Origin of the sequence: Lactobacillus apis (assembly GCF_002837055.1) — a bacterium.
GTDB classification, from domain to species: Bacteria; Bacillota; Bacilli; order Lactobacillales; family Lactobacillaceae; genus Lactobacillus; species Lactobacillus apis.
On record NZ_PDKP01000006.1, the window covers coordinates 1 to 57,671 of the forward strand.

The 57,671-nt window shown below is 37.5% G+C and carries 49 protein-coding genes, 2 tRNA genes and 1 riboswitch (1 of these 52 running past the window's edge); of the genes, 9 read left to right on the forward strand and 42 right to left on the reverse strand.

The genetic code is table 11. The features are described from left to right. Nucleotides 1-4,831: S8 family serine peptidase (locus CRG87_RS05255; RefSeq protein ID WP_101138689.1), on the reverse strand; the 4,831-nt coding region annotated here is incomplete at its 3' end. Nucleotides 4,832-5,123: 292 nt separating this feature from the next. Here CRG87_RS05255 and CRG87_RS05260 point away from each other — a divergent pair. Beyond that, the gene (locus CRG87_RS05260; RefSeq protein WP_074425807.1) at nt 5,124-6,029 is read left to right on the forward strand and encodes a peptidylprolyl isomerase PrsA; all 906 of its coding nucleotides are present in this window, start codon (nt 5,124-5,126) and stop codon (nt 6,027-6,029) included. A gap of 465 nt (nt 6,030-6,494) precedes the next feature. Here CRG87_RS05260 and CRG87_RS05265 read toward each other — a convergent pair whose 3' ends face one another. From CRG87_RS05265 to CRG87_RS05280, 4 genes are all read right to left on the reverse strand, one after another. Further along, entirely contained in the window at nt 6,495-7,769 is a 1,275-nt protein-coding gene (locus CRG87_RS05265; RefSeq protein WP_074425808.1) for a UDP-N-acetylglucosamine 1-carboxyvinyltransferase, read from the reverse strand. Nucleotides 7,770-7,899: 130 nt separating this feature from the next. After that, on the reverse strand, nt 7,900-9,519 hold the full coding sequence (locus CRG87_RS05270) for a CTP synthase (protein WP_074425809.1): 1,620 nt from the start codon (nt 9,517-9,519) through the stop codon (nt 7,900-7,902). Between the two features lie 118 nt (nt 9,520-9,637). Next, nucleotides 9,638-10,183, reverse strand: coding sequence for a DNA-directed RNA polymerase subunit delta (rpoE, locus tag CRG87_RS05275; RefSeq protein WP_046307684.1), 546 nt, complete (start codon nt 10,181-10,183; stop codon nt 9,638-9,640). A 46-nt stretch (nt 10,184-10,229) separates the two neighbouring features. Further along, nucleotides 10,230-10,634: a YwiB family protein gene (locus CRG87_RS05280; protein ID WP_074425810.1), complete on the reverse strand. Its 405-nt coding sequence runs from the start codon at nt 10,632-10,634 to the stop codon at nt 10,230-10,232. 468 nt (nt 10,635-11,102) lie between these two features. On the opposite strand from CRG87_RS05280, the gene CRG87_RS05285 reads away from it, so the two are divergent. Next, a complete protein-coding gene (locus CRG87_RS05285) occupies nt 11,103-11,339 on the forward strand; it encodes a hypothetical protein (protein WP_074425811.1) in 237 nt (78 codons plus the stop codon). A gap of 290 nt (nt 11,340-11,629) precedes the next feature. On the opposite strand, the gene CRG87_RS05290 is transcribed toward CRG87_RS05285, so the two are convergent. Next, complete coding sequence (locus CRG87_RS05290) at nt 11,630-12,460, reverse strand: helix-turn-helix domain-containing protein (protein WP_074425812.1); 831 nt, start codon at nt 12,458-12,460, stop codon at nt 11,630-11,632. Between the two features lie 191 nt (nt 12,461-12,651). On the opposite strand from CRG87_RS05290, the gene CRG87_RS05295 reads away from it, so the two are divergent. Then, nucleotides 12,652-14,019, forward strand: coding sequence for an HD domain-containing protein (locus CRG87_RS05295; RefSeq protein ID WP_074425813.1), 1,368 nt, complete (start codon nt 12,652-12,654; stop codon nt 14,017-14,019). Between the two features lie 66 nt (nt 14,020-14,085). Here the strand turns inward: CRG87_RS05295 and CRG87_RS05300 are convergent, their stop codons facing one another. The 21 genes from CRG87_RS05300 to trpS all read right to left on the reverse strand — a co-directional run bounded on the left by CRG87_RS05300 (nt 14,086) and on the right by trpS (nt 39,950). After that, a complete protein-coding gene (locus tag CRG87_RS05300; RefSeq protein ID WP_074425814.1) occupies nt 14,086-15,678 on the reverse strand; it encodes an ATP-binding cassette domain-containing protein in 1,593 nt (530 codons plus the stop codon). A 2-nt stretch (nt 15,679-15,680) separates the two neighbouring features. Continuing rightward, a complete protein-coding gene (locus CRG87_RS05305; protein WP_074425815.1) occupies nt 15,681-17,270 on the reverse strand; it encodes an ATP-binding cassette domain-containing protein in 1,590 nt (529 codons plus the stop codon). Nucleotides 17,271-17,458: 188 nt separating this feature from the next. Next, nucleotides 17,459-18,430: a ribose-phosphate diphosphokinase gene (locus CRG87_RS05310; protein ID WP_046307695.1), complete on the reverse strand. Its 972-nt coding sequence runs from the start codon at nt 18,428-18,430 to the stop codon at nt 17,459-17,461. A gap of 164 nt (nt 18,431-18,594) precedes the next feature. Next, nucleotides 18,595-19,491 (reverse strand): N-acetylmuramic acid 6-phosphate etherase, encoded by an 897-nt coding sequence (murQ, locus tag CRG87_RS05315; protein ID WP_101138690.1) that lies wholly within the window; start codon nt 19,489-19,491, stop codon nt 18,595-18,597. A gap of 9 nt (nt 19,492-19,500) precedes the next feature. Next, the gene (locus CRG87_RS05320) at nt 19,501-21,474 is read right to left on the reverse strand and encodes a glucose PTS transporter subunit IIA (protein ID WP_074425817.1); all 1,974 of its coding nucleotides are present in this window, start codon (nt 21,472-21,474) and stop codon (nt 19,501-19,503) included. A gap of 108 nt (nt 21,475-21,582) precedes the next feature. Continuing rightward, nucleotides 21,583-22,056 (reverse strand): cysteine hydrolase family protein, encoded by a 474-nt coding sequence (locus CRG87_RS05325; RefSeq protein ID WP_074425818.1) that lies wholly within the window; start codon nt 22,054-22,056, stop codon nt 21,583-21,585. A gap of 100 nt (nt 22,057-22,156) precedes the next feature. Beyond that, a complete protein-coding gene (locus CRG87_RS05330; RefSeq protein WP_074425819.1) occupies nt 22,157-23,206 on the reverse strand; it encodes a MupG family TIM beta-alpha barrel fold protein in 1,050 nt (349 codons plus the stop codon). Between the two features lie 116 nt (nt 23,207-23,322). Then, nucleotides 23,323-24,423 carry a DUF871 domain-containing protein gene (locus CRG87_RS05335; RefSeq protein ID WP_074425820.1) on the reverse strand — a complete coding sequence of 367 codons (1,101 nt, stop codon included), beginning with the start codon at nt 24,421-24,423 and terminating at the stop codon, nt 23,323-23,325. A 26-nt stretch (nt 24,424-24,449) separates the two neighbouring features. Continuing rightward, on the reverse strand, nt 24,450-25,805 hold the full coding sequence (locus CRG87_RS05340; protein ID WP_074425821.1) for a PTS sugar transporter subunit IIC: 1,356 nt from the start codon (nt 25,803-25,805) through the stop codon (nt 24,450-24,452). Nucleotides 25,806-26,117: 312 nt separating this feature from the next. Continuing rightward, nucleotides 26,118-27,686, reverse strand: a complete 1,569-nt coding sequence (locus CRG87_RS05345; RefSeq protein ID WP_074425822.1) for an SLAP domain-containing protein — start codon at nt 27,684-27,686, stop codon at nt 26,118-26,120. Between the two features lie 152 nt (nt 27,687-27,838). Further along, nucleotides 27,839-29,224 (reverse strand): bifunctional UDP-N-acetylglucosamine diphosphorylase/glucosamine-1-phosphate N-acetyltransferase GlmU, encoded by a 1,386-nt coding sequence (gene glmU, locus CRG87_RS05350; protein WP_074425823.1) that lies wholly within the window; start codon nt 29,222-29,224, stop codon nt 27,839-27,841. 50 nt (nt 29,225-29,274) lie between these two features. Then, entirely contained in the window at nt 29,275-30,105 is an 831-nt protein-coding gene (gene purR, locus CRG87_RS05355) for a pur operon repressor (RefSeq protein WP_074425824.1), read from the reverse strand. A gap of 124 nt (nt 30,106-30,229) precedes the next feature. After that, nucleotides 30,230-30,475, reverse strand: a complete 246-nt coding sequence (locus tag CRG87_RS05360; protein WP_046307712.1) for a Veg family protein — start codon at nt 30,473-30,475, stop codon at nt 30,230-30,232. A gap of 82 nt (nt 30,476-30,557) precedes the next feature. After that, complete coding sequence (rsmA, locus tag CRG87_RS05365) at nt 30,558-31,448, reverse strand: 16S rRNA (adenine(1518)-N(6)/adenine(1519)-N(6))-dimethyltransferase RsmA (protein ID WP_074425825.1); 891 nt, start codon at nt 31,446-31,448, stop codon at nt 30,558-30,560. Continuing rightward, complete coding sequence (rnmV, locus tag CRG87_RS05370) at nt 31,441-32,013, reverse strand: ribonuclease M5 (RefSeq protein WP_074425826.1); 573 nt, start codon at nt 32,011-32,013, stop codon at nt 31,441-31,443. The genes rsmA and rnmV overlap by 8 nt, the downstream gene beginning before the upstream one ends. Further along, nucleotides 32,000-32,767 carry a TatD family hydrolase gene (locus CRG87_RS05375; protein WP_074425827.1) on the reverse strand — a complete coding sequence of 256 codons (768 nt, stop codon included), beginning with the start codon at nt 32,765-32,767 and terminating at the stop codon, nt 32,000-32,002. Before CRG87_RS05375 ends, rnmV begins: the two co-directional genes overlap by 14 nt. Further along, complete coding sequence (gene metG / locus CRG87_RS05380) at nt 32,767-34,743, reverse strand: methionine--tRNA ligase (RefSeq protein ID WP_074425828.1); 1,977 nt, start codon at nt 34,741-34,743, stop codon at nt 32,767-32,769. Before metG ends, CRG87_RS05375 begins: the two co-directional genes overlap by 1 nt. A gap of 112 nt (nt 34,744-34,855) precedes the next feature. Further along, nucleotides 34,856-37,546 carry a magnesium-translocating P-type ATPase gene (gene mgtA / locus CRG87_RS05385; protein ID WP_074425951.1) on the reverse strand — a complete coding sequence of 897 codons (2,691 nt, stop codon included), beginning with the start codon at nt 37,544-37,546 and terminating at the stop codon, nt 34,856-34,858. Nucleotides 37,547-37,632: 86 nt separating this feature from the next. Further along, nucleotides 37,633-37,797: riboswitch (M-box (ykoK) riboswitch) on the reverse strand. 62 nt (nt 37,798-37,859) lie between these two features. Next, the gene (locus CRG87_RS05390) at nt 37,860-38,516 is read right to left on the reverse strand and encodes a TPM domain-containing protein (protein WP_371258108.1); all 657 of its coding nucleotides are present in this window, start codon (nt 38,514-38,516) and stop codon (nt 37,860-37,862) included. After that, nucleotides 38,446-38,925 carry a deoxycytidylate deaminase gene (locus CRG87_RS05395; protein WP_074425830.1) on the reverse strand — a complete coding sequence of 160 codons (480 nt, stop codon included), beginning with the start codon at nt 38,923-38,925 and terminating at the stop codon, nt 38,446-38,448. Before CRG87_RS05395 ends, CRG87_RS05390 begins: the two co-directional genes overlap by 71 nt. 5 nt (nt 38,926-38,930) lie before the next feature. Beyond that, complete coding sequence (gene trpS / locus CRG87_RS05400) at nt 38,931-39,950, reverse strand: tryptophan--tRNA ligase (RefSeq protein WP_046307726.1); 1,020 nt, start codon at nt 39,948-39,950, stop codon at nt 38,931-38,933. 96 nt (nt 39,951-40,046) lie between these two features. Between trpS and CRG87_RS05405 the strand changes: the two genes are divergently transcribed. The 3 genes from CRG87_RS05405 (at nt 40,047) to CRG87_RS05415 (ending at nt 40,983) form a co-directional block, all read left to right on the forward strand. After that, entirely contained in the window at nt 40,047-40,607 is a 561-nt protein-coding gene (locus CRG87_RS05405) for an SOS response-associated peptidase family protein (RefSeq protein ID WP_101138691.1), read from the forward strand. Between the two features lie 2 nt (nt 40,608-40,609). Then, nucleotides 40,610-40,810 (forward strand): SOS response-associated peptidase family protein, encoded by a 201-nt coding sequence (locus CRG87_RS05410; RefSeq protein WP_409454858.1) that lies wholly within the window; start codon nt 40,610-40,612, stop codon nt 40,808-40,810. A 102-nt stretch (nt 40,811-40,912) separates the two neighbouring features. After that, a tRNA-Gly gene (locus CRG87_RS05415) sits at nt 40,913-40,983 on the forward strand. A 57-nt stretch (nt 40,984-41,040) separates the two neighbouring features. Here CRG87_RS05415 and CRG87_RS05420 read toward each other — a convergent pair. From CRG87_RS05420 to greA, 3 genes are all read right to left on the reverse strand, one after another. Continuing rightward, nucleotides 41,041-41,703: a CPBP family intramembrane glutamic endopeptidase gene (locus tag CRG87_RS05420; protein ID WP_074425832.1), complete on the reverse strand. Its 663-nt coding sequence runs from the start codon at nt 41,701-41,703 to the stop codon at nt 41,041-41,043. A 108-nt stretch (nt 41,704-41,811) separates the two neighbouring features. Continuing rightward, nucleotides 41,812-43,128 (reverse strand): Y-family DNA polymerase, encoded by a 1,317-nt coding sequence (locus CRG87_RS05425; protein ID WP_074425833.1) that lies wholly within the window; start codon nt 43,126-43,128, stop codon nt 41,812-41,814. 76 nt (nt 43,129-43,204) lie between these two features. After that, on the reverse strand, nt 43,205-43,666 hold the full coding sequence (greA, locus tag CRG87_RS05430; RefSeq protein ID WP_046308155.1) for a transcription elongation factor GreA: 462 nt from the start codon (nt 43,664-43,666) through the stop codon (nt 43,205-43,207). 224 nt (nt 43,667-43,890) lie between these two features. On the opposite strand from greA, the gene CRG87_RS05435 reads away from it, so the two are divergent. Together CRG87_RS05435 and CRG87_RS05440 are read left to right on the forward strand one after the other, a co-directional pair. Continuing rightward, nucleotides 43,891-44,313 carry an Hsp20/alpha crystallin family protein gene (locus CRG87_RS05435; RefSeq protein WP_046307732.1) on the forward strand — a complete coding sequence of 141 codons (423 nt, stop codon included), beginning with the start codon at nt 43,891-43,893 and terminating at the stop codon, nt 44,311-44,313. A 145-nt stretch (nt 44,314-44,458) separates the two neighbouring features. Next, nucleotides 44,459-45,775: a C1 family peptidase gene (locus CRG87_RS05440; RefSeq protein ID WP_074425834.1), complete on the forward strand. Its 1,317-nt coding sequence runs from the start codon at nt 44,459-44,461 to the stop codon at nt 45,773-45,775. Between the two features lie 62 nt (nt 45,776-45,837). Here the strand turns inward: CRG87_RS05440 and CRG87_RS05445 are convergent, their stop codons facing one another. The 6 genes from CRG87_RS05445 to CRG87_RS05470 form a co-directional block, all read right to left on the reverse strand. Continuing rightward, a complete protein-coding gene (locus CRG87_RS05445) occupies nt 45,838-46,776 on the reverse strand; it encodes a nucleoside hydrolase (RefSeq protein WP_074425835.1) in 939 nt (312 codons plus the stop codon). A gap of 8 nt (nt 46,777-46,784) precedes the next feature. Next, the gene (locus CRG87_RS05450) at nt 46,785-47,741 is read right to left on the reverse strand and encodes an ABC transporter permease (protein ID WP_046307737.1); all 957 of its coding nucleotides are present in this window, start codon (nt 47,739-47,741) and stop codon (nt 46,785-46,787) included. Beyond that, the gene (locus CRG87_RS05455; protein WP_074425836.1) at nt 47,741-48,874 is read right to left on the reverse strand and encodes an ABC transporter permease; all 1,134 of its coding nucleotides are present in this window, start codon (nt 48,872-48,874) and stop codon (nt 47,741-47,743) included. The genes CRG87_RS05450 and CRG87_RS05455 overlap by 1 nt, the downstream gene beginning before the upstream one ends. After that, the gene (locus CRG87_RS05460) at nt 48,867-50,402 is read right to left on the reverse strand and encodes an ABC transporter ATP-binding protein (RefSeq protein WP_074425837.1); all 1,536 of its coding nucleotides are present in this window, start codon (nt 50,400-50,402) and stop codon (nt 48,867-48,869) included. Before CRG87_RS05460 ends, CRG87_RS05455 begins: the two co-directional genes overlap by 8 nt. A gap of 78 nt (nt 50,403-50,480) precedes the next feature. Beyond that, entirely contained in the window at nt 50,481-51,551 is a 1,071-nt protein-coding gene (locus CRG87_RS05465) for a BMP family lipoprotein (RefSeq protein ID WP_074425838.1), read from the reverse strand. 125 nt (nt 51,552-51,676) lie between these two features. Further along, nucleotides 51,677-52,768, reverse strand: a complete 1,092-nt coding sequence (locus CRG87_RS05470) for a BMP family lipoprotein (protein WP_074425839.1) — start codon at nt 52,766-52,768, stop codon at nt 51,677-51,679. A 345-nt stretch (nt 52,769-53,113) separates the two neighbouring features. Here CRG87_RS05470 and CRG87_RS05475 point away from each other — a divergent pair, with 345 nt between their 5' ends. Next, nucleotides 53,114-53,614 (forward strand): methylated-DNA--[protein]-cysteine S-methyltransferase, encoded by a 501-nt coding sequence (locus CRG87_RS05475; RefSeq protein WP_083213204.1) that lies wholly within the window; start codon nt 53,114-53,116, stop codon nt 53,612-53,614. Here the strand turns inward: CRG87_RS05475 and CRG87_RS05480 are convergent, their stop codons facing one another. The 6 genes from CRG87_RS05480 to CRG87_RS05505 all read right to left on the reverse strand — a co-directional run. Next, on the reverse strand, nt 53,615-54,268 hold the full coding sequence (locus CRG87_RS05480; RefSeq protein WP_074425840.1) for an HD domain-containing protein: 654 nt from the start codon (nt 54,266-54,268) through the stop codon (nt 53,615-53,617). A gap of 25 nt (nt 54,269-54,293) precedes the next feature. After that, nucleotides 54,294-54,366: transfer RNA gene (locus CRG87_RS05485), tRNA-Thr, on the reverse strand. Nucleotides 54,367-54,423: 57 nt separating this feature from the next. Then, on the reverse strand, nt 54,424-54,747 hold the full coding sequence (locus tag CRG87_RS05490; RefSeq protein WP_046307748.1) for a heavy metal-binding domain-containing protein: 324 nt from the start codon (nt 54,745-54,747) through the stop codon (nt 54,424-54,426). Between the two features lie 109 nt (nt 54,748-54,856). Continuing rightward, complete coding sequence (locus tag CRG87_RS05495; protein WP_074425841.1) at nt 54,857-55,246, reverse strand: NUDIX domain-containing protein; 390 nt, start codon at nt 55,244-55,246, stop codon at nt 54,857-54,859. A gap of 101 nt (nt 55,247-55,347) precedes the next feature. Next, nucleotides 55,348-56,613, reverse strand: a complete 1,266-nt coding sequence (gene tyrS, locus CRG87_RS05500; protein ID WP_074425842.1) for a tyrosine--tRNA ligase — start codon at nt 56,611-56,613, stop codon at nt 55,348-55,350. Nucleotides 56,614-56,878: 265 nt separating this feature from the next. Further along, nucleotides 56,879-57,671, reverse strand: the 3' end of a protein-coding gene (locus CRG87_RS05505; protein WP_074425843.1) for an LTA synthase family protein. 2,183 nt of this gene lie beyond the right edge of the window; only the last 793 of its 2,976 coding nucleotides appear in the window; its start codon lies beyond the right edge, outside the window — the gene reads right to left on this strand; it ends in the stop codon at nt 56,879-56,881.

Below are 57,671 nucleotides of genomic sequence, written 5' to 3' on the forward strand. Positions count from 1 at the left end.
AGTCTTTCTTTTCGCCAGCATCAACAATAGCTTGAAGCTTTTCTTTAGCCTTGGATAATTTTTCGTCATCTGCACTAGGATTAGTTTTCTCATTAAGATCCTTAACCTCTACAGATTTAACATCAGATTCATTGCCATACTTATCAACAGCCTTAAATTCAACGGTACCATTTTCAGTGACTTTGAGTCCGTCGGCTGGCATATCCTTGAATATCTTGCCGCCATCAACACTGTAAACCACCTTTGCATCAGGCTCCTTGGTAGTAGCTTCAAGGAGAGCAGACTCAGCATCTTCTGCCACAGTTTGCTTTACATCAGGCTCATCTAAGGTCTTTTCTGGTTCATAGTAAACAACTAAAGCTTGAGTAGTTTCATTGCCTTGGGCATCAGTTACTTTAATATTAAAAGTATTCTTACCCTTCTTCAATTCAACTTCATACTTAAAGTCCTTCTTGACACCTTCCTTGCTGTTGTAATCTACATCCCCCCAGGCAGATTCAATACTATTACCGTTGATTGATAGTCCATAGTAATTGTAGTCATCAGTGACAGTACCAGAAATAGTATATTTATCCTTGTTAATGTAAACAGGACCATCATCATCCAGGGTTAAAACAGGTGATTCTGCATCTACATAGAAAGTTAGCCTCTCTTGAGTAGTTTCTCTAACAGTTGAATCACCAATCAAAGCATTTATAATCTTAGCACCGTGAGTACCAACATTTAGAGTTACTTCAAATGTTTGATCAGAATTAATCTTCACGTCCTTACCATCAATTTGCAAAGTAGTAGTTGGTCTTCTTACCTTACCAGTAATAGTCAACTGACCAGTTTTAGGGTCATAGTTTTTGGTATTAGCGCTAACGGTGCTGGTACCCCACTTGATGCCGTTATCGAATGTAACGTCACTGCTTTTTACAGTTGTTTTACCATGATCACTAGACTTAACCTTTTGTTCAACACTGGATGAATTACCATCTTCATCAGTTGCCACAAGATTAAAGTTGTTTTCACCAAAGCTTACTGGTAATTCAATGGAGAAAGTATGGTCATCCTTTAAATCAACTGATATGTCGTCTTCGCCATCTTGCTTAATTACTAATGACTTAGTATCATCACTTACCTTACCTGAAAGCTTAACAGTAGCTTCAGATGTTTGGGCCAGTTTAGCTGATGAATCCTTACTTGCATCGTAAGTATCAGTCTTATCAACGGTTAAATTTTCAACCTTAGCTGGTACAAGACTAACTGTAATTTCTTTTTCTTTAAGGACGGTCTTATGGTCAGCATCAGCATAAAGGGTAACCTTTGTCTTGTAATCGTCCTTAGTAAGTGGAAGCGCAGCAGCAAATGTATTGTCTTCGTCACTTTCGATATCTAAGTCATGAATCTCACCATGCTTATCAGTATAAGTACCATATACCTTGCTTGGATAACTACCTGAGAAGACAAAGGATTCAGTGTCAGGATCGTAATTCTTAGTCTTTGAAGAAATCTTATCTGGTAAGCCACCATCTCTAAGAACTAAGCCAAAGTCAGTTTCACCAGGTTTATTGCTTTTACCTGAAGCAGTTCCCGCATTTGAAGCATTATCAAATAAAGCTACAGCAAAGTCATTAGTACCTGCTTGTAAAGCTTTTACCTGTTCAGAAGATAAGTCGATTTCAACCTTTTGGAAGCCATCCTCATCTGCCTTAGCAGTTGGATTATATGCTAACTGACTGAAGATACCATTTATAGAAACATTCGCGTCACCACTCAAACCACTAAGGTCATCCTTAGCTTCGACAGACAAGTAGTAGCGCGTCTTTTCTTGGCCGTCGGCGCCCTTTTCTGTATCTGATTCTAACTTGAGATTCTTTAATACAGGTTTGACACTGTCTACCTTAACTGGCATATCGTAGTGCTGCTCCGTGTTTGTGCCATCAACAGTAGCAGAGATTCTGTAAGTGTATGTTCCATCAGGCACTTTAACTGTCTTGTTAGCTTGTTGGTCAAAGTATGTACCATGCCACTCAGGAGCTTCATCAAAGTAATTGTATGTTTGAGCTGGTGCATAGTAGTATGACTTAGTGGCATTGCTCAATGAAGCTAAAGTATTAATTACTTTGCCATCTTTATCCAAAATTTGAGCCTTAACATTATTCGCATTTCTGTATAAGTAATATGTCGGTTTAAACCATTGGAATTGAGCATTATCTGCAGTAGAAATTGCGAATTTCGAGGAATCAAATACATAATTACCTTCATCATCAATGTCTAAGCCCGGGTTAGCATTAATAGAGTCATTACCAACAGTTACAATGGTACCCAAGATGTTATTCTCAGGGTGGAACACGTCTGGATCATTTAAGCCAGCAAAGATTGGCAAATCTGAACTTGCCCAGTCGCCAAAGAATCCCATGTATGGTAAACGCAATTGTGAACTATCTGATCCATTAAAGGTCAGGAATCCTTCAACAAACTGGTTTTCCTTAAAATCAGATGGCAGTGCTAATGTAATAGTTAATTCCTTAGTTGAATTTGCAGGTATAGCTACATCACCATCAGCTTGAACTGCAGCACCATCAATCTTCTTGTCGTATAAAACTGAACTACTATCAATAGCAGAAGTATAAACATCTGATTCTTTACCATTATTAGTTAACTTATAAGTTAAAGTCTTATCCGTTCTATTAACAAACTTAACTTGGAACTTGTGCGTTCTATCTGTGAAGCTCTTAAGTTCAACACCTGGATAGCCATTGCTACTAACAACAGTCGAAGGATTTTTAGCTAATGCCTGAATAGTAGCTTGTGCATTGATAAATCCAGCACCTTGTCTACGAGGTGAAACAATTACATTATCATGACTAATATCAGGTTGAATACTTGCAGTATTCATTTCCAAAGCCTTAATAAATGCTGTTCTTTCATCTGGACTCATCTTTTGATAAATTTCATAGAAAGAACCATTTTTATCATTCATTGCTTGACTAACAAGTGCTTGCGTACCAGCAATAAATGGAGACGCCATAGAAGTACCTGACATGTTAGTATAGCCATTATTGTTTTGCGTTGACCAAATATTTCCACCAGGTGCTGAAATATCTGGTTTAAAGGCCAAATTAGAAACAGGACCATATGAAGTAAAGTCAGACATTAAATCTGTCTTGAGCGCTGAATTATCTAATGGCTGTACAGCAATGCTTACCTTTAATGCTTCATCAGGATTTTTTTCAACGTATTCTACTAACTTGCTTCCAGCAGCCCCTGATAATCCAACAGTTGGAAACCCGGCATTAAGTTGCATGTTAGTTAATGCACCGGCTTGATTATTAACAATGATTAAACCAGCAGCCCCTGCTTCTTGTGCAAATTTTTGTTTATCTGTAAAAGCAAGAGCCCCACGCTTAACGATGGCAATTTTCCCCTTAACATCAGATGTATATTGATTTGCAGAGCCTATACCTAGTTGTCCGTTTTTATCTTTAACAACATAAAATTGCCTGTCATTAAAGAATGAACGATCGGTACCTTCTGAAAGTTGAGTAGCTTCTGGGCCTGCTACTACAGTTTTACCATCAGCTGAAGTAAAAGTTATACCATCAGTAGTAACTTTATTATTCTCTGCCGATGCAACCGTTGTGGCAGTTCTGGCAGTACCCGGACTACCTATGGTTTCCATATCTGGATTGCCATAATATGCCTTGTTGTTGCCATCAGCTTTTGAGTTTGAGGTTCCGGAGTTACCAGCAGAAATTACAGCGGCAGTACCTGTCTTAGTAGCACGCTCAACAGCAGCAATTTCTGGATCATCATCAGTTTGCTGACCAGAAACTGAACCTAAGGACATGTTCAAAACATCAGCACCAAGTTTAGCTGAATCATCAATTGCCCCAATAACGCTAGTAGAATCAGTAGAAGCAGAACTAGCTGAATTAGAGAATGCCTTCATTGCTAATAACTGAGCTTCTGGAGCAACACCTACAACTGAATTAACAGAATCTGAAGTACCATTGGCACCTACGATACCTGAAACGTGCATACCGTGTTGAGTACTAGAACTATTGTCAGTAATATTATCATTGTTATCTGAATAGTTATGTCCATATGGGACCTTTTCAGTAAAGTAGCGACCATAACCTGCTTCTTTAGTGAAAGCAGCAACCTTTTCTCTAGTTAATTTTGCTTTAGATTCATCACTCAAACGTAGATCTTTATGATTAGGATCAATACCTGTATCGATGATAGAAACTACAGTGCCTTCACCTTTGTATTTATAATTATTCCAAACCGTTGAGACATTAGCCATATCATCAGCTGAAGAATCATTGGCATAGTAAACCTTTGCCAAAGTTACAGATTTAACACCTGGAATAGCTCTTAATTTTTGAATATCTTTAACCTTTGCTTTAGTAGCAAAACCGTTAACTACATAACCATAGCTTTGGCCAATTGCTTGATTGGTAATTGCCTTTATATTTGCTTTAACTGAAGCCTGTTGGGCAATTACTTGTTTTGTAGCCCGCTCAATTTCTGCACTACTTGAATTTGTGTTTACTGAACCATTTGCAGCTGCAGGTGCAGCAGACAATTGAACAATTACATCAACATATACATCTTGCTTTTCGCTAGAAGTTAAATGCTTAAGATTAACTCCCTTTGCAGCTAATTGTGCTTCAATTGCTTTGTTTGTCACGCCCACTGTAGCTGATTCTGTTACTTTAGAGCTTTTTGCAACAGTTTTTGTTTGACTGTCAACACTGGCTTTAACTTGCAGTTCAGCATTAGAGAATACAGAAAGTGCAGCCGCACAAACTAGCACTCCCACATACTTATTTTTTTTCATGTTTAGTCCCCCAAGCCTAATTAATAAAAGTGTTTTTGCCTAATTAAATTAATAATGTTACCAATTTAATTAAAAATTATATAGTAATAAATTAAAAAATCAACAATATTTTAGTAATTCTAGCTATTGGTTTTTATTTACTTTTTACTGTAATACATGGCTTTTTTAGCTTCAACCGTGATAAGTGCCTGTTTATTACTTGTTATTTTTTGTAATTTTATTAAATAAAAAGTTGCAATCTGCTTTAATGTTTTTAATAATTAGATAAGAAATCTTCATTGGAGGAGATAAAATGGACAAATTATCAAAAGGTGTAATAACTGCTGTAACTAGTATTTCTTTACTAAGCTTAGCAGGCTGTTCAAAGTCAAATAATGCAGAAGTTGCTCAATATGGAAAAGACAAAAAAATTACGCAACAAGAGTTTTATAAGGAACTCAAGTCAGCTCCTTCGAGTAAAAGTGTTTTAGCTAATTTGTTAATTTATGACGCTCTAAAAGCCCAATATGGGGAAAAACTGAATTCTAAAGAAGTTACTCAAGAATACAATAATTATAAAGAACGCTATGGTTCACAATTTGATGAGTTTTTAGCACAAAATTTATACACTAAGTCATCATTTAAGAGAATGATTCAAATTAACCTACTTAGTGAAATTGCATTGCGGTCTCAAATCAAGCCAACAGATAAGCAATTAAGAGCAGAATGGAAAACGTATCAACCAAAAATTACTGTTCAGCATATTTTAGTAACGAGTCAATCAACAGCTGAAAAAATTATCAATCAGTTGGATAAGGGAAAAAGTTTTTCAAGTTTAGCAAAAGAATATTCTGTGGATAGTTCTACCAGCACTAATGGCGGAAAATTAGCACCCTTTAATCAAGAAAATAAAAATTTGGATTCTACTTTCAAAAATGCTGCATATAAACTTAAAAATGGTGAGTATACTGGCACCCCAGTAAAAGTTACTAATGGCTATGAAATAATAAAAATGATTAACCATCCAGCTAAAGGAAGTTTTGAGAACAATAAAGCAGAACTAACAAATAATCTTTATGACAAATGGGCTGCAAATTCTGCTGTTATGAGAAATGTAATCAGTCAAGTTTTGAAAGATCAAAACGTCAAAATTACAGACAAAGATTTAAAATCTGCCTTGGATCAATACAAAGGATCTACAAAGTCAGGGCTAAATTAGCGTTTAGTTGCTTATAAAATCATGTTGAACACTTACTAACGATTCAAAACTTTTAAATATCTAATCAATCACAAATCATTTATAATCTACTTTCATTATGCAACTTGCGACAACATGTCAGGAATATTTACCAAACAGACTAAATTGCAAAAGATGTTAAACTATATCCATTCTTTTAGATGATTACAGACTAATAGAAGGCAAACCTCTAAAGTTGAGATTTGCCTTCTATTTTGTTAATTAAAAGTATTATTCTAGCAGCAATATATTATAAACTCTAATATCTAATTATTTTTCATCTTCTGAAAATCAGCATGTTGTATTAAACAATCAAATAGAACTACAAAAAGCAGATTTAATAAAATAATAAAGAATACTAGTAATGAGTATTAATGAAAATAGTAAAAAACGACTAATCAAAAGATTAGTCGTTTACTTAAATGTCTTTAATTGCACTATTTTTAGCTACTTATCTGGAACGTCTTTGATCGTAACGTCAGCACCTAGCAAGCGTAATTTTTCTTGGACGCGATCATAACCACGAAGAATATTACCAGCATTATTGATAATTGTGTCACCTTTTGCCATTAGTCCCGCAATCATCAAACATGCACCAGCTCTGATTTCTCCAGCAGCAACAGTTGCCCCATGCAGCTTTTCAGTCGGATGAACAAGAATAATATTATCCTCTACTTTGATGTCAGCACCCATCTTACGCAATTGCTCAATATGACCAATTCTTTTAGGGTAAATACGATCAATTATTACACCTTCACCAGACTTAGCAGATAACAGCAAAGGAGTTACAGGCTGCTGCAAATCAGTAGCAAAACCTGGGTATGCACCAGTTTTAATCTGCGTCATTTTCAAGTCGCCAGCAGGATAAACGTAAAGTGAGTCCTCATCTGCATCAATGACGAGTCCCATTTCTTCTACCTTCGCAAGGTAAGAATCCAGGTGTTCTTCAATAATGTTATGAATGCAGATACCGTTGCCAATACAGCCAGCAAGAGAAATGTACGTTCCAGCTTCAATTCGATCAGGAATAATCGTATGCGGAGCTCTAGCTTCTAACTTTTCAACACCTTCTATTCGGATTGAATCGGTTCCTGCTCCTCGAATAACTGCACCCATATTATTAAGGAAAGTTGCTAAGTCAATTATTTCAGGTTCTTTAGCAGCGTTATCAATAACAGTTTGCCCATTTGCGGTAACTGAAGCCATGATAATATTCATTGTCGCGCCTACGGATGGCATTTCTAGGTGAATAGTCGCTCCTTGCAGTCCTTCATCGGGAGCAGTAATTGTTATTTGGTCATTTTCATTTGTTACACATGCACCTAAGGCTTCAAAACCTTTGATATGTTGGTCAATGGGGCGGGGTCCAATATCATCCCCGCCAGGGAAGCCCACAACAGCCTTACCAAAACGGCCAAGAAGAGCACCCATAAAGTAATAGGAAGCTCGTAAACTCTTGATCTTACCACTTGGCAATGGGCTCATCTTAATGTTCTCTGGATTGATTTGTAAAGTTGTCTTTTCAAAAGAACAAACGACGTCCATCTCACTCAGTAAATCCATTAAGTTGTCAACATCTGCAATCCTTGGAACGCCTTCCAAAGTTACCGGTGTACGCGACAAAATTGATGCCGGAATTAGTGCAACGGTTGAGTTCTTTGCGCCGCCAATCCAGACATCACCCTGTAGGGGCTTTCCACCATGAATTATCATTTGCTTCATTGGCGAAAAAATCCTTTTCTATTTTCGATTAGTCATAATTATGTTAAAGGAATTTACCGGAAAAAACAAGGGAAGACCTTCGTCTTCCCTGCTTAAAAATAAAGATTTTTGTATTATTCAATTTCACTCTTTATAGTTTTTCTTCCTCTAAACCAGAAGCAGCACCGATAAAGGCCTTATATAGTCCTTCTGGTCTTTGTGGTCTACTCAAAAATTCAGGGTGATATTGTGCAGCAATGAAAAACTTATTCTTTGTAAGTTCTATTACTTCGACTAAATGGTTATCTGGTGAGACACCTGCAAAGGTCATTCCAGCCTTTTCAAATGCTTCACGATATTCATTGTTAAATTCGTAACGATGACGGTGACGTTCTTGAATAACATCTTGATTGTCATAAGCAGCTGCGGTCTTAGTACCAGGCTTTAATGCTGCTGGATAAAGACCTAAACGTAGAGTTCCACCAATGTTTTCTTCATCACGTTTATCAGCCATAATATCGATCACATTGTGCTTAGTGTTAGGATCAGCTTCAGCAGTATTTGCATCTTTATATCCTAAAACGTCACGTGCAAATTCAACAGTTGCCATTTGCATACCCAAACATACTCCAAGGAATGGAATGTCATTTTCACGGGCATATTTAATTGCAGTAATCATGCCTTCAAAGCCACGGGAACCAAATCCACCGGGAACAATCAAGCCATCGGAACCTTTCATGAAGTCTGCAATATTATCTTCAGTTATATCTTCTGCTTGTACCTTGTTAATTTCAACATCAGTATTATAAGAATAACCAGCATGCTTAAGTGCGTCAGTAACAGAAATATAAGCATCTTCAAGTTCAACATATTTACCAACTAAAGTGATCTTGGTCTTGTACTTTAAGTTCTTAACTCTTTCGTCAAGACGGGTCCATTCAGCCATATCAGCTTCATCTTTTGGACTCTTAATATGTAAAAAGTCACAAACTTTTTGATCCATACCTTGTTCTTGGAAGGCTAATGGTAAGTCGAAAAGTGATGGCGCATCAATTGATTCAATAATTCGATCAACTGGAACATCAGTAAAGTTAGAAATCTTATCCTTATGTTCTTGGTTGATTGGCATTTCTGCACGTAAAACTAGCATATTTGGTTGAATACCGATGTTGCGCAATTCAGCAACTGAATGCTGGGTTGGCTTAGTTTTCATTTCTTTAGCAGCGTGTAAATATGGTACTAAAGTACAGTGAATGTACATCACATTTTCTTCACCGACCTCACGACGCATTTGTCTGATTGCTTCCATAAAAGGAGTAGACTCAATGTCACCGACAGTACCACCGATTTCAGAAATAACCACATCAGAGTCAGTGGTTAAGCCTGCACGCATGATTTTTTGCTTAATCATATCCGTAATATGAGGAATAACTTGAACAGTAGCGCCATGGTAATCACCACGACGTTCTTTTTCCAAAACTTCTTTGTAAATTTTACCAGTAGTTACATTTGAGTATTTACTGGTACGCACATCTACAATTCGCTCGTAGTGGCCTAAATCAAGGTCTGCTTCTGTTCCGTCATCAGTTACAAAAACCTCACCGTGTTGATATGGGTTCATTGTACCTGGGTCAATGTTGATATATGGATCAAACTTTTGCATGGTTACTTTCAAACCACGATTTTTTAATAACCGACCAAGACTTGAAGCAGTAATTCCCTTGCCTAGTGAAGAAACAACGCCGCCCGTAACGAAAATATATTTTGTCATTAGCCAAACTCCTTTTTGCAAAAAATAAAAATAAAAAAGCTCCCAAAAAGGGAGCATAAACGCACATAAGGGTGCCCAATTAAAATACTATCTATTTTGCGTCATTAAGTCAAGAGAATTATTCATCATCTTCGTCATCATCTAATTCTGACAATTGACCTTCAATGCCATCTGGCAAATCTTCATCATCGTCATCATCAGTATCAACGAAATCTTCATCTTCGACAAAGTCATCTGCTTCATCGTCAGCTGTCGCATCTAAATCTTCATCTTCTGGATCGTCATTATCGTAGTCAATAATGTCGTCGCTTCCAGTAGCACTTGCTAAGAAAGCATTAACTTTCTTGTGATGTGCACGACTGTCATCTTCGTCCTCATCTTCTGGATGGTTAACTTCTTCGTCAACTGATTCATAAGGAAACCATGAACGTAAAGCCCAAACATTTTCACCCATTGAAATGAATTCACCGTTGGTATTCAAGTCCGTGTAAAATTGGGGTAAACGTTCCCTAATTTCCTCGTCACTCTCTCCCAAGTACTTTTGTACGGCATTAACAATATCGGCAAAACCCATTCTTTTATTGTTATCTTCCAATATTGCACGAGCAACTTCAATCATTGATAGTTCATTGCGATTTTTGTCTTTAAAGTCGTTTAATCCCACAATTGTATTCCTCTCTTTTAACAATCCTTTTTATTTTACTAGGCGCTCAAGTAAAAATCAACGTAACTGTGTAACTTCCTACTAAGTATAGTCCACTAAAGAGGTCATATTCAATCTGAAGTTGCTTTGAACCGTCAATTTTAGGGAAAAATTTAATTAATTTAGTGGAACTCTTCAGGTCCATTTGGTAGCCAGATGCAACATACCGGCAGTCCCTTTTTTGTCCAACCGTAAAATGAAGTTGCGAATAATCATCGTTAGTATTACCACGCTTGATGATTACATCATTTTCTTTAATTAGCAGCTTAACTGGAACTTTGTCATCTTCTAAGTAAGAAACCCTAGTCACGTCTCCATTTTCGATTAGTTCACCCTGGCCAGTTTTATGGAAAGTCTCACTTTCCTTTTCCTGAACAATTTTACTAGTAAAATCAATTTTTACTTTAGTCATATATTTGATTCTTTGCAATAAAAAAGCTAACCATCAAGATTAGCAATAATTCTTAATATCCTTCTTAATTTTAGCAGAAAACATTATAAAACAAATTATTTTTTTATACCAGTAATTACTCCAATTCCTTTTTCGGTGATATTACCAGCTTAATCCCACCTATTGTGATTAAGCTTGAGCAAAAGACAATAATAAATTTTCCACTGGCACAATCAAGAATTATACCTGAAACCATTGATGAAACTGGGCACCAATATTTCTGATTATGGTCAACACTCGCCCATAAATGAGCAAAATTTGATAAAATATAACTATATTGATAGTAACTCATAGCATGATTGCAACCAATTAAAAGATGAATTGTGATAATCCTAACTATCATTAGAACTTAAGAAGAACAACTACAATTTGACCCTTTTGAGGGTCCATTGTTTTTTACCAGCTTAAAATGTAGGAGACTTACTAAATATGTCAAATTCAAAAAAATATAGCTTAGACATTGACAACGAGAAGCAAACCATTCAAGGCATTTTTATACCCGACAAGACTATGTTCCAGCAAATTAGAGGAGTAGTTCAAGCTACACATTTAGATGGCTGGGAACCATCTTCTGATGATATTGAGAAATTGAAGGCTAATGCAATGAATCCTGACCCGAAAGAGCTAGCACGAATCAAAGCTATCTGGGAACAGAGGAGTAAGTAGAAACTCGTCAACTTAGATTGAAGTCTAAAAATAAATCTGACTTCAAAAACAAATAAAAACAAAAAGAGCTAGTCAAGCATGAAACTTGAGCTAGCTCTTTTTTACTTTAATTTATACTATATTACTTCTTAAATGATTAATTCTTAATCTGTAACAATAATAATGACAGGTTTAAATAATGCTAATGACATTTTTCTTCTCCTATATAAATCAATATTAACCAAACTTTTCATTAATTATAATAACCCCTATTGCACTGTTTACAAGGTGATTTTCATATTCGAAAAATATTACTTTATTAACCTATCAACAGTTACCTCATAGCCAGAATTGATTAGTACTTTCTTTATTTGATCGGCCTCCTCTTGATTATCATTAATTACGTCTTCGTAGTACTTTCCTAACATTTTAGTAAATGCCAATTCTATAGTATTAGGCAACTGCTTTAAAAAGTTTAATGGCTCTATACATAAACTACTTTTATTGTCTTGTATGCATAAGTCAATATAGTTAATCACCAATACGCTTAGTGCCACTAGAACCTTTTTCTCAATATTAGAAACATTTTGATAGCGCCTAATAATACTTTTCACTAAAAAAGTAGCTTCATCTATTGTATACAGTTCCATTATATTACTTAATAAAACAATCCTTAGGTATCCATTATCATCAATGTCTTTTTGAAATAGTACTTGCTTAATTTCTTTCTTTTCTGCACGTGTTAGTTTTTTAAGTGAGTCATCATTATGTGTATTTGAAATAACCTTTGCCTGTAAAATAAGTGATTCTGTTAAACTGGTTTGAGGCTCTATTTGCATTAATTGATCAGTAATATTTACTATTTCATCATCATTATCCTCATTTGCAGCCTTTACAAGTTGATTTCTCAAATAATTAATTTTATTGTCATTAGAATTGCCATTTTCTGTTTCAGAAAAAAACTCCTGAAAACTAACCCCATGTTTTTCAAGAATTTGGATCAACTCTTCTGCTCCGATATCATGAAAGCCACGTTCAACCTTTGAATAAAACGAAACAGAAATTACATCAGCAGCCATCTCCTTTTGGGTTAAACCTAAATCATGACGTAACTTTTTTAATTTGCTCCCAATACGATTCATAATTATCATCCCTTTTTATTCCATATAAAATATTATGGTCACTAATCAGAAAAACATTCAAAAATATTATTTGTTTTTAACAAATTGATCCTTTTGAATATTCAAAGTGCCCTATAAATTGCAAATTTGCTATAATCAAGTAAATAATCAATTTTTAATCTTACATTATAAACTAACTTCGAGGAATATTTATGCCAAAATTTCAAAGTAAAAAATTAACTAAAGAAGTTGTTTTACGTGATCCTGTTCATGACTACATTCACATTGAAGATCAAGTCATATTGGACATTTTAAAAACAGAAGAATTCCAAAGAATGCGCCGTATCAAACAACTTGGGCCTCTTTCATATGTTTTTCCTGGAGCAACTCATACCCGTTTCGAACATAATCTAGGTGTGTACGAGCTGACTAGAAAAATCTGTAATATTTTCGCAGAAAAGTACCCATCTCATAATTCGGGGGATGGCCTCTGGGACGACAATAACCGCTTATTAGTTGAATGTGCCGGTTTACTCCACGATATCGGACATGGACCGTACTCACATACTTTTGAGCATCTATTTGGTACAAACCACGAAAAGATTGGTCAAAAGATTATTACTGACCCTAATACAGAAATTAACCATGTTTTGCGCGGAGTTGCACCAAACTTTCCTGAATTAGTTGCTAGTGTTATTGATAAAACTTATCCTAATCCTCAAGTCGTTAAAATGATTTCCAGTCAGGCTGATGCTGACCGCATGGATTATCTTAAACGTGATGCATACTTCACTGGCGTTACATACGGCGAATTTGATTTGTCGCGAATTTTACAAGAAATAAGACCTTATCAAGGTGGCATTTGCTTCACAATGGCTGGAATGCATGCAGTTGAGGACTATATCGTTTCGCGCTATCAAATGTATCAGCAAGTGTACTTTCACCGTGTAGGCCGTTCAATGGAAGTTATTTTGCAGCATTTACTTGAACGAGCAAAAGTTGTTTATGAGCAAGGTACTCTGCAAGTTACACCAAGTTTAGCCAAGTTTTTAGCTGGCGACTGGACGCTCAGCGACTACCTTGAATTAGACGATGGAGTCATGGAAACAAACTTCTCCATGTGGACAAAGGCAAGCGACCCAATTTTAGCTGATTTAGCAAATTGCTATTTGTATCGAAAGCCATTAGCAAGTATTTGCATCGATGACGAAACTAAGAGCTTATTACCTAAATTAAAGGACCTAATTAAGCAAGCTGGGTTTGATCCGCTCTATTATACAGATACCAATTCTGCTTTTGATGAACCTTATGATGCGTATAAACCAAGCGGGAAAAACGCCAATAGTCAAATTGAAATCATGCAAGCTGACGGTCAGCTAATTGAACTGTCACAGTTAAGTCCGTTAGTTCGTGCACTTAACGGGACAATTCAAGGCGATGAACGGTTCTTCTTCCCTAAAATCATGATGTCCAATAGCGATGAACCACAAATTTTTGACCCGCTTTACCAACAATTCCAACGTTATGTCAAAAATGGTAAGCTGCGCTATTTGCGAAAACCAAAAAGTAATAAAAAATAAAAAGACCGAATTCTGATTGAATTCGATCTTTTTTTTGGGGAGCTATTTGTTAGGTTATACGTTTACTTAACTTTCTGTATTTTTAACTATATGAATTTCACGGTCGAATAACTGCTTCATTTGTTCATTAAAGTTATGAGCTATAAAGATTACCGTTGCAGAGGTTGCAGTTACCTCACGCAAAATTTCCATCGTAGCTTGTTGATCAATCGCACTAGTTCCCTCATCAATTAGAATCAATTCACTGTGATGAACTAATGCACGTACTAAAACAATTTTTTGCCTTTGTCCGCCAGAAATATTTAACTTATTCAAATCGATTTGCTGATCCAGTCCTTGGTCAAACTTAGCAATATCTCCATTAAGCTGAACTTTTTCTACAAGCGAAGGTAAAGCACTTTTTAGTTTATCAGCAAACATCGTCATATTGTCAGCGATACTTGCTGGAAAGAGAACAGGATCTTGAGGGATATAACCAATTTTCTCCATATCAGGATTAATTGGCACGCCGTTTTTATTCTTGAAAACAATTTTTCCCGTAGTCGGCTTAAGCTGTTCTAGAATAAGTTTAAATAAAGTTGATTTACCTGCACCTGAATCGCCAGTTAATAGTATTTTTTCACCTGCTTTAATATCAATATCAGGGAATTTTAGACTCTCACCATTTGGAAATTGTAGGCTAAGGTCACGAACACTCAGCTCCGCAGGTGCTGAGACTTGTTCTAGTTTAGGCTGTTCAACACTTTTAGTTTCCTCAGCAATTTTTTTATTTAAAGATTGGGCACCCTTCATCTGGCCGTATGAATTAACGATTTCTTCAACGCCCATTCTTAGATAATATTGACAGTTTCCAACACCGATAATAACACCAAAAGCAACTAGTTTTTGCTGAAATAAGTAGCCAGCTAATAAAAATAAGATTGTTGAAAAGCAAACTGAAATTAACCCATTAACAATAGACAGCAGTTGCATGACCCCATTTTGTTTAACATTTGCATCCTCCAAGTCTTTGGCTGCCTTATCTGTTATCGCAAATAATTTTTCACCGGCAAAATAGCGTTGTATTTCTTCTAAGCCACTAAGCCACTTGTCTAAGCAATCCAAATACTTTTGATTACTTTCAGAAATGTGAGTTATTGCCTGCTGTAAGGGTTTTTCAAGCAATTTAGGCACAGCTAACGAAATAATCACCATCAAAGTGACCGCTAAAAGTAAACTCCAGTGTAATGAAATTAATAACGCAACAACAGACACGATAATTGCTACACCACCGAGCAAATTGAAAAAGGGTTCTAAATAATTTTCTTGGCTTTGAACTAAGTCATTAGTTAATCCATTCTGGACCTGCGCTACAGGGTGCTCTTTTTGATCTTTATAAAAATGGTCAATTGTTTTTTGACGAATAGCAGCTTTATATTGTTCCTCTTGTTTAGATTGAAGGTAACGTAGCAGTCCTTGCAATAAATAATCGATCAGGATGAATACAAAACTAGCAAGAACCATAACCATGAAAGTTCTAAAATTACCTTGCTGAATTGCTGTAGTTTCAATGATTACAATTAATGAATTAACAATCATAAGTGCATGAAAGCTAATTAGCACTACCATTATCACTACAAAGCGTAATGGGTTTTGCTTAAAAAAACCTTTAATAGTCATTTCTACTTGACCTCCTTTTTCTTTGCTTTTAGGCAGATTTGATAATCAAATTTTTCCATTAAATCAGGACTAAAATTATGTGCAATTAGCAAGACCGTTTTATCTGTTTGCAGCAGTTCACTAATGATTTTATTAGTTGTCTTGCTATCAACTGCACTTGTTGCCTCATCCAATAAAAGAAATGGTTTGTCATGTATTTCAGCCCTTGCTAAAACAACTTTCTGTCTTTGCCCCCCAGATAAGTTTCCTTGATCTAAATCAACATTAGTGTCAATTTGTTGTGGAAAGCTTGCTATGTCTGAAGCTAGCTGTACGTTTTGAACTGCCCCACTTAATCTGGAACTTAGTTTTTGGTTAAACATCGTAATATTATTAGCAACCGTATCCGGGAAAAGCGTAGCGTCTTGAGCCACATAACCTAATTCAGCTTGCTTAGGTAGTAGTTTGTTACCAGCTTGATCAATAAAATAGATCTCTCCGTTTTGGGGCTCAATTTTACCCAATAGAACCTTGAAAAGTGTTGACTTTCCAGTGCCAGAATCACCTGTTAGTAGAACTTTATCGCCTTGATTAATAGAGAAATCGGGATAAGTGATACTTTCACCATTTTGATATTGAACCTCTAGGTTCCGACATTTCAAACCATACACTGCAGCCTTAGGCTTTCTTTCAGGTAGCGGCTGAATGAGTTTAGTAACATCAGCACGTAATTCCTTTGTTGAACGAATTTGGGTAATTGCACTAATGATTTCCCATAAGCCATTAAAAATAGTTGAGGCAAAACTGCTAGCAATGGCCCAGTCACCCAGAGATATTATATGTCTGAAAAATAGTAGACCAGCCCAGAGACCTGTTCCCACTTGACCGATTGAGTTGCCCACGCCATTAATTGCAATTGCAATAGACTTCATTTTATTACTATTTACATTGGCATCTGTAAGTTTCTGGTTATCTTGACCAAGCGCTTTGGCTAAACGGCCACCAGCACCATAACGTCGTAATTCTCCTAGACCAGAAAACCAGTTCTCAATTGTATTTAAAAATTGCGCATTCTTCTGAGCTGCTTTAGCAGTTGAACTGGACAATTTTTTGGTCATGATTTGAGGTAAGCAAAGAACAATAATCGTTACTACGGTCACAATCAAAATTAATGACCAATGCAATGTTAATAGTGTTCCTATTGCCATAATGATGCTTAATAAATTAATCCAGATTTTTATCCATGGTGTCGCATAATCGTCGGACAAAACTTTGAGATTATTTCCCAATTGATTCTGCATATCTGCAACCTTAGTTGGTTCGGCGGCATAATAGTGTTTCATTATTTTGGCGCGAATTTCGTGCAAATATTCTTGAATCTGCTTGTTAAACAAAAATGTTCCTAGTGGTAGTAGAAGAATAGTAAAAATTGAAATGATAAGTTCTAAAACTATCCAAAAAGCAAACCCGCTCCAGTTTCCATTACTAAGATCATTAGTTATGTATTTGAAAAAATATGTTGTTGCAGTACCACTTAATGCATAAGCCAAGAAAACTAATAAAATTAAAATTGTTCTTGGTATGCTAGTCTTTAATAATTGCTTTAGTGTCAATGGTCTCAAGCCTCCTTAATTCATATTTCTTATTAAAGTCTAATTTTATTTTAAATTCAATCTGATTCAATTAAGTGGTCATTTTTTCCAACTAAGTGACACATATTTTATTAGTAAGATAATTTAGTACATAGAAAAACCCTGAAATCAGTTTGGTTTCAGGGTTTTATTACGTGTCATTTTAAATTTTAATGCTTATCTTTTTCATATCTGGTATTAAACAAAGGACTAAGTGGTTCATTCTTTTGAATACACTTAATTGCATCCCCAATTAACGGTCCCACTGAAACAAGTGAAGTCTTATCCAACTTCTTCTCTGCAGGCTGGTTAATTGAATCTGTTAATACCAAGCTTTTAATCGGAGAATCATTTAAACGTTTAATGGCTGGACCAGATAAAACAGCATGTGTAGCACTGGCATAAACTTCAGTTGCACCTGCATCAATCAATGCTTGTGCAGCTAACGTGATAGTTCCAGCAGTATCGATCATATCATCAATAATGATTGCTCGCTTACCTTTAACATCACCAATGATGTTCATTACCTCGGCAACATTAGCACGTGGTCGACGCTTATCAACAATCGCAATTGAAGTGCCTAGGAATTCTGCAAGTTTTCTAGCACGAGTAACACCACCATGATCTGGTGAAACTACAACTGCATCCTTTTCCAGATTATTTCTTAAGAAGTAATCTGCAAGTAATGGTGCACCCATTAAATTATCTACAGGTATATCGAAGAAGCCTTGAATTTGAGGTGCATGTAAATCTAGTGATAATAGTCTAGTGGCACCTGCTTCTTGCAACATATCAGCAACTAATTTAGCTGTAATTGGTTCACGTGGACGAGTCTTGCGATCCTGACGAGCATAGCCATAATATGGAATTACAATATTTATCGTCTGTGCACTTGCGCGGCGAACAGCATCAATCATAATCAACAATTCCATCAAATTATCATTGACTGGTACACTCGTTGATTGAATTAAATATACGTCCTTACCACGAACAGATTCGTCTATATTAATTTGAATTTCCCCATCGCTAAAGCGTTGTACACTAGATTCACTAAGTGGAATCCCAACGCGGTCCGCAATTTTTTGTGCTAGCGGCAAATTCGAATTGAGGGCAAACAACATCATATTGTCTTTATAAGACATAATTTCCTCCGTATTAAAATGTTAACAACTTATTATTTTACCAAAAGTTGTCCGAAAAAGCTTTTTCCTATACTATTATTCAACTTTAGCGGACGACATTCAAGCCCCGAATGCTAGAATGTGCAGATAATGCGTAAGTTTTCCACTTATTTTAAAAGAAATTTTTATTCATGATCTAAGACACTACGAATATTACCATGATATTTCTTTAGTAATGCGGCAGCTTCATGTTCAGTCTTTCCTGTTTTAGCCATCACAATTGCTTGAGCCACATTTTTGTTGGCCTTTTCTAAAAACTGTAGTGCCTTTTTAGTGTCAATATCGGCAGTTGCACTAATGATGCGACATGCTCGATCAACCAACTTTTCATTAGTCGGCTGTACATCAATCATCATATTTGAATATACTTTTCCTTGCTTAATCATCACGCCTGTGGAACTCATATTCAAAATCATTTTTTGAGCTGTTCCGGCCTTCATCCTAGTTGAACCAGTGACTACTTCAGGACCAACCACCACTTCAATAGCAATATCTGCATGCTGACCAATAACAGAATCTGCTACACAGGCAATTGCAATTGTTAAAGCACCTTGCTTTTTGGCATAGGCTAATCCGCCAATCACATATGGTGTTCGGCCACTTGCAGCTAAGCCAAGTACAACATCATTTTGAGTTAAAGCCAAATCACTTATATCCTTTTCACCCAGTTCTGCTGAATCTTCGGCGCCTTCTACAGCTGAAAACATTGCACTTTTTCCGCCAGCAATTAGTCCGACTGCTCTTTCAGGCTTAATACCATAAGTCGGCACTAGCTCTGCAGCATCTAATACGCCAAGCCGTCCACTAGTTCCAGCACCAAGATAGATTAAACGACCGCCATTAGAATAATTTTTAGCTGCTGCATCAATTGCATGGACAATTTGCTCATTTTCCTGTCCTACTGCCTGAGCAACTTTCTGATCTTCTTGGTTAATCGTATTAACCATTTCTAGTGTTGACATTCTATCAATTTCACTAGTTGCAGGATTACGCTCTTCAGTTTTTAACTCTTTAATTTCCATTTTTATCCTCTACTTTGTTGTAACAGTTGTAACAATTTGGTCAGCCTTCACCTGTTTAGTAGAAATAGGACTAATTTGAGCTACATCGTCCATATTATTAACAATGGTCATCACATCTGTAGGCTTATTGGCCGCTTTAACTGCTGCAACATCCATTTTGGCAATTAAGTCTCCTTGTTTTACATGCTGACCACTTTTTACATTAATTTCAAATGGCTCACCTTTAAGTTCAACCGTATCTATTCCAAAATGCAGAACTATTTCGAGTGGTCCTTCTGCTGACTCCATCGTAATCGCATGTTTGGTATCCATTATTGTTAAAATTCGCCCATCAACTGGTGCAACAATCTCATCACTATCTGGAATAACAGCAAAACCATCACCCAACATTTTTTGCGAAAACACATCATCAGGTACGGCAGTTAATGCTTCAAGTTGACCACTAACTGGACTAGCTAAAGATACTGAAACACTATTTTTCACTTCATTTGTTTCCTCAACTTGGTTTACTAAAGTGCCATCTTCATTTTTTGCTAGCATTGCATCTTGAGGAACTCCCCATAAATAAGTTAAAACAAATCCACCAAGGTAAGCTGCTAATAAGCCAATGCAGTAATATAGAGCCTTGTTATTCGCAATTAATGGTATCAGCGCAACTCCTGAGGTACCAATTGCCGTTGATCCTACATTGCCAAAAGCACCTAAGACTGCACCACCAATACCACCGCCAAGACAGGCAGTAATGAATGGGCGTCCAAGCGGGAGCGAAACCCCATAAATCAAGGGCTCACCAACACCTAAAATTCCAACTGGCAATGCCCCTTTTATTAACTTAGTTAACGCTTTATTTTTGCGGCATTTAATCCATAAAGCTATTGCCGCACCCACTTGGCCTGCACCAGCCATAGCTAAAATCGGTAGAAGTGGAGTATAGCCTATTTTTTGAATCATTTGAATATGAATCGGCGTCAAAATTTGGTGGATTCCAAAAAGAACCATTGGTAAAAATACTGCACCTAAAATAAAACCGGCAATTGGACCACCAACTTTAAGTACCCAATTAATACTGTTAACTAGTGAATTTGAGATCCAACCCGCAAAAGGCATGACAATAAAGATAGTAGCTAAACCCATTATTAAGAGCGTTAAAAATGGTGTGAAAATAATATCCACAGAATCGGCTATATGCTTGTGGAAAAACTTTTCTACGTAAGAAAGTAGCCATACAGATATTAAAACTCCAATGATACCACCCTGTCCTGCAGCAAGTGGTTTGCCGTCAAACACGTTCGGAATAGTAACTGGCGGTAATACATTTGGCAACATAATAATTCCACCAATAATGCCTCCTAAACCTGGTGTAGCACCAAATTCTTTGGCGGCATTAATACCAACATAAATGTTTAGATAGGTAAATAAGCCAGAAGAAATTACACCTAAAACAGTTATGCTCAGATTCCAGCTTGGTGGCAATATTTTAACTGTCATCAAGTTTCTCAGCATCCCAACCACACCAGAAATCAGTCCCGCACCAACAAAGGCAGGAATAAGTGGAATGAAGATAGCAGAAATATGTTGTAAAATTGCTCTCCACCAGGTTTGCTTTAAACCAGCTTTTTGCGCATCATGAACCGTTTTTGCTTTTTGTATTACCTCTGATTTATCTTGTTGATATGTCTCGGTACTTGACGAACTTGGTGCGGTAGCTGGGAAAGGATCATTCTCTTTTACACCGGCAGCATCAACCATGCTTTGAGCGACTTTAGTATTCACCCCTGGGCCTAAAACAATTTCTAAAGTTTCACCGTCAACAACTCCAATGACACCGTCTATTTTCTTAAGTCCGGCTAAGTCAACCTTATTTCTGTCTCTTATTGAAATTCGTACCCTTGTCATGCAATGATACAACGATTTAACATTTTCGATTCCACCGATCTGGTCATAAATTTTTTGTCCCAAATCTGTATACTTGTCTATACTCATTTAAGCCTCCCTGCTTAAAAAATAACTTGCTAGTTACCAAAATATTACTGCTTTTAGAACACAAAAACCACGGAGATACTTTTTCAGTATATCCGTGGCTTACAAAAATTATTGAACTAATAAAAATTCATCCGTCGTTAACCGATGAGCACCTAATTTAGTTAATAAGTGATTATAATGATTCGTTACTGGTTTAATAGAAGAATCATATCCGTCCGAAATTAATGTAACTGAGTAGTCGCGACTCAATGCACTCTTTACTGTTGCCTGAACACAGGTATGATTCATTAACCCCACCACAACAACATTTTTAGGATTAAGATCATGTACCTTCTGAGCAAAGTTTGTTTGTGTAAATGGACTTGGTTCGTTCTTAGTGAAAACTGGTGCCGAGCTCTCGACCTTCAGCTTAGAAGAAAAGTCACCAAGGTTTTCCTGCTTAACGTATATAACTGGATCGTTATTTTCTTCAAACTTTTTAATGACACGGTTAATCCGTTCAAGCAACTTTGTCTTCTTGCTCGAAAAGTGCATCGCTTGTTCCTGAACATCAACTACTAACAATAAATTATCGGCTGACATAATTATCCTCTCAACTAAAAATATTCCTTTGAAACCGTTTTTATTATAACGCTATATTGTTGATATTCAACCTAAACTTTATTACTCGCTGTAAGATAAATTACTCATCCGATGTAAAGAGTAGCTTTTTACCCGCTTCTATTTGATTTAATAATGGCAAATCTTCCTGTATCACCTGCGCTAAAACGTTAACCCGTTTATCAGCTGGCAAATCACATTTTGTGATTTGTAACTCACCTTGATAACGCATATATAAGCTATTATCACATGTAATCGTTCCTTTAGGACGTGCCAGAGCTTCGCTATTAGGAGTTGTTCCAAAGAGCTGCCGTTCACGTCCTTCAGCTAAACGAATAACTTTTTCTGCACAATCCCTTCGATTGTGCCATTCGTGACTAAATAGCTCTGGTACATCTTTGTTTATTCGCAGCGTAATTGCATTCTCTTTAATGTAGTTTTTAAAGCTTCTCAGTGATGCCTGAGATAAGTCAGCATCACCGATAAAAACGTGATCACAGCCGAGCTCTTTCAATTCAAGCATCGCTGCCAATGGATTTTCTTTTCGTTGCTGTTCTACTGTCGGCAAGCCCTCATTAATTGGCCCTCTCTTTTTTGCATCTCCCGCAACAAAAGCCATCGTCTGCAAGTTCATTTCATGCAGCCAAGCATTTTTGGCAGCTAACCAATTTGTGGATAAACCAGTCTCTGGTCGTGGATAATAATTATGCCACGCTTGTAAATGTGTAAAGTCGGCACAATAACTTCGCAATGCAGTAGCATCCTCTTTTTCAATCGTGCTTGCATTTAGTGCTATCGGCATCTCTTTTGATAACTTTGCAATTGTGCTGTAATCAACTCCTGAATCTATCCTTAATCCTGTTAAATGCAACTTTTTAACCTGATCAATATCGGTAATTGCTACACCTAATTTCTCCAAGCCAGCCTTAGAAACATCCGCAATTAAATCTATATCCAGATTACTACACCACTTAGTTAATTCCCCCAAGCGCTTTAAAACTAGTTTATCATCATCTTCAGGAATATTTAGAGAAGTAAAAATTGTCGTTAAACCAGCATTACGCATTGCCAATAAGTAGTTATAATCAGCGGCTGTTAGGTCATGATCCAGATAAATTGAAAATCCAAGCATTTTTTCTCTTTCCTTCATAAAAAACTGTTATTTTTATTATACTTTTTTGAAAGCGATATCAAAATAAAAAAGCTACAGGTTAAACCTATAGCCTTTTCTTTTGCAGAAAACTAGTTTTAGTTATTTTCTTCAAGTACAAATGTACTCCATGGTTCCACTAGATCAAGTAAATCAAGATCATCCTCTCTCAAGTGGCCAACCAGATTACGCCTACCGTCATTTTCAAATGGAGTTAAGACAATTTGTAGCTCGCCCTTATAGCGAGGATACTTGTCATTTACAACTACAACATCACCAAAATCAAAGGTAGACTTCTCATTATTATGAGCAGTAATGTCCTCATCGGAATAAACCACACGTGGCATTGTGTCACGTAATAAGTATTCAGAAGCGTCACCACGGTATAGATGTTTATCTTTTAAACAAATTGTTTGTTCAATTGGTAGAACACCTTCTTCAAAATCAATTCCTAAAACTGGAAATGGACTATTGAAGGCTTCAGCAGCTGCAGCAAGTTCTTCCTCACTAGCAAACGCATTACCAATGATAATGTCATCAATCATTTTGCTTAAGCGTAAGTGTGTCACTTGGCTAGCAATGTTTCTTTGACGATCACTTTCCATTGTTGGTAAGCCTTCATGAACAGGCCATGGACCAAATTGAGCATTCTTTGAAGAAATAAATGCAGCGGTGTGTAAACCATATTCACGATATTTAAGTGAATACTCCATAAAAATGTCTTCACTCAAACCAGTATATTCCTGTGGATAGAAATTATGGCAACCAATTAAGTTATCAGGCTCTGGATCATAAGACATAATGCTATCAAGGTAATTCGTACCACGACTCATATTAAGCTCAATCTTTAATCCGTATGGATTATGAGTCATTGCTGCTTCTTCCATCCCGCTGAAGCCTTCGTCTAAGCGCAGGCCCCAAACGCCTAAGTCATGGAAAAAGACTAAATTATTGTAGTCAATGTTTAATTCCTTGAATAAGCCCGGATTAATATCAACAACAGTCGTAAAGCCTAGCTTATTTGCATAAGCAACATCTTTTTTCAACTTAGCTAATAAATCTTCGCCATCATCGCTTTTTAATTGTAATAGCGATGTAAAAATACGCTTATAACCATATTTATGAGCCAAATCCATGTACTTTTGATCTTGTTCAAAAGTACTTTGCTCTGGATAAAGTGATATACCTAATTGCTTCATAATTTTTATTACTCCTTAAACTAGGACTATTCTGCTTCAGGTTTCATATTGTTAGCAGCGATAACGAATGGTACATAGATAAAGAAACCTATAACCATGTTAACAGCCTGTAACACAATTGAACGCCAATCCATTGTTCCTAAAAATGCGTTGAGGAATGGTGGCATTGCCCAAGTTATTTGTGCTCTAACTGGGTTAACCAAGCCAAACTTCAAAGCAGCATATGAAATTGAAACCATAACTAATGGTGCAAGAACAAATGGAATGAAGTAGATTGGATTCAAAACAACAGGCATACCAAACATTACAGGTTCGTTAATGTTGAAGATACCAGGAACTAATGAAACTTTTGCGACAGCACGTTGATCTTCACGTTTTGAGAAAATCAAGATTGCTAATAGCAATAGTAAGGTGGAACCTGCACCACCAATCCAAACATAAAGATCAAAGTCTGTTCTTGTCCACATGTAAGGTAATGTTTTACCGTTGTGGTAGGCATTAACGTTAGCAATCAACGCAGTAGTCCAAATACTTTCGGTAACTGGTGCAAGAACGTTGGTACCGTGAATACCGAAGAACCAGAATAATTGAACCAAGAAGGTAATCAATAATACTGACCAGTAACCTTGACTGACTTTCATCAAAGGCTCTTGAATTGTCTTTGAGATAAAGTCAATAACAGTTGTGTTGTTGAGTTGGAATAGATAGTTAATAATACCGACAACATACAAACCTGCAACAGCAGGAATAATTCCAGTAAATGCGTTAGAAACTGCTGGTGGAACACTAGCAGGCATCTTGATTGTAATATGTTTCTTCATCAACATGATGTATACGGCAATAGCAATACCGCCCATGATCATTACTGTGAAGAAACCGTAAGCACCAAAGTACTTGTTAAAGTTGAAGTAACCCCATGCACTAACGTTTTTACCAGCTACAGCTGCACCAGCGTCAGTGATAGCTTTAACATCTCCCTTTGTTAAAGCAGCTTTTAAATCAAGTGAGAAGCTCTGTGGCAGTCCCATGATAAAAGTACCTAAGGTAACTAAACCACCAGCAATTGGTTCAACTTTGTATTGAACACACATTTGGTAACCAAATGTAAATGCAAATAGCAAACCTAGAACAGCGGTTGTCCCTGTCCAGACCAATGCATTAATGGCAATTAGCCATTGCATTGAATTCACAAAGCCGGTCCAGCCGAATTGATTTGGTAGATCTCTTACTAACGCATTAATAACATTAGCTACAGAACCTGCCATAATCAATGGCATGATAGAAATGAAAGCATCACGCAAGGCTACAAGCCAGCGAACCGAACCTATCTTTGCTGCAACGGGAACGACATGCTTATTTAACCAGTTAATTAAAGCATTCATTTTAATTTCCTCCTACTATTTTTAACTACACTTGTATTATATCATAGTAGATGAAATCGCTTTAGAAAAAGTGAAAAAAACGCATTAAATAATAGTATTTAATAGGGTTTTTGTATAGTTTTAGATGTATAAAACCATAAATATAAGCTTTTAAAATAGAATACTTCCGATAATACAAAAATTAAATAACGATTTCTTCTAATTTTATAAGGTAATTAACATTATTAAAGTCAATTACACTAAAGGAGATTTTTACATTGTAAAATAAAAATGCCACCAAATATTTGGTGGCATTTTTTATAAACGCATTAACTATTTGTTTGTAGTTGCGTAATCAGTAATGTTCAAAGTTTGTTGGAAACCATTTGCACTAGTGATTGTTAAAACAGTGTTATTATTGCTAAATTGAATTGCTGATTTGTCCACGCCGTTTACTGTAGCAGCAAGTTGAACAATTTGATCAGCTTCACTAATACCTAAGTTCTTTAAGTCGTTAACTACAACTTTTTTGCCGTTAAGAGCATTTTTAGCAGAAGTTATTTTGCTTAAAGTATCATTTACCTGTGCAACAGTTGAAATTACAGTATTAACTTGCGTACCAGTTGCAATAGCTGCATCGTAGGCATCACGTAATGACTTAGCTGATAATTTATATGCATCGCTAGCCTTAACAGCTGCTGCTTGACCTAAAGCATCTTGTAGTGGCTTCTTGTCTGTATCAGTGGCATTGACCATCTGATTCTTAGCAGTTTCTGGTGTATTAACTGGAGTAAGTTTATGCCCACTTACAGTGTTAACATCACTCTCTTTAATAAAACCATTCTTATCACTTTGTAATTTATAGAACAAAACAGCCTTGCTTTCAGATTGAACCCAAATATAACGCAGTTCATTTACACGAGCAACATGTCCTTTAGCAAAGGTCTTTGTTGGCTGAGCAACACCCTTTTCATCATAAACATTAGTGTCACGCGCAATAGTAGCAAAAGTTTCATTCTGATTGTCTACTGGCTTTTCATTTGCGGGTTTTAATTGCTTACCGGTGATTACACCAACATTGCTCTTCTTAACCCATTGATTTTCACCAGGATATTTACTATCACTAATACGATAGTATAATTTGCCATCAATGTACTGTAGCTTATCAACTTGAACTTGTTGACCCTTCTTAAGTAAAGTCTTGCTTGAATTACCTTGGTCATCATAGATATATGCATTATGGTTCAAAGTAATTACCGTTGGGTCATTTTGGTTATCACTTGGCGTATTGTCCTCATTGACTGGTTTTAAACTTGCACCAGATAATTTACCAACATTAGCTGCCTTGACAAATTGATTAGATTGGCCACTGATGCGGTAGTAGAGCTTATTACCAATGTAAATTGCTTGATCAAAGGTAACTATTTGACCCTTCTTGATCTTCTTCTTGTCAGTTTTGCCCTTAGCATCGTAAATGTAAGCATTGTGCTTAATCTTAGCACTTGCAGTAGAAGTGGCTGCGTTAGCTTTGGTAACCTTCTTACCGTCAACATAGCCAACATTAGCTGCTTTGACAAAAGCACCACCACCAATATCGTAAAATTCAATATCATCGATTAGCACTTTGTCTTTATATTTAAGAGTAATGCCTTTACCTATGGTGGTGTTCTTTGAACTTCCCATATAAGTCTTTAGACGCTTACCGTCTTTATCATATACATAAGAATTGTGGCTCAATTTAATTGTGCCCTTCTTTGAAGTATTTTTCTTAGTAGAAGAAATCTTTTTTGCTGTAGATTTATGAGCTGCTTGCACCACTGCAGTTTGACTCGCACTCAATACTGGACTAACACCAATAAGTGCAGCTGTTGATACCATCATTAATTTATGACTTAGTTTCATTTGTTTATTACACCTCATTAAAAAACTATTTTAATATACTTATTGTATACCAAAAATGCAATTAAACCAATCAAGATGGTAACATCTTACCTTTTCTTAATACTATTTAATTACATTTGTGTTGTCTTCTAATTTAATCCTGAAAAACAGGTTTATTCCCAATTTTCATCTTTTGATAATGGTAACTTGTGCCAATAGTCGGGCTTATTCACCTGACGTCCACGTGCAATCGCCATATCATACTTGTTTACATCCTTGGTAATAGTTGAATCAGCAGCAACAAAGGCGTGATCTGAAATATTTACCGGTGCGATTAAAGTTGCTCCTGAGCCAATGAAGGCACGATCGCCAACATTAATATGATCCTTTTTAATACCATCATAATTGGCAAAGATGGCGCCACAGCCGACATTAATGTCTTTACCTAAAGTTGCATCCCCAACGTAAGTCAAGTGACCAACCTTAGAATTTTCGCCAATTTCAGCATTCTTAACTTCAACAAAGTTACCAATATGTGCGCCCTTCTTAATGATTGAATTAGGCCGCAGATGCGAATTTGGTCCAATATCAGTGTTTTCAAACATTTGTGAGTTCTCAATTGTTGATGAAGTAACTGTTACATGGTCGCCAATAGTTGAATCAACAATCCGTGAGCCAGAAGTAATCAAGCAATCACTGCCAATTTCTGTCTTGCCCTTAATGACAACATTGCCTTCAATAACTGTATCCGAACCAATTTTCACGTCTGAATCAATATAAGCTGTATCAGGATCAATAAAGGTAACGCCATTGCACATGTGCTTTTCATTAATCCGCTTTTGCATGATTTTACTTGCTTGCGCGAGCGCAACACGGTCGTTAACACCGATACTCTCACTAAAATCACGCATGCGATATGCGCCAATTCGTTGACCTTCATTGCGCAAAATTTCCAGAACATCAGTCAGATAATATTCACCTTGTGCATTTTGATTATTAACATGTTTCAGTGCTTCAAACAGCAATTTATTATCGAAACAAAAAACACCTGTGTTAATTTCTTTGGTCTTCAATTCCTCAGGACTGCCATCTTTTTGTTCAACAATTCTTAAGACGTTATCTTGATCGTCACGGATAATTCTACCGTAGCCGTATGGGTTAGGTGCTTGCGCAGTTAAAACAGTGGCTGCATTACCTTTAGTTTGATGGTAATCAAACAATTTTTTAAAGGTTTCACTAGTAAACAATGGCGTATCACCAGTAATAACTAAAGTGGCACCATCTTTTCCTGCTAACTCTTTTTCTGCAGTTAAAACGGCGTCACCCGTTCCCAACTGCTTTTTCTGCAGTGCAAATTCTGATTTTCCACCTAGTACCTTTTTAACATCTTCTGCACCTGTGCCAACAACAGTTACAATCTTATCAGGTTCGATTCCTTGTGCAGCCTCAACAACGTGTTCAACCATTGTTTTTCCACACACTTGATGTAAAACCTTGTATAGCTGAGATTTCATTCTTGTACCCTTGCCAGCAGCAAGAACAATAACAAATTTTTTCAATGTTTTTTAGCCTCTTCTAATTTTGGATTTTGCCCTACTTTTATTTCAAACTAAAAGCGATCATAATCGGTATGTGCGATTATGGTTCCTGGCTCAGCAATAATGACTTTCTTTTTACCGTCTACACGCTTAATTTTAACTAATGAAAGGTGACCTTCAATTAGCTTTTCATCTTCAAAATCAGCTTCACATAAAACACAGATACCAGCAATATTGCTATCGAATTCTCTAACTAGTTGCTGCATACCGGTTAAAGTACCACCGGCCATCATAAAGTCGTCTACTAGCAAAACATTAGAGTGTTCATTTAAAACCCTTGTAGGTAATTCCATCTTGGACACACGATCAAGCGAAGAAGAAATGTAGTTAACAGAAACCGTTGCGCCTTCGGTCACCTTTGAGCGTTTGCGTGCAATAATAAATGGTACGTTTAAATGGCGCGCAACAGCTTGAGCTAGTGAAATACCCTTGGTTTCAATTGTCATTACCACATCAATTTTGGAATATGCATAACGTGTAGCAATCAGCTTACCAATTTTTTCAAGGTCTTGCGGATTTCCTAAAATATCAGAAAGATAAACAAAGCCGCCCGCTAATATCCGATCCGGGTCCTCAATTCTTGCAGCTAAATCAGTTAAATAATTTTGCGCATGTTTTTTACCCCAAAAAGGAACGTAACGGACACCTCCTGAAGCACCCGCAACAGTTTCTAAGATACCATCCTGATTATTAGCTAAAGTATGTTTTAAAATTGCCAAATCTTCTGAAATAGATGACTTAGCAGCTCCATAACGTTTAGCAAAAAATGGTAATGGTATCAAGTCATGTGGGCGTTCCATTAAATATTTAGTCATATCAACTAATCTCTCTGAACGTTTCATAAAATCCCCTCTCTAATGTTTGTCTTTTGCCTGCTTCTACTATACACTGAACGACAAAAAAAGACACTAACATTTTACAAAATGTTAATGCCAAAAAGTATGATCTTTTTATTTTTAATCTAGCTTATTCAGCTGCATCATCAAATTTTAATGTGATATTTTTGGTTAACAAATCCGTGTAGCTATATGAAACATGTTCAAAGTTATTTTGGTCCTGATCCAAATCAACAACGAAAACAGCTGGGAATGTTTCCTTCAAGACCCCGCGTCTTTTGGTAACTTTCTTACGTCCTGCTCTTGCAACCACAGTCAAAGAATCACCCAAATGTGAATCTAATTTCTGCTTAATAGTAGTAATAGATGTTGGCACTGTTAACAACTCCTTTGGAGCTCTATTTTACTACAATATTATCATTTTTTCAATTCTTTTTAAGTGGTAGCCCAGAAGCTTTTCATGATTTTTGCGGTGAAATCGCGGCTGCAATCTGGATGAACTGCTTGATTGTGAGCTGTTCCGGTCTAATACGTGGATCCACTCCTAAAGAATCTATCAACTGTTTTCGTTGATCAGGATCTGGTACTAAATTCTTTAAATTATTATTTAAAGTTTTACGCCTTTGACTGAAACACATTTTCACTACCCAATTAAAGTGTTTCGGATCACCAACATCCATCTGTTCTGTCAAAGGAGTCAAAACAACTACACTTGAGTCAACCTTAGGGCGCGGAATAAATGAACTGCTTTTTACGTTTAGCGCAAGTTTGACTGTCATTTGCGTTTGAACCGCAATTGTCAAAGGACCATAAGCTTTACTATTTGGCTGAGCGTCTAACCGCTCAGCCACTTCTTCCTGCATCATTAGAGTTAAACTAGTGAAATTTAAGTTTGCTTGATTCAAAAAGAAAATAATTGGAGTTGTAATATAGTATGGTAAATTGGCTACAACCTTAATTGGTTTATTTACATCAAGAAAATCTTCAAAATCTGCCGGAAAGTCTGCCTTTAAAATGTCCTTCATCATTAATTTAAAGCGGTCATCAAGTGGGACGCCATCTATTTTAGCAGGGAGTTCATTAGATAAAATTTCTGGTAAACTCTCATCAACTTCGTAGGCAAAGACCTTTGCACCTGCAAGCAAGAGCTGCTCCGTTAACGAACCAATCCCTGGTCCAATTTCAATTACTTGATCACCAGGTTGAATTTCAGCTGCCTGAACAATTCCCTTAATTGCATCTAAATCAACTAAAAAGTTTTGTCCTAGGTTCTTCTTCGCCTTAACAAAGTAGCGATTAATAATTGCTTGAGTCCGAACCGCGGAACCAATTGGAATCTCGTTATTCATTTTTTGCCTCCTTAACGGCCTGCTCAAGTTGCTTAAGCGTAATACCAAATGTGCATAACCGGTTGTAAAACTGTTTTGCGTTGCCATAACCGATACGCAAGCTAATTCCCACTTGCTCACGTAATTTACGCGAATTGGGTCCACTTGATAAACCCAGTTTTTGATAAGCTTGCTTGCTAATATCACTAGAAGGTGCTTGCTGTTCGTGTAAGTCGCTCAGAGCCTTAACAAGTGCCTGCTTTGATGCGTGCTCAACTCCCAGTGAATTGCCTTTCCCTTTTTTATGAGGATCGCCCTCTTTGCGTGTGATAAAAGCCTGTTTGGCATTAGGGACAGCCTCAGTAACTAATCTGCGGATTCTCTCACCATTAAGATCTGGATCAGTTAAGACAATTATTTCACGTTTTTTCGCCAATTCTTTTAATTCAGTCAAGACCACCGGTGGCACATCAGAGCCATTAGTTTCAATTGTCTCGATGCCAGGAAAAAACTGTTTTAGGCGAATTGTATCATCCTTACCTTCTACCACTACAACGGCATTAAATTGTTTTTTAGTTAAGACCATATACCCTCATCGTATTTTCATAAGTTGCCTTGGCAACTTCTTCTAACGGAATGTCTTTCAATTCAGCAATTGCCCTTGCAACGTAATAAACATTGCCAGGTTCATTTTGCTTACCGCGATATGGTTTAGGTGTTAAAAATGGTGCGTCCGTTTCAACTAGTAGCCGATCCATTGGCGTCTTCTTAGCGGCCTCATGAACCTCGGTTGCTTTGGTGAAAGACACAACACCAGAATATGAAAAGCAGACGTTTAAGTCTAAAAACTTTTCAAGCCAGGAAGCATCACCGTTAAAACTATGCAGAACTGCCCCGTATTCCAGATTACTATTCTTCAAGATATCGTAACAATCGGCAAAGGCATCCCTTGTGTGAATGTCTACGGGCATTTTCAATTCATGCGCAACATCAATCTGGCGTGCAAATACTTCGCGCTGCTGTTCACGCGGAGATTCATCCCAGTAATAATCAAGGCCGATTTCTCCAACTGCAACAACACCAGGTATTTGAAGCTGCTCAATTAACTCATCTTCAGCCTTTTGGTCGTAATCTTTAGCAACATCAGGACAGTACCCAACCATTGCATAAACCTGCTCAAAACGCTGACTAAGCTCAATTGCACCCCGATTAAACTCTGGATCTTGACCAACACAAATCATTTTATTAACACCTAATTGGCGTGCGCGATCAAGATAAAATTCTTCTTTACCTTGGAAAGGCCCATCTTGCAAGTGCGTATGATTATCAATTAATTCCATTAACCTAATTCGGCCCCAATTTCATGTTCGTCGCCAACAATTGCTAACTTAACTGTGCCACCTTTTTCGCTTGATAAAAGCATTCCTTGACTTAATTGACCAAGCATTTTACGTGGTTTCAAGTTAGTAACTGCCAAGACTTTTTTATCCAATAACTCGCTAGCATTTGGATAATACTTCCGAATACCACTCAGGATTTGACGTTCATCACCATTACCAAAATCAAGTTGGAATTTTAATAGTTTACTTGATCCTTGGACAGGCTCAACTGAAAGAATCTTTCCAACTCTAATTTTGACTTTGTCAAAATCATCAATTGAAATTTCTTTTTCTTTGCCTTGTTCACTGCGGCTTTCTTTTTTTGGCTTTGCCTTAGCCATTTCATCCTTAATGTACTTAATTTCGTCTTCTGGTTTCAAACGTGGATAAATTGGCTTAGGATCACTGATAACTTTGACATTCCACGCAAAATTGCCAAATCCAAGTTGCTTTTGCTCAGAATTATCCCAATCAAGTCCCAGCTGTCTAAACATTTCAACTGGTGTTCTAGTCATAATTGGTGCAATTAATAAGGCAATAATTCTTAAACTTTCAGCTAAGTTAGACATTACACGCGACAAGTTCTCTTTTTTGCCTTCCTTATTTAGTTCCCAAGGAGTGGTTTCATCAATGTATTTATTTGCGCGACTAACTAGTTTCCAAATGTCTTCAATTGCTTGGGTAAAGTAAAGTTTATCCATATCTTTTTGATAATTAGCAATTGCTTCAGCGGCAACGCTAGCAAGATCTTGGCCGAACTCATCTTGATCTTTAGCAACTGAAGCCACTTCACCAGTTTGATATTGGTTAATCATTGAAACTGTCCGGTTAAGCAAGTTGCCTAAATCATTTGCTAAATCATAGTTAACGCGTTCAACAAAGTCTTCCGGTGTAAAGACTCCATCAGAACCAAATGGTAATGCACGCATTAAGTAGTAGCGTAAAGCATCTACGCCATAGCGATTTATGATAGATTCAGGATAAACTGCATTACCCTTAGACTTGGACATCTTACCGTCCTTCATTAATACCCAGCCGTGACCAATAACGTGCTTAGGTAAAGGCAAGTCTAGTGCCATCAACATAATTGGCCAGTAAATTGTGTGGAAACGAACAATTTCCTTACCTACTAGGTGAACATCTGCAGGCCAGTATTTCTTAAAGAGTGAGTCGTCATCTGAACCATAACCTAGTGCAGTAATATAGTTAGACAAAGCATCAATCCATACGTAAACAACGTGCTTAGGATCACTTGGGACAGGAATTCCCCAGGAAACAGTAGTACGAGTAACTGATAAATCTTCAAGACCAGGTTTAATGAAGTTATTAACCATTTCTTTTTCACGAGAATGAGGCAAAATAAATTCAGGATGATCTTGGTAGTATTGGTAAAGTCGATCAGCATACTTACTCATCTTAAAGAAGTAGGATGGTTCCTTAACTAGTTGAACCTCATGACCTGATGGAGCCTTACCACCAATCACATTGCCTTCATCGTCCTTATAAACTTCTGCAAGTTGAGATTCAGTGAAATATTCTTCGTCTTCAACTGAGTACCAGCCAGTGTATTCACCAAGATAGATATCGCCTTGTTTTAATAGTTGTTCAAAAATTTTCTGGACACCCTTAACGTGCTCTTCATCAGTAGTTCTAATGAATTTATCGTATGAAATATCTAGGCTCTTCCATAACTTTTTGTATGTTACAACCATGTTGTCAACAAACTCTTGTGGCTTAATTCCTTGCTTTTCTGCTTTTTGTTCAATCTTTAAGCCGTGTTCGTCAGTACCAGTTAAAAAGAAAGTGTCATAGCCTTGGCTACGCTTGTAACGCGCCATTACATCGGCAGCAATTGTTGTGTATGCATTACCAATGGTTAAACGGCCGGACGGATAGTAAATTGGGGTTGTAATATAAAAAGTTTTTTTATCAGCCATATTCTGTTCTCCTTAAGATTCGTTTAATTTCATTATATTATACTACATCAATAAAAAAGAGAATTCCTCACGGAGTTCCCTTTTTTAAGATATATTATAAAGATTTGCCTATTTAAATTAAGAATTTTTCATCTTTCATGTAGAAGTGTTTTACAATCATCGTCAACAAGATATAGAGAACTAAAATCACTAAAACAATCCAGATAAAGGAAATTGGCATTGGTCCAAAACCTAATTTTTGTGCAAGGAAGGAAAATGGAATCAATGTTCCAATTACCCCTGCACCAAAAGTAGACAAAGTAACGCTTGGCGATGCGTGCTGGCCAATAAATGGTAAGCGTGGATCACGTAAAGCATGAATAACCATTTCTTGTGTCCAAAGTGATTCAATGAACCAGCCAGTGTGGAACAATGCGATAAACGCTGCCTGCTTAGCTGGCCCAATTGCAGTAAAGCTGCCACCAACTAAATGTGGACAAATGACGAAGTACAGCAGTGCAAACGTCAAAATATCAAAAACGGATGAAGTTGGTCCGAAGTAGAACATGAATTTTGGCAGCTTTTTCGTTGACCAAGTACGCGGCTCACGCAAGAATTCATCAGACATATCATCAAATGGCAGCGATAGACAGCTAGTTCCATACAGTAAATCTAGTGCTAACAGTTGTAATGGCAGCATTGGTAAGAATGGCAAAAATGAAGAAGCGACCATAATCGACAGGATATTACCGAAGTTGGATGATAAGGTAATCTTAATATACTTCATCGTGTTACCAAAGACTTTACGCCCAATTCTAACGCCTGTTTCTAGTACGTTCAGATCTTTGTGTAATAAGATAATGTCAGCTGATTCCTTAGCAATATCAACTGCTGTATCAACTGAGATTGAAACGTCTGCGGCTTTCATTGCAGGGGCATCGTTGATTCCATCCCCCATGTAGCCAACCGTGTGACCGTTGTCTTTCAATAAGTTTATAATGTTGGTTTTGTCTTCTGGAGATAACTTAACAAAAATATTGCACTCTTCCACCATTTTTGCCAATTCTTCAGGGCTCTTACCTTCTAAGTCTGCACCAGAATAGACAGTGTCAACATTCAAGCCAACTTGTAAACCAACTGTTCTGGTAACAGCTTCATTATCGCCCGTTAGAATTTTAACGGTAATTCCATCATCCTTGAGTCGTGCAAGGGCAGCCTTAGCACTTTCCTTTGGTGGATCAAGAAAGGCAAGGAAGCCGCATAGAATCAAATCACTCTCATCTTTAACAGAGAATTCACCAACGGGTGCTGGATTGCGCTTGTATGCCATCATGATAACCCGCAAGCCATCATCGTTCATATCATTGACTTTGTCCATTACCTTTTTCTTGCGTTCATCAGTAAGTGGCAAAATCTGTCCGTCAACCTCGATCTTAGTGGAAACAGCCATCATTTCCTCGGACGCACCCTTAGTTACCAAAAGGTGTTCACCGTGCTCACGGTCAGAATTTTCCACAACCACGCTCATTCTTCTTCTAGAAAAGTCAAACGGAATTTCGTCAATTTTGTTGTAGTCACGTTGAATTTCATTAATGTCTAGTTCATCACCGGCAGCTTCAATAATTGCCTTATCAATCAAGTTTTTCATTCCTGTTTGATAGTATGAATTCAGATAGCCTAATTCCAAAACATGTTGGTTTTCGTGCAAGTTGAGGTCATAGTGACGCTCTAAAACCACTTTATCCTGAGTTAATGTACCGGTCTTATCAGTACATAGAATATCAGCTGAACCAAAGTTCTGGATTGAATTCATCTTCTTAACAATCGTGCCTTTTTTAGACATTTCGATTGAACCCTTAACCAAATTGGTTGTAACAATTACTGGCAACATTTCCGGTGTTAAGCCAACGGCAGTTGCGATTGAAAAGATTAATGCACTAACCCAGTCACCCTTTGTTAAGCCGTTAATAATGAAAACAAGTGGTGCAATAATTGCCGTCATGATAATCAACAGCTTAGAAACATTTTTGATGCCGACATCAAAAGCTGTGTTTTTGACATCATTGTGTGAAATATCGTGGGCTAACTTACCAAACATGGTCCGTTCACCGGTGGCAAAAACCACGCCTAGTCCGGAACCAGAAACAATTGTGGTCCCTTCGTAAAGAACATTAGGGTAGTCGAGGTAATCTCGATCGGCACCAATTTTTGGTTTCTTAGTCGCAATCTTTTCTACTGGATTCGATTCACCGTTTAGTGAACTGGATGAACAGAACAAGTCTTTACTATTTAAAAGACGCATATCTGCAGGAACCATGTCGCCTGCAGCCAGTCTGATGATATCGCCAACGACCACTTCGCTGGTATCAATTTCTTGGTCCTTACCGTCTCTGATAATGTCTGTTGTTACAGAAACCATCTTGAGCAGCGAATCGACTGCGTTTGATGACCTAACATTTTGAATAAAACTAGTTACTCCAGAAATAAATACCATGATTAACATGATTAAAACGGTAGTTAAGTCTTTTTCACCTGCTGGTACAAAAATATAATCTGTACATAGTGACAAAGCAGCTAAAACTAATATTACCAGTGTAAACGGTGTAATAAAGGCTTCTACCAAAAAGCGCAATTTTGAATTGTGTTGGGTGGACTCAATTGTATTTGCGCCATACTCCTCACGATTTTTTTCTGCTTGCTCAGTGGATAAGCCTTCACTACTTGCATGTAATCTAGCTAAAGTTTCAGACCTGCTTTCTTTGGCAATTGCCTTCACCAGTTCTAAATCCTTGTTGCTGGTTGCCTCATTTGGTTTTCTCAGCATCATTCTCACTCCTTTTTTCAAAGAACTCAAACAAACTAAAAAGGGGCCGCCTACATACCGCTGGCGACCCCTTTAAAACAAGGTATCATTAATACTCGTCGTTCAGTTTTAACACTACGTGACGTAAGCTTAGAGCTAGCTATCTGGTTGCCGCCTTATGTCGACGGAAACTATTTGACTCGTTGGCATCTCTGGATGTTTCCGGGCGATAGCATATGTTCACGTAGGAGTCTCACCTAACAGTTTATTTGTTGCTATTTAATTTTCATATTGAGTGTAATATATCAAACTGCGCTAAGTCAAGTTATTTAATTTATTTCTTTAGTTGCATATTAGTTTTGAAGAAATATAATAACCCACCGATTACGAGTACTAATGCCAAGGCAATCGGTAATGCCAGACGGCGCGGATGCGTGAGCTGCGTACGTTCATCATTTGATAAATCATATTTATCTAGTGCATATTGGTAACGCTGATCAATTGTTGTGGCGCAAGCCCTAAAAACAAACCGCAGACCCTTATTAAACTCTTTTTTATTGTTGCTACGAAGCCGATCAGATTGTGATCGAATAATGTTGCCCCTAATGTCAGCAGTAAAGGCACTATGTAGATCCTTGCTGGAATAGATCTGAACATTTTTCTTTTTGTCCTTATAACCCACAATAATAAAGACAGTGCGCTTATATTTGCTTAGTTTCTTAGGTGTTAAATGATCAACCCGGTTGACCGTTTTCACAATAATTTTAGGTTGCTCACTAGTTTGTAAATAGCGGTTGTTTTTCTCCTTAATTAACTTGCTAGTTTCTTTTTCTACCAAATTACAGTTATCGTGTAAATCTGGATTTGAAAAAGCGGTCGTTGTCAGAAAAAGACTGATTAGTGCAATAACTGCTACTAGCTTAGTTTTCAGCATCTTCCAATTTACGTGCCAATTGCTCCACGTAATTTCGGTCGATTTTAATTTGCTCATAAGGAACCCCACAATCTTTAAACAGTGCAATTGTTAACGGACTGTCGTGATAGTCAAAATAATAATTAATCTTCTTAACTCCAGCTTGAACCAGCGACTTGGCACAATTATAGCATGGAAAATGCGTGACATAGATCTCCGTACCATCAGTTGAAACACCATTACGGGCACACTGAATAAGCGAGTTCATTTCGGAGTGAATGGTGCGGACGCAGTGCCCATCGACCAGCTGGTGGCCAGCATCATCGCAGTGTGGTTCATTCGTAACAGAGCCATTATAGCCCGTACCAATTATCCGGTTATCCTTAACCAGAACACTACCAACAAGCGCACGATCACAGGTGGAACGTTGGGCAATCACCAACGCCTGCATCATAAAATATTGCTTCCAAGGAATCCGATCACGCATCTTTTTTACCTCTTAAAATAGTTCAGACCAATTGCATCCCTTACCTCACTTAAGGTTTGATTTGCAACCTGGTTGGCTTTTTCCGAGCCTTCGATTAGCATTTCATAAACTTCATCTTGCTTTTGTTCATATTCTGCTCTGCGCTGGCGAATTGGTGCCAATTCGTTTTCAAGCACTTCGTTTAAGTAGCGCTTAATTTTGACGTCACCCAAGCCGCCTTTTTGGTAATCTTCCTTTAATTGCGCTACCTTATTCTTATCAGGATCGAAAATGTCGAGGTAAGTGAAAACAGTGTTGCCTTCAACCTTGCCTGGATCTTCAACATGAATGTGATTAGGGTCAGTGTACATTGACATGACCTTTTTCTGAACAGTTTCAGAATCATCTGATAGATAAATCGCATTACCTAAAGATTTTGACATTTTGGCGTTACCATCAAGTCCTGGTAAACGACCCTGACCTTTTTCAGGAAAGTAACCTTCTGGTTCAACCAAAACATTGCAGTCATAAACGCGGTTAAAGGTGCGAACAATTTCACGTGCCTGCTCAAGCATTGGCTCTTGGTCATCACCAACTGGCACTAGTGTTGCCTTGAACGCCGTAATATCGGCTGCCTGCGAAACTGGGTAGTTCAGAAAGCCAACCGGAATGGAATCATTAAAGTTCTTTTGCTTAATTTCAGCCTTAACTGTTGGATTACGCTCCAAGCGACTCACAGTCACAAGATCCATATAATATGCTGTCAATTCAAATAGAGCAGAAATTTGGGATTGCACAAAAATAGTTGATTTTTCAGGGTCAATGCCAACAGCCAAATAATCCAATGCAACTTGAATGAGACTATTACGGATTTTTTCGGGATCGCGGGCATTATCAGTTAATGCTTGTGTATCAGCAATCATGATATAAGGCTGATACTCCCCTGAATTTTGTAGCATTACCCGATTTTTTAAGGAACCGATGTAATGTCCAACGTGGAGCTTTCCGGTTGGACGGTCACCCGTCAAAATAACTTTTTTAGCCATGGTTTTTACCTTTCTGAAAACTTAAAATTTGTTTTAATGTAATAATTATGGTTAATTCTACCAAAAATCAAGCAATGATTAAACATGGAGGATAAAATGTGCAATCAATTTCAGCTGCCTACCTTAGCAGATATTAAAAAATACTTAGTAAATGACTTAAACCTACCATTGATTGAACCCGATAAGAACTTACCACAAAATCAGGAAGTTTTTCCAAAAGGGGCCGCTTCAGTGTTGCTATACCAAAATGATCAGCTTCAACTCCAGGCAAAAATTTGGGGTTACCCTAGTCCATTTGACCACCAAAAGGTGCTTTTTAACGCGCGCGTTGAACGGTTTTTTGAGCAAAAGAAGTCAATGTGGGATTCTTCCTTTGCTAAATATCGGTGCATCATTATTGCCAGCCAGTTTTTTGAATCCAGTCGTGAAACTTATGTTGCTACTAACAACCATGAATATCATGAGCGCTATTATTTCCAAACTGCCAATGAACCATTAACGTTGATTGCCGGAATCTATCAAAAAGACCATTTTTCAATGGTTACCACACAACCGTCAGCAGAATATGCCAAAGTGCACGATCGGATGCCGCTAGTGATCAAACCTAGCGAATTGCGTCNGAGCGCTATTATTTCCAAACTGCCAATGAACCATTAACGTTGATTGCCGGAATCTATCAAAAAGACCATTTTTCAATGGTTACCACACAACCGTCAGCAGAATATGCCAAAGTGCACGATCGGATGCCGCTAGTGATCAAACCTAGCGAATTGCGTCAGTGGCTCTTTCAGGACTTTTCATCCCTCGTTGATCGTAGTCAATTTCAGCTCACAAGTGTCAAACTACCTCAACGTCAATAAGTATCTTTTTAAAGTGCCCCACCTTCTTCATAAGCTAATTACCAAATCTGTGCTTGGCTTCAAAAAGGAAACATGGTAAACTATTTGAGTAATGCGGGTAATGCGGGTATAGTTTAATGGTAGAACGTTAGCTTCCCAAGCTGAAGATGCGGGTTCGATTCACGCTATCCGCTTAACAACAAAAAGGCAACGATTAAACATCGTTGCCTTTTTGTTTTATGTTATTTTGCTTAAGTCATAATAATTAAAATTACGCCATTTAGAACCGCCAAGTAGATTGGCATCCAAATTGTCTGGGTATGCAGATACGACCATGCAAATATTGCACCAAAAATTGTATTAACTAGCAAAAGCGCAATTGAATCTTGCCAGTTTAGCAAACTAAACAAAACGCCTGAAACAATAATACCCACCACGGCAATCATCACTGTGTTTTGGCGAAAAGCATAATTAAACAAGAAACCAGTAATTAAGAATTCCTGCAAAACTGGTATAACCACACCTAATGCTAATACGAGAAACCAATAGGCTAAAGTCGATTCATGTTGCAAATAAGCAATCTGAAAATGATACATTTTTAATTTTCCAGTTGATTGTAGCCATGAAACAAAAATGCGTAAGACTGTTATAACAATTGTTGAAGCAATAATTAAGCCAAAGTTATTAAGCCAGGACCCAGAATAGCTTCTATCGAAAAAGCGTTGCTCACGATTAAACCGGTAAATGAAAAATAGCAACACCATCAAAGAAATGGTTATAAACAAAATCAAATCCCAGATGTGAATTGGTGAATTCATCGTAACCAGTTTGAACGCGCCGGCAACCATTAAGTAACCAATTAAATAGAAAATATAGCGTATTAGGTTACCCTGTCTTGATGCTGGTGTATTCACTATCAATTACCCCTATCTCTTTGTGTACCCTACAAATTCCATATTATAGCAAAAAAAGACTACTTTATGAAACACCAGCACCATTTTTCACTTAAGAAAGACTAAACACTAGTCGTAAGCATTTCCGCCATTATGTCCACCAACTAAGCTACTACGTTTAATTGCGGTTGCACCATGAAGCAGGCTTGACGCCTTGACTAAGCTTGTAAAACCATATTTTTGTCTTATTTGATCAACTGTTTGATCAATTTTTTTCTTTTTAATCTGTTGACTTGGTTGCACAAAAAAGGTTAATTGTTGGTAATTATCGGGATGCAAGTCGCCACAACTCACGCCTAAGGCACGAACCCTTTCTCCATGCCAGTTTTTGCGAAAAAGGGCAAGCACTTCTGCTGCAATTGCATCATTATCATTAGTTGGACAAACTTTTTGCTGAACGTTAAAACCCTTCCGTTTACCCTTAAGTCGATATTTTGAAAAGTTCACCATTAAGCTAATGCATCCCGTCTGCACCTTATGTGATCTAATCCGAGCTGCTACTTGTTCACTAATTTCACGCAAGACAATCTCTATTTCACGCTGATCCGTATAATCTCTTGTCAAAATTTGTGAATTGCCATAGTTCTTCATTTTGGGAAAATACTGTTCTCTAATAATGCTTCGGTCAACACCCCAACTCATTGCAAATAACTGCTCGCCCATTACGCCAAACTCTTTTTTTAGAATTGCAGGATCCGAATGTGCTAGTTCATACATATTATTAATGTTAAGCCAGCGCAGATGCTTGGCGGTACGTTTGCCAATGCCACAGACTTCTTCCATGTCTTTAATTTGCCAGATAGTATCAGGAACATCAATGTAGTGCCAATAGTCAATCATTGAGTGACGATGCTTAGCTGAGATATCCATTGATAATTTAGCTAATAAGGGATTTTCCCCTATTCCACATGTGGTATAGAAACCAAGTTTATTTTTGATTTCGAGCTGTATCTTACGTGCAACTAAATATGGATCATCACCAAATAAATGCCAAGATTTTGTCATGTCAATCATGCTTTCATCTATTGAATAGGGATGAATATCTTCATCAGCCGCAAATTGATGAAAGATTTCAAGTATCTGCGTACTGCGCTTAATATATAAGTTCATATGCGGGGGCACCAAAAGTAAGTCAGGTGCTTCTTTTTTGCTAGGAACATCACGAACCCGCATTACATTATTTAGACCATATTTTGCCTTAGCTAAGGGCGAAGCAGCCATAATTAAGCCAGAACCGTAACTTTCCTCATCTTGCTGATGAGACGCAACTGCCAATACCGCCTTCATTGGATTAAGACCTAATTCAATTGCTTCACAGCTAGCAAAAAACGATTTATTATCAATCATAAACACTACATTATGAGGTTCATAACGATAATCATACATTTTTTACCACTTCCATTCCGAACTCTTGTTTGTATTACAAATTATACAAACGTAGGTTTGGTTAGGCAAGAACTTTTTATTCGACTGCAAGAATTGTCACTTGGTATTCACCCGCAGGGGCTGCCACATTTACTACTGCGCCAGCTTCTTTTTTATTTATTGCCTGGCCCAAAGGTGAGTCAAAGGAAATTTTGCCTTCGGCAATATCAGCTTCCATTCGTCCAACGATCTGATACTTTTCTGTTTCTTCATCATCATCAAAACGAAGCGTTACTGTTTTACCTAAATCAACTTTGCCATCATCGTTCTTTTCAATTACTTCAGCATATTTCAATTGCTTTTCAAGGTAGCGCAAACGGCTTTGCAGGTGCCCCAAGTCTCTCTTAGCCTCTGTATACTCGGTATTTTCCGATAAATCACCAAGTGATCGGGCCTCCTGCAAAATTTTGATTCGTCTTGGTCGGTCCTTTTTTAAACGAGCAATTTCTTCTTCAATTTTTTGGTAGCCTGTTGGCGTCATTTTCTGATAATAAACCAAAGTTTTATCTCCTTTTTTACTTTTTCGCAAAAATTTTCTACAAGTTTTTCTTGATATATCAACGTTTTGTTCTATTTTTTAGCACTCGATGAAGAAAAGTGCTAAAAAGTTGTTCACTTTTCGAATAATGGTACTATAATATTAATTGTAAGGAAGAAATGAAAGTCTTTACTTACATATTTAACTAAATTGAAAACAAAAAAATTGAAAGGAAGTTTTAAATTATGGCAAATGATATGATGAATCGTCGTAATGACTTATTTGATGCAATGAATGATTGGTTTGATCTTCCTAGAAAGTTTTTTGACGATACTAATGTTGCCAAATTAATGCAATCAGATGTAATTGAAAACGATAAAGAATATGTGATTAAAGTTGATATGCCAGGAATGGATAAGAGCAACATTAATCTAAGCTACAATAATGGTATTTTAAGCGTTTCAGGCTCAAGAAAATCATTTAAAGATATGTCCAAGGACAACAGTCTTATTCACCGTGAAAGAATTGATGGTCACATTTCTCGTAGCTTTAGATTACCAAATGTAGTTGCAAGTGAGATCAGTGCAAAGTATGATAATGGTGTATTGACTATTACTTTACCAAAACAAAGTTCTGATCAAAGTGATAATTCAATTCAAATTGATTAGCTTATTTATATTTTAATTGCAAGAAGTTCTAGATAAGTTGCCAATACAAATAATTCTCTAAAGTGGGTTCAGCTATTGAACCCACTTTTCTTTTAGATTAAAATAGAAAGTAATTTAAAATTAGATTAAAAAAGGAGAATTATCTATGGGACATCAAGTTACTGTCCAAGAACTAGAAAAGTTTACGGACAATTTTAATCAAAACCCTAAAAACCAGGTAGTTGCACGTGCAACTCAAAAAAGCGGTGTGCTAGCTGCTGCTTACAATGAACGTGTACAAGGTGAATTAACTCGTGTTTTCTCTACAGAATTAGACACAGAAAACGTTACTAACCAGCGTCAATCTGGTCGTTGCTGGGAATTCGCCACTCTAAATATTTTGCGCCACAACTTTGGTAAAAAGCATAATTGTAAGAATTTTACTTTCTCACAAAGTTACAACTTCTTCTGGGACAAAATCGAGCGTGCAAACATTTTTTATGACAACATCTTGGACACAGCAGATAAGTCCCTCAACTCACGGACAGTTAGAGCCATTTTAGAGAGTGCCGGTCAAGATGGTGGTCATTTCCACATGGGAGCCGCTTTAATTGAAAAATATGGTGTTGTACCTTCTTATGCGATGCCGGAAAGTTTTAACGCTAATAACACCAGTGCCTTGGGTAAGGCTTTGGGTGACAAGCTGAAGAAAGACGCTTTGGTTTTGCGTAAACTAAAGCAAGAAGGCAAAGACGAAGAAGTCGAAAAAGCACGTGAACAATTTTTAGGTGAAGTTTACCAAATGACAGCAATTGCTGTTGGTGAACCACCAAAGAAATTCGATTTGGAATATCGTGATGACGATAAGAAATATCACTTGGATAAAGACTTAACCCCACTCGAATTTTTGCACAAGTACATGGGCGATGTTGACTTTGATGACTACGTTGTATTAACAAATGCACCTGATCATGAATACAACAAGCTCTATGGTTTACCATTCGCTGACAACGTTGAAGGTGTCTGCCGAATCAAGTTCCTAAACTTGCCAATGGAGTTTTTGGAAACTTACGCAGTTAACCAATTAAAAGACGGCGAAGCTGTTTGGTTTGGTAATGATGTTGGTATACAAAGTGACCGTAAGGCAGGTTACCTTGATAACAATCTATACAAATTCAACGAGTTGTTTGGCGTTGATTTAACAATGTCTAAGGCTGACAGATTGCGTACTGGCGCTGGTTCAGCTACTCACGCTATGACGCTAGTTGGTGTTGATGAAGATAACGGTCACATTCGTCAATGGAAAGTTGAGAACTCATGGGGCGAACAAAACGGTGACAAGGGCTTCTTCGTTATGAATAATGACTGGTTCAAGGACTATGTCTACGAAGTTGTCGTACACAAGAAGTACTTAACTTCTGAACAACTTGCCTTGGCAGAAGGCCCAATTACAGATCTTCCTGCTTGGGACTCAATCGCTTAAACTAAAAATAGGCAAAATAAAAGAGTGAAGTTCAAAATTATGAACTCACTCTTTTTTGTTTATTATTTTGCACGCATAAGTAATTCGTCAAACTTCTTGAAGAATAAATCTTTGTCTGCTTTAGTTACTAAAGTTATTTCACGGCCATTTAGATCTTCTTCCATTCGGCCAGCAGCAGTTCCCTTAGTGATGACTTTTACCTTACGTTTTTCTGCTGTTAAAACAACTTCAGGATAAAGTGCACTGATAACAGTTAAAATATCCCAGAAGTATAGTTGAGCTGTTTGAATTGGTGGATTAACTAGAAGACTATAAGCTTGACCAGCTAAATCAACAGCTGGATACTTGCGTAAACCTGCCCAGTGCATCTTCAATTCATTTGTTAGCGGTAGTTCCTCACTACTTTCTAGACCAATGACTTCCATTGGAATATTTGAAGCCAGTACACGCTCAACAGCGTATGGATCCCAGAATGCATTCCATTCTTGTGTGCCATCTGCATTAACTTGGACAACATTTCCGTGACCATCAAGAGAGCCACCCATCCAATAAAGTTTTTCAATTTTTGATTCAATTTCAGGCGCAGCATCTAGGGCACGAGCCAAGTCAGTCAATGGACCTGTCATAACAACAGTTACAGGCGCAGTAGCATTTTCAAGCTTAGTGACCATGTCTAAGTGAGCAGGCTGGTCTGCTTCCTTGGTAACCATTTTGCCTGATTCATTGAGAATTGGTAATGAATTGAAAGAGTACGATGCTGTCCGCCAAGCTTCAGGAAACTGGTTAACAGCACGTGAATTTGACTTAGCAACTTCTAGTTTATCACCGCGTGTATTAAAACGATCGGTTAACTTACGGCAGACCTCAACTGATGGGTCAACATAACCGTCGGCATCGATTGCACCAACACCAAGCAACTTGATTTCTGGTGCTTGTAAAAACAATAGGTATGATACTAAATCATCGATATTACCATCGTGATTGAAATAGAATTCTTTCATTTTTCTCCTTATTTCGACTTAATATAATTTTGACCATCAGCAGCTGGTGCAACTGACTTACCAAAGAACAGAACTAGGATCACAATCGTGATTACATATGGTGCAATCTGCATGTAAACGGATGGAATATGGTTGAAAAATGGTAATTGATTACCAATAATACTGATACTCTGAGCAAAACCAAAGAACAGTGATGCAAGCATCGCACCAATTGGGTTCCATTTACCAAAAATCATTGCTGCTAAAGCCATGAATCCTTGACCTACAATGGTCGAAATTGAAAAGTTACCGGAAATTGCTTGAGCAAAAACAGCACCACCAATTCCGCCTAAAAAGCCAGAAATCAGAACACCAGCATAGCGCATCCCATAGACATTAACACCCATTGTGTCGGCTGCTTGTGGGTTTTCACCACAGGCACGTAAACGCAAACCAAAGCGCGTTTTATACAATACCCACCAAAGGATAATTGAAACTATAATTGCTACCCAAGCAGGAGCAGAGGTGTTCTTAAATAAAATTGGTCCAATGACTGGAATATCAGCAAGACCAGGAAAACTAAAGTAACCAAAGCTTTGAGTAATATTTTCAGTTTGACCTTTATCATAAATTGCCTTTACCAAAAAGACGCCTAGTGGTGGTGCCATTAAGTTAAGCACAGTACCACTGATTACGTGGTCAGCGTGGAAATTAATCGTTGCTACAGCATGCAATAGTGAAAATAGCAATCCAACAACGCCGCCAACTAGTAAACCTAACCATGGTGTCAACTTACCAAAAGTTGAAGCAAAGGTCAGATTGAAGACAACTGAAGAAAAAGCGCCCATCGTCATGATACCTTCAAGACCGACGTTAGTAATACCAGAGTTTTCACTATAAACCCCGCCTAGAGCTGTAAAAACTAGTGGCGTAGAGTAAACAAAAGTTGACGAAACCAATAAAGATAATATTCCAACTAAATTCATTACCTTTGTCCTCCTTCAGTTGACGTTGTATTTGCAGTATTAGTGCCGTCTGTCTTTTGTTCAGGCTCTTCAACTGATGCTTTGCGGGTCTTAAATAAAAGTCCAATGACATATTGAATTGCCACAAAGAAAATAATTGCCGCAATTACAATCGAAACTATTTCATAAGGAATACCCGCTATTGTTTGCATTCCTAGGCCACCGATTTTCAAAATTGAGAACAAAATGGCTGCTAGCAAGATACCGATTGCAGTTCCGCCACCAAGTAGCGCAACAGATAAACCATCCCAACCAATGTCCAAACTAGTAGTCTGGGTAAAGTAGTTTTGGTAAGTTCCAAGTCCCTGAACAACACCACCTAAACCAGCAAAGCCACCTGAAAGAAGCATTGAGTAGATAATATTCTTTTTCGTTGACATTCCGGCATAGCGACTCGCATATGGATTAGCACCAACTGAGCGAATCTCAAAACCAGTTGTTGTCTTTTTCATTAAGTACCAGTAAATGAAAACACCGATTAAGGCTAAGAAAATACCTGCGTTAATTCTAGAATCGCCAAACATTGAACTCAACCAATCAATTTTCAAACTACCGTTAGCAGTAATTGTCTTAGTTGTATCAGTATCGATTCTTAATTTGCTAGACATAACTTGTTGCATCAAGTACTGGCATGAATAGAGCACAATGTAGTTCAGCATGATAGTAGTAATAACTTCATTTGTTCCAAATTGTGCACGCAGCCAACCGGCAACACCAGCTACAACAGCACCGGCTAGGGCACCAGCAATAACTGCTAATGGCAGTAAGATAACTTTTGGCATGTTTGGATTAGCAAGTACGATCCAAATTGAGGTTAACCAACCAGCTTGTGCCTGACCAGGCAAACCAATATTAAAGAAGCCAGCACTTGAAGCAATGGCAAAGCCAATTGCAGTAAAAATAAGCGGCGTCGCTTCACGGATTGTTTCACCAATTCCATTCATGTTGCCTAAAGCACTAGAGAACATTGATGAATATGCTTCAAACGGATTATAGCTCCAGATCAACATAATCAATGCACCAACTAGAAAACCAGCAAAAATAGAAATTAGTGGTACTAAGATTTTTTTCGTTTTTGGTGTTACTTTAAGCAAGAGCGTTGCCTTCTTTCTTAATGCCAGTCATTAACAAGCCTAATTCTTCATCGCTTGTTTCTTCCGGCTTAACTTCACCAGAAATGTCGCCATCATGAAGAACAATAATTCGATCAGACAATTGCATAATTTCATCTAATTCATAGGAAATTAATAAAATTGCTTTTCCTTTTGCACGTTCAAGCAAAAGTTGCTGGTGGATATATTCGATTGCACCAACATCAAGGCCACGAGTAGGCTGAAAGGCAATAATCAAATCACTGTCGAGATCTAATTCACGTGCAATAATTACCTTTTGCTGATTACCGCCGGATAAGTCACTAACTGGTAAACTGCTACCAGTCGTTCTAATATCGAACTTTGTAATCAACTCATCGGCATGTTGATGAATTAAATCATAGTGCATTACATGGTGACTTGAATACGGTTGATGATAGTAATTCTGTAACGCCAGATTATCCGAGATTGAAAATGGTAAAATTAAACCATATTTTTGCCGATCGGAAGGAATATACGAAACGCCCTTTTCGGTGATTTTTCGTACCTTCTGATTGGTCATATCTTCATCATTAATACTTATCTTGCCGGAATCAACATGTTGCATTCCCGTCAAAGCTCGTACTAATTCGTCTTGTCCGTTGCCGTCAATACCGGCAACACCCAAAATTTCACCAGCACGCAGGGCAAATGACAATCCCTTTAATGCTAGAATACCTTGCTTGTTCTTAACCTTAAGGTCACTAACTTTAAGTGTAGTTTTCCCTACTTCAGCACTAGGCTTATCCAGCTTCATGTTAACGTGACGGCCGACCATTAATTCAGCCAAGCGGTTATTAGTTACACCGCTAACATCAAAAGTACCAACACTCTTACCTGCACGAATAACCGTAACCCGATCTGCAGCACGCTTGATTTCTTCAAGCTTATGCGTAATCAGAATGATTGACTTACCTTCTTTAGCCAGCTCTTTAATAATTTGAATAAATTCCGTAATTTCTTGCGGGGTTAAAACGGCAGTTGGCTCATCAAAAATCATGATATCAGCACCACGGTAGAGCACCTTAAGGATTTCTACTCGTTGTTGCTGCGCAACTGTAATTTCACTAACCTTCTTTTTAGGGTCAATGTTCAAATTATAGCGTTGCGATAACTCCTCAATTTGTTGTTGCGCTTTTTTAAAATCTAGCTTTGGTCCCTTAATGGTTTCATGACCTAAAATAATATTTTCTAAAACCGTGAATGATTCCATCAACATAAAGTGCTGGTGAACCATTCCTATTCCTAAGTTCTTGGCAACAGTCGGATTTTTAATTTCAACTTCTTGACCACGAACATCAATTTCACCAGAAGTTGGCATTAGCAAACCAGACAAAATACTCATCAAGGTTGACTTGCCAGCACCATTTTCACCAAGAAGAGCTAGGATTTCTCCTTTGCGCAAAGTTAGATTAATGTCATTATTTGCTTTAAAGCCATTAAAATCTTTGACAATATGCTTCATCTCGATTACATTCGTCGTATTTTCCATTTTGCTTATATTTCTTTCTATAAAAAACTCTTTGTATATTAAAACACAAAGAGTTTCCTATTACTTGATTATTTGCGATTAATCTCCGGCTACAGTAATTTTACCAGCTAAGATATCAGCCCTAGATTTCTGAACTGCGCTCCAAGCTTTTGATGATAAATTACCCTTTGTAACTGAAACGCCGTTACCCTTTAAAGAATAAACAAGGTGCTTGCCACCAGGGAACTTACCCTTAACTGCATCATCTGCTAAAGATTTAGTTGCAACGTCCAAGCCCTTTAAAACAGAAGTTAAAGTAAAGTTGTCTTTTTTGCCATCTTTGTCTTTATACTGTCCCATGTTTTCTTGGTCAACGTCGACACCAACTACCCAAACTTTTTGACTGGCAGCATGTGCTTGGTTATGAGCTTTGGCTTCTTGGAAAACACCGTTACCGGCTGAACCAGCAGCTTGGAAGATAATATCGCACTTGTTTGCGTACATCGATTGTGCCATTGATTTCGCTTTATCTGTTGAGGTAAAGTTACCAACATATTGTGCGTCAACTGTTATCTTCTTATGCATTGCCTTAGCGGCATCTGCAACACCTTGTTTAAAGCCATTTTCAAAGCTTTCAATAATTGTTGACTTAGCCCCACCAACAAAACCGACTTTGTTAGTTTTAGTTGAGTAAGCAGCAGCTACACCACCAAGGTATGAAGCTTGGTTACTCTTAAAAGTTACCGAAGCAACATTCTTTTGTCCGGTGATTACATCATCGACAATTACAAAATTCTTCTTTGGATTTTTCTTAGCAGCTTCACTAACCGAATCTTTTAATAAGTAACCAATACCAAAAATAGTTTTGTAGCCTGATTTAGCGGCTTGGTTAAAGTTAGGCGTATAGTCTGTTGCGCTGTTTGACTGGAAGTATTGATAGCCACTTCCTTTTTTAAGACCTTGCTCTTTACCATAAGCTTTAAAGCCTTCCCAGGCAGCTTGGTTAAAAGATTGGTCGTTTACGCCGTTGCTATCAGTAATTAAGGCGATGCTATTCTTTTTACTTTCACCGGTTGAATTCTGTTTCTTTCCAGAACAACCACTCATTAATAAAGTAATTGAAGCAGCCACAGTTCCTAATGACAAAAGTCTCGCAAGTTTTTTACCCATTGTTAGTTTTTATCCTCCACAAAAATACGAACTTTTCATCTATTACTTTATTATAAAATACGTAAAAAGACAAGATGAATCTATTCGACTTTGCATATAAAAACTTTTGTTATTCTAAAATCGAACTATTTTGAAGGGTGAATTGGAACTTTGATTTCACCGTCAATAATTTGTTGACGTGCGTCACGTGAGTATTTCCAAGCTTTGTCTTCGATATGACCGCGTGTAATGGAAACACCGTTTGTCTTCAAACCGTAAACTAATTCTTTACCGCCAGGAAACTTACCGTTATATGCACGGTTAGCAATATCGTGAGTAGCAACATTAACACCAGTAATTACTGAAGTTAGTACAAAGTTGTCTTTCTTGCCATCCTTACTCTTGTAATTACCTAAATATGATTGGTCAACATCAACACCGATAACCCAAACCTTCTTATCAGCAGGACGGTTTTGGTTGATTGCCTTAGCTTCTTGGAAAAGACCATTACCAGCTAAACCAGAAGCGTGGAAGATAATGTCAGCTTTTTTAGCGTACATTGATTGTGCGATAGCTTTTTCCTTGTCAGCACTTGTAAAGTTACCAACATATTGATTTAGAAGTGTAACCTTCTTATTTAACTTCTTAGCTTGATCGTTAACACCTTTAGTAAAACCTGCGTCAAACAAATCAATAATGTTACCGTGAGCTCCACCGATGAAACCAATGACACCTGTCTTAGTTTGAGTTGCTGCTGCAACACCGGCTAAGTATGAAGCCTGCTCACTCTTGAAGTTAGCTGAAGCAACGTTCTTTTGATCTTTGATTACTTCATCAACGATAACAAAGTTCTTCTTAGGGTCTTTCTTAGCTGCTGCACTAACAGCATCTTTCAGACTATAACCAATACCAAAAATTGTTTGGTATCCTGCTTTGCTAGCTTGGTCAAAGTTTGGCTCAAAGTCAGCTGCACTACTCGATTGGAAGTACTGATAGCCGTTCTTACCACGCTTTAAGTTATGGTCTTTACCGTATGCCTTAAAGCCACGCCAAGCGGATTGGTTAAATGAATTATCATTAACACCCGCAGTATCAGTAATCAACGCGATTGAGTGCTTTGCGCTATCAGTTGAGTTACCACTTCCACCCTGCTTTTTACCCGAACATGCAGTAAGTGCAACACCAGCCGCAAATGTTACGGTAGCAAAGGATAGGATTTTCTTGATTTTAGTCTTCATAGTTATGTATGACCCCCATATAATTTCTAGTACTAGAATATCAATATTTAGTATTCACGTCAAAAACGGAATACAACATAGAGTGTTGATGTAACAACCTTTTTGATTTTGTCAAATTAGCGCTTGGCTCTTAAACCATCGAGCTTTGTATATGACAAGGGAAATTTTTTCAACTTTTTTACTTGTGTTATGTTTATTAAAACTAGCTTTTGAAAAAATGAGCTTTTAAGTTGTTCGCTATTAAAATAAATTAATGCACGCTAAAATGAATAATATAATGCGCAAATAAAAACCATCCGGTGAAACCGCATGGTTTTCATAATTTATTAGTATGGAGTGATTAAAGTGTTACATCGAGCAGTTTTCCAGTCAAAATTAGGTGACATGATCTTACTTAGTGATGAGAAGGCCTTACTAGGCTTATGGTTTGCGGATCAGAAATTTTTTGGTGCAAACTATCAGTTGGACCAAGCAGATGATGTTAAAAACATCCCACTTAAGCTAGCTCTTCGCTGGCTCAATGACTACTTTGCTGGTTTGAACCCTGATCCTTTCTTTATTCCAATTAGACCAGAAGTTACAGCATTTAGAAAAGCAGTTTATCATGAATTGCAAAAAGTCCCTTATGGAGAAACAACCACTTACGGTGAGCTCTCTGACAAACTACAAGCAAAACAAGCAATCAAAACCAATAAAGCGCGCGCCGTTGGCGGTGCAATTGGTCATAACCCAATCACACTAATCGTCCCATGTCATCGCGTAATTGGCAGTGACGGCTCATTGACTGGATACGCTGGTGGAATTGAACGTAAGAAGGCGTTACTGCAATTCGAACGCCAGAATTAGTTAAACATTCCACTCATCCATAAATTCTTGAACAAAAGCACGCATGAAATCAGTTCGTTTGTGTGCTTCTTTTTTGCCACCATCAGTATTCATTAAATCTTCTAATTGAAACAGCTTTTCATAAAAGTGATTAATGGTGGTTTCGATGTGTTCGCGATATTGATCATGGCTAACCAGTTTTTCAGGCTTAATCTTTGGATCATAAATCACATTACCGTGAGCACCGCCATAGGTAAATGCGCGTGCAATTCCCATTGCACCCAAGCTCTCAATGCGATCAGCATCTTGAACATATTCACCAGAAACTGGTAATTGATAATGGTGTTCAATATTTTGTGAAAACGACATATGTTGAATGGTAAAAAGAATATCCTTTACTTCAAGCTCACTAAAGCCAGCCTGTGGTAGCAAGTGCTTAATTTGCTCGACAACTTGCTCAGGATCCGCACAGATCTTTTCATCAATCGTATCGTGTAAATACCCTGCTGTCTGGATAATCGCCACCATGCGGCTGTCTGCGTGTGCATCAGGATTATCCTGTAAATATAATTGGCTAGCTAAGTGGGCCACACGCTGACCATGATAAAAATCGTGACCCGTTTTTTCACCTTCTAATTGCTTTTGAACAAAATCGATTACCTTTGTTATTTCCATTTTAATCACTCCTTTTTTAGTCTTAAGCCGCTTCCCAGATTTGAACTGAGGACCTCCTCCTTACCACGGCGGTGCTCTACCTCCTGAGCTAAAGCGGCAAATTAATTTTAACAAAAAAGCACCCACCTTAGTTAGTGGATGCTAAATTTAATTATTTACTGTACGAACTTAACTGCTGTACCGTATGCAACTACTGACTGCATGTCACCGCCAATTGTACCTGAGTCAAAACGCATCATCACGATTGCATCGGCACCTTTTTCTTCAGCTTCTTGACGTAAGCGTTCAAGAGCTTGCTCACGAGATGTTTGTAACATCTTAGTGTAGCTACGGATTTCTCCACCCACCATTGATTTTAAGCCAGCGCCAAAATCTTTAAAAGCATTTTTAGATTGAGTGGTTAAGCCAAAAACTTCACCAATAATCTCATACTCTTTACCAGGAATATTTTCCGTAGTAGTAACTAATATTTCAGACATTTCTTTTCCTCCTAAAACGGGGTAATTTATAGCAATAAATAATTATTGCCTTAAATAGATTATGAATTATAGCCTGATATTTTGTCAAATATTGCTTAAAAGTATCATATTATTTGATAGATTCTAAAAGCTGTTTAGCAATTTCTGGTGGCATTAAATTAATTGTAGTGAGATCTTTTAAGCCAACCCAAGCCGGCTCGTAAATATTTTTAGTGCTCGAGCGTTCTTTTTCTTCCCCACTAATTTGAGGTGCTTTAGTTTGCCCAGTTTGGGTTAAAAAGATAACCTCATTGTCAATTTCAAACAATTGTTTAAGCTTTTCCGGTAACAACTTAATTTCTAATTCTTCGTTGACTTCTCTAATTGCGGTTTCAATGGGCGTTTCCTGGTTTTCTGCACCGCCACCAGGAATGACCCAATAGTCGCGCTCGTTTTTCAGCCTGTGAATTAATAAAATATCTTTTAAATCCGGATTATATAAGACAACTCGTGCTCTCATTTTTAGCCCCCCCTTATTTTGAATCTCTACTATTTGACATCTACTTTTTTCACTTTATAAAAAAAGTCTGATACATAATCTACCAGACTTTTATTCATAAACTAGTCTTTGATATTAACCAAAGTATATTTTCTCTTTCCTTTACGAACAATTACATACTTACCATCAAATGCTTTTGCTGGATCAACTTCAAAATCAACTGATTGTTCACGGTCACCATTAATGTAAATTGCACCGTTTTCAACGTCTTCACGTGCTTGACGCTTAGACGATTCGATTTTGGTATCAACTAAAAAGTCAACAATATTCTTAGCAGCCGATCCTGATTCTGCAGTTGGTGCGCTCTTTAATCCCTGCTCAATTTGCGTAACAGTTAAGTCTTTGACATTACCAGAGAATAGAGAGTCTGTGATCATTTCTGCTTCAGCCAATCCCGCTTCACCGTGAACAAACTTGGTTACTTCCTTAGCTAAAGTCTTTTGCGCCGTTCTCTTCCATGGCTCAGTCTTAACTTGTTCTGCTAACTCATCAATCTCTTCATGACTCAGGAAAGTAAAGTACTTCAGGTATTTAACTACATCACGGTCGTCTTGATTAATCCAGAATTGGTAGAACTCGTAAGGACTGGTCTTTTCTGGATCAAGCCAAATTGCTCCACCAGCTGATTTACCAAATTTAGTTCCATCAGCTTTAAGCATTAATGGAATAGTCAAACCAAATGCTTCACGATCAGATCCCATTAACTTATGAATAAGGTCAATTCCTGCTGTAATGTTGCCCCATTGATCACTACCACCGATTTGCATCTGTACACCGTGGTTTTTATTTAATTGGTAAAAATCAATTGCTTGCAAAATCTGGTATGAAAATTCAGTAAATGAAATCCCATTTTCCAAGCGACTGGCAACAACGTCCTTGTTAATCATGTTGTTTACTTGGAAGTGTTTACCGTAGTCACGTAAGAAGTCGATTAAACTTAACTTATCTAGCCATTCTGCGTTGTTAACAATTTCAAAGTTTTCAGTACCAAACAGCTTCTCCATTTGCTTAGTCAAAGCAATTTCATTTTGATGAAGCTTTTCAGCATCAAGTAAAACTCTTTCGGTACTACGACCTGATGGGTCCCCAATTGTACCAGTACCACCACCAATAACAATTACTGGATGGTAACCAGCTAATTGGAATCTCTTTAAAATCATAAAGGGGATTAGGTGGCCAATGTGAAGTGAATCACCAGTTGGATCAGTACCACAATAGAGTGCTAAGTCATCATGTTCTTCTAAGTACTTAGCTAGTCCTTCTGCATCTGTCTGCTGGTTAATTGCTCCACGCCATTTTAAATCTTCTAAAATATTAAAGTTTGCCATCTTTTTCCTCCAATAAAAAAGTCCCCGGATTTCCCAAGAAATCCAGGGACGACTAAATTACTTTTTTAGCCGTGGTACCACCCACGTTTGCGCTTATTAGCGCCTCAAGTTTGGTTTTTAGCGGAACCACCCGATATGTATTTCGCGAAACTTCAGCCTGCCTAGCTTACACCAACCGCTAGTTCTCTGAACACTGAACTGAAACGCTACTTAAAATATCTAAATGAATAATACTCATTTTTTTCTAATAAGTCAACACCAGATACTATTTGTAGAAGCCCTTAATTTGTAAACCATAAGCTTTACCAGCAGTCATATCATATTGGATAGTTTCATAATCAGCCAAGAGATCTTGTTGTTCCTTGGTTAGGTACTGAGGTTGAATTACTTGTCCCTTACGTCCAATTAATTCATAACCCTTATCACCCTTGAAGTTAATTGTAATTGCAGGCAATTTCTTATGAACTTCAGTAAGGAGTGCTTGGTATGGTGTAACCTTTGAATCAGTCTGCTCAAGCATCATCGCAATAAAGTCACTTGAACTTACGAAATTGTTAGCTTTACGTGGTAAATGCGTTTTGGCACCATGTTCACGAGCATACTTATTCGAGTAAATGAAGTAACGAGTTGAGTGCATTTCAACCGGATACTTAGCAGTGTAACTCTGCGAAATAATACTTGGATAGTGGTCACCGTAGAAGACTAACGTAATTGGTTTCTTAATCTTATCAATTTGACCAATAAATTGCTTAACTGCCTTATCAGTGTATTGCGTACCCTTAACATATGTCGCCATTTGTTCACGAACTGCTGGAGTATTAAATAGATCACCTGAGATCTTACCCATATATTCGTTGTGTGGATACCAATTGTTATATGGCATGTGGTTTTGAATTGAAATCAGATTGATGAACTGGCCATCTTTACGTGCGTTAATTTGCTGCAGTCCATTAGCATAAGTAGTAAAGTCAGAGTTATAGCCACTCTTACCAAGTTTCTTCTGATCAATAACTTTATACTTCGAACCAGTGTAGACAAACTTATCAAACTTAAAGCGA

What these genes read in the sequence shown, in the direction of transcription:
- CRG87_RS05260 (WP_074425807.1), top strand. Translation starts at nt 5,124, where the DNA reads ATGGACAAATTATCAAAAGGTGTAATAACTGCTGTAACTAGTATTTCT.
- CRG87_RS05265 (WP_074425808.1), bottom strand. Translation starts at nt 7,769, where the DNA reads ATGAAGCAAATGATAATTCATGGTGGAAAGCCCCTACAGGGTGATGTC.
- CRG87_RS05270 (WP_074425809.1), bottom strand. Translation starts at nt 9,519, where the DNA reads ATGACAAAATATATTTTCGTTACGGGCGGCGTTGTTTCTTCACTAGGC.
- CRG87_RS05280 (WP_074425810.1), bottom strand. Translation starts at nt 10,634, where the DNA reads ATGACTAAAGTAAAAATTGATTTTACTAGTAAAATTGTTCAGGAAAAG.
- CRG87_RS05285 (WP_074425811.1), top strand. Translation starts at nt 11,103, where the DNA reads ATGTCAAATTCAAAAAAATATAGCTTAGACATTGACAACGAGAAGCAA.
- CRG87_RS05290 (WP_074425812.1), bottom strand. Translation starts at nt 12,460, where the DNA reads ATGAATCGTATTGGGAGCAAATTAAAAAAGTTACGTCATGATTTAGGT.
- CRG87_RS05295 (WP_074425813.1), top strand. Translation starts at nt 12,652, where the DNA reads ATGCCAAAATTTCAAAGTAAAAAATTAACTAAAGAAGTTGTTTTACGT.
- CRG87_RS05300 (WP_074425814.1), bottom strand. Translation starts at nt 15,678, where the DNA reads ATGACTATTAAAGGTTTTTTTAAGCAAAACCCATTACGCTTTGTAGTG.
- CRG87_RS05310 (WP_046307695.1), bottom strand. Translation starts at nt 18,430, where the DNA reads ATGTCTTATAAAGACAATATGATGTTGTTTGCCCTCAATTCGAATTTG.
- murQ (WP_101138690.1), bottom strand. Translation starts at nt 19,491, where the DNA reads ATGGAAATTAAAGAGTTAAAAACTGAAGAGCGTAATCCTGCAACTAGT.
- CRG87_RS05320 (WP_074425817.1), bottom strand. Translation starts at nt 21,474, where the DNA reads ATGAGTATAGACAAGTATACAGATTTGGGACAAAAAATTTATGACCAG.
- CRG87_RS05325 (WP_074425818.1), bottom strand. Translation starts at nt 22,056, where the DNA reads ATGTCAGCCGATAATTTATTGTTAGTAGTTGATGTTCAGGAACAAGCG.
- CRG87_RS05330 (WP_074425819.1), bottom strand. Translation starts at nt 23,206, where the DNA reads ATGCTTGGATTTTCAATTTATCTGGATCATGACCTAACAGCCGCTGAT.
- CRG87_RS05335 (WP_074425820.1), bottom strand. Translation starts at nt 24,423, where the DNA reads ATGAAGCAATTAGGTATATCACTTTATCCAGAGCAAAGTACTTTTGAA.
- CRG87_RS05340 (WP_074425821.1), bottom strand. Translation starts at nt 25,805, where the DNA reads ATGAATGCTTTAATTAACTGGTTAAATAAGCATGTCGTTCCCGTTGCA.
- CRG87_RS05345 (WP_074425822.1), bottom strand. Translation starts at nt 27,686, where the DNA reads ATGAAACTAAGTCATAAATTAATGATGGTATCAACAGCTGCACTTATT.
- purR (WP_074425824.1), bottom strand. Translation starts at nt 30,105, where the DNA reads ATGAAACGTTCAGAGAGATTAGTTGATATGACTAAATATTTAATGGAA.
- rsmA (WP_074425825.1), bottom strand. Translation starts at nt 31,448, where the DNA reads ATGAATAACGAGATTCCAATTGGTTCCGCGGTTCGGACTCAAGCAATT.
- rnmV (WP_074425826.1), bottom strand. Translation starts at nt 32,013, where the DNA reads ATGGTCTTAACTAAAAAACAATTTAATGCCGTTGTAGTGGTAGAAGGT.
- CRG87_RS05375 (WP_074425827.1), bottom strand. Translation starts at nt 32,767, where the DNA reads ATGGAATTAATTGATAATCATACGCACTTGCAAGATGGGCCTTTCCAA.
- metG (WP_074425828.1), bottom strand. Translation starts at nt 34,743, where the DNA reads ATGGCTGATAAAAAAACTTTTTATATTACAACCCCAATTTACTATCCG.
- mgtA (WP_074425951.1), bottom strand. Translation starts at nt 37,546, where the DNA reads ATGCTGAGAAAACCAAATGAGGCAACCAGCAACAAGGATTTAGAACTG.
- CRG87_RS05390 (WP_371258108.1), bottom strand. Translation starts at nt 38,516, where the DNA reads ATGAGCAAATTAAAATCGACCGAAATTACGTGGAGCAATTGGCACGTA.
- CRG87_RS05395 (WP_074425830.1), bottom strand. Translation starts at nt 38,925, where the DNA reads ATGCGTGATCGGATTCCTTGGAAGCAATATTTTATGATGCAGGCGTTG.
- trpS (WP_046307726.1), bottom strand. Translation starts at nt 39,950, where the DNA reads ATGGCTAAAAAAGTTATTTTGACGGGTGACCGTCCAACCGGAAAGCTC.
- CRG87_RS05425 (WP_074425833.1), bottom strand. Translation starts at nt 43,128, where the DNA reads ATGTATGATTATCGTTATGAACCTCATAATGTAGTGTTTATGATTGAT.
- CRG87_RS05435 (WP_046307732.1), top strand. Translation starts at nt 43,891, where the DNA reads ATGGCAAATGATATGATGAATCGTCGTAATGACTTATTTGATGCAATG.
- CRG87_RS05440 (WP_074425834.1), top strand. Translation starts at nt 44,459, where the DNA reads ATGGGACATCAAGTTACTGTCCAAGAACTAGAAAAGTTTACGGACAAT.
- CRG87_RS05445 (WP_074425835.1), bottom strand. Translation starts at nt 46,776, where the DNA reads ATGAAAGAATTCTATTTCAATCACGATGGTAATATCGATGATTTAGTA.
- CRG87_RS05450 (WP_046307737.1), bottom strand. Translation starts at nt 47,741, where the DNA reads ATGAATTTAGTTGGAATATTATCTTTATTGGTTTCGTCAACTTTTGTT.
- CRG87_RS05460 (WP_074425837.1), bottom strand. Translation starts at nt 50,402, where the DNA reads ATGGAAAATACGACGAATGTAATCGAGATGAAGCATATTGTCAAAGAT.
- CRG87_RS05465 (WP_074425838.1), bottom strand. Translation starts at nt 51,551, where the DNA reads ATGGGTAAAAAACTTGCGAGACTTTTGTCATTAGGAACTGTGGCTGCT.
- CRG87_RS05470 (WP_074425839.1), bottom strand. Translation starts at nt 52,768, where the DNA reads ATGAAGACTAAAATCAAGAAAATCCTATCCTTTGCTACCGTAACATTT.
- CRG87_RS05480 (WP_074425840.1), bottom strand. Translation starts at nt 54,268, where the DNA reads ATGGAAATAACAAAGGTAATCGATTTTGTTCAAAAGCAATTAGAAGGT.
- CRG87_RS05490 (WP_046307748.1), bottom strand. Translation starts at nt 54,747, where the DNA reads ATGTCTGAAATATTAGTTACTACTACGGAAAATATTCCTGGTAAAGAG.
- CRG87_RS05495 (WP_074425841.1), bottom strand. Translation starts at nt 55,246, where the DNA reads ATGAGAGCACGAGTTGTCTTATATAATCCGGATTTAAAAGATATTTTA.
- tyrS (WP_074425842.1), bottom strand. Translation starts at nt 56,613, where the DNA reads ATGGCAAACTTTAATATTTTAGAAGATTTAAAATGGCGTGGAGCAATT.